Annotated in this window: 62 protein-coding genes and 1 pseudogene (2 of these 63 cut by a window edge); 35 read left to right on the top strand and 28 right to left on the bottom strand. The window is 47.1% G+C overall.

Going from position 1 to position 56,555, the window contains the following annotated elements; all coding sequences use genetic code 11:
- Positions 1–1,389: the 5' portion of an HlyD family efflux transporter periplasmic adaptor subunit gene (locus NQ489_RS08085; RefSeq protein WP_021652064.1), read on the bottom strand. Its footprint begins 54 nt before the window's first position; the window shows 1,389 of its 1,443 coding nt (coding positions 1–1,389); it begins with the start codon at positions 1,387–1,389; its stop codon lies beyond the left edge, outside the window.
- 214 nt (positions 1,390–1,603) lie between these two features.
- Here NQ489_RS08085 and lexA point away from each other — a divergent pair, with 214 nt between their 5' ends.
- Positions 1,604–2,224 carry a transcriptional repressor LexA gene (gene lexA, locus NQ489_RS08080; protein ID WP_227945614.1) on the top strand — a complete coding sequence of 207 codons (621 nt, stop codon included), beginning with the start codon at positions 1,604–1,606 and terminating at the stop codon, positions 2,222–2,224.
- Positions 2,225–2,599: 375 nt separating this feature from the next.
- On the opposite strand, the gene NQ489_RS08075 is transcribed toward lexA, so the two are convergent.
- The 12 genes from NQ489_RS08075 to NQ489_RS08020 form a co-directional block, all read right to left on the bottom strand.
- Positions 2,600–3,277, bottom strand: coding sequence for a hypothetical protein (locus NQ489_RS08075; RefSeq protein WP_044961847.1), 678 nt, complete (start codon positions 3,275–3,277; stop codon positions 2,600–2,602).
- Positions 3,278–3,435: 158 nt separating this feature from the next.
- Positions 3,436–3,825, bottom strand: a complete 390-nt coding sequence (rsfS, locus tag NQ489_RS08070; RefSeq protein ID WP_021652066.1) for a ribosome silencing factor — start codon at positions 3,823–3,825, stop codon at positions 3,436–3,438.
- 6 nt (positions 3,826–3,831) lie between these two features.
- A complete protein-coding gene (gene yqeK / locus NQ489_RS08065; RefSeq protein ID WP_015525164.1) occupies positions 3,832–4,446 on the bottom strand; it encodes a bis(5'-nucleosyl)-tetraphosphatase (symmetrical) YqeK in 615 nt (204 codons plus the stop codon).
- Positions 4,433–5,074 (bottom strand): nicotinate-nucleotide adenylyltransferase, encoded by a 642-nt coding sequence (gene nadD / locus NQ489_RS08060; protein WP_021652068.1) that lies wholly within the window; start codon positions 5,072–5,074, stop codon positions 4,433–4,435. The genes yqeK and nadD overlap by 14 nt, the downstream gene beginning before the upstream one ends.
- Before the next feature lie 16 nt (positions 5,075–5,090).
- Positions 5,091–5,381 carry a ribosome assembly RNA-binding protein YhbY gene (gene yhbY / locus NQ489_RS08055; protein ID WP_021978046.1) on the bottom strand — a complete coding sequence of 97 codons (291 nt, stop codon included), beginning with the start codon at positions 5,379–5,381 and terminating at the stop codon, positions 5,091–5,093.
- Positions 5,382–5,392: 11 nt separating this feature from the next.
- Positions 5,393–6,685 carry a GTPase ObgE gene (gene obgE, locus NQ489_RS08050; protein ID WP_021652070.1) on the bottom strand — a complete coding sequence of 431 codons (1,293 nt, stop codon included), beginning with the start codon at positions 6,683–6,685 and terminating at the stop codon, positions 5,393–5,395.
- 64 nt (positions 6,686–6,749) lie between these two features.
- Positions 6,750–7,037, bottom strand: coding sequence for a 50S ribosomal protein L27 (gene rpmA, locus NQ489_RS08045; RefSeq protein WP_015525168.1), 288 nt, complete (start codon positions 7,035–7,037; stop codon positions 6,750–6,752).
- A gap of 5 nt (positions 7,038–7,042) precedes the next feature.
- The gene (locus tag NQ489_RS08040; RefSeq protein ID WP_015525169.1) at positions 7,043–7,363 is read right to left on the bottom strand and encodes a ribosomal-processing cysteine protease Prp; all 321 of its coding nucleotides are present in this window, start codon (positions 7,361–7,363) and stop codon (positions 7,043–7,045) included.
- A gap of 12 nt (positions 7,364–7,375) precedes the next feature.
- Positions 7,376–7,681, bottom strand: coding sequence for a 50S ribosomal protein L21 (rplU, locus tag NQ489_RS08035; protein WP_015525170.1), 306 nt, complete (start codon positions 7,679–7,681; stop codon positions 7,376–7,378).
- A gap of 141 nt (positions 7,682–7,822) precedes the next feature.
- Positions 7,823–9,046, bottom strand: coding sequence for a ribonuclease E/G (locus NQ489_RS08030; RefSeq protein WP_044961818.1), 1,224 nt, complete (start codon positions 9,044–9,046; stop codon positions 7,823–7,825).
- The gene (locus tag NQ489_RS08025; RefSeq protein WP_334290829.1) at positions 9,030–9,746 is read right to left on the bottom strand and encodes a TIGR03936 family radical SAM-associated protein; all 717 of its coding nucleotides are present in this window, start codon (positions 9,744–9,746) and stop codon (positions 9,030–9,032) included. Before NQ489_RS08025 ends, NQ489_RS08030 begins: the two co-directional genes overlap by 17 nt.
- On the bottom strand, positions 9,721–11,592 hold the full coding sequence (locus tag NQ489_RS08020; RefSeq protein ID WP_044961848.1) for a TIGR03960 family B12-binding radical SAM protein: 1,872 nt from the start codon (positions 11,590–11,592) through the stop codon (positions 9,721–9,723). The genes NQ489_RS08025 and NQ489_RS08020 overlap by 26 nt, the downstream gene beginning before the upstream one ends.
- Positions 11,593–12,195: 603 nt before the next feature.
- Here NQ489_RS08020 and NQ489_RS08015 point away from each other — a divergent pair.
- Positions 12,196–13,032, top strand: coding sequence for a tyrosine-type recombinase/integrase (locus tag NQ489_RS08015; RefSeq protein WP_158526512.1), 837 nt, complete (start codon positions 12,196–12,198; stop codon positions 13,030–13,032).
- Here the strand turns inward: NQ489_RS08015 and NQ489_RS08010 are convergent.
- From NQ489_RS08010 to NQ489_RS08000, 3 genes are all read right to left on the bottom strand, one after another.
- Entirely contained in the window at positions 13,029–14,372 is a 1,344-nt protein-coding gene (locus NQ489_RS08010) for a tyrosine-type recombinase/integrase (protein ID WP_021652076.1), read from the bottom strand. The two genes, NQ489_RS08015 and NQ489_RS08010, sit on opposite strands and share 4 nt — an antisense overlap.
- 17 nt (positions 14,373–14,389) lie before the next feature.
- Positions 14,390–15,562, bottom strand: coding sequence for a site-specific integrase (locus tag NQ489_RS08005; RefSeq protein ID WP_021652077.1), 1,173 nt, complete (start codon positions 15,560–15,562; stop codon positions 14,390–14,392).
- 446 nt (positions 15,563–16,008) lie between these two features.
- On the bottom strand, positions 16,009–16,734 hold the full coding sequence (locus NQ489_RS08000; protein WP_044961821.1) for a hypothetical protein: 726 nt from the start codon (positions 16,732–16,734) through the stop codon (positions 16,009–16,011).
- A gap of 128 nt (positions 16,735–16,862) precedes the next feature.
- Between NQ489_RS08000 and NQ489_RS07995 the strand changes: the two genes are divergently transcribed.
- From NQ489_RS07995 to NQ489_RS07885, 23 genes are all read left to right on the top strand, one after another.
- A complete protein-coding gene (locus tag NQ489_RS07995) occupies positions 16,863–18,236 on the top strand; it encodes a ParB/RepB/Spo0J family partition protein (RefSeq protein ID WP_330671021.1) in 1,374 nt (457 codons plus the stop codon).
- 309 nt (positions 18,237–18,545) lie between these two features.
- Positions 18,546–18,902 (top strand): DUF7768 domain-containing protein, encoded by a 357-nt coding sequence (locus NQ489_RS07990; protein WP_003500157.1) that lies wholly within the window; start codon positions 18,546–18,548, stop codon positions 18,900–18,902.
- The gene (locus NQ489_RS07985) at positions 18,889–19,974 is read left to right on the top strand and encodes a DNA cytosine methyltransferase (RefSeq protein ID WP_227945611.1); all 1,086 of its coding nucleotides are present in this window, start codon (positions 18,889–18,891) and stop codon (positions 19,972–19,974) included. Before NQ489_RS07990 ends, NQ489_RS07985 begins: the two co-directional genes overlap by 14 nt.
- A gap of 4 nt (positions 19,975–19,978) precedes the next feature.
- Entirely contained in the window at positions 19,979–20,692 is a 714-nt protein-coding gene (locus NQ489_RS07980; protein ID WP_015555149.1) for an antirestriction protein ArdA, read from the top strand.
- 14 nt (positions 20,693–20,706) lie between these two features.
- A complete protein-coding gene (locus NQ489_RS07975) occupies positions 20,707–21,756 on the top strand; it encodes a hypothetical protein (RefSeq protein ID WP_227945610.1) in 1,050 nt (349 codons plus the stop codon).
- A 91-nt stretch (positions 21,757–21,847) separates the two neighbouring features.
- On the top strand, positions 21,848–22,318 hold the full coding sequence (locus NQ489_RS07970; RefSeq protein ID WP_227945609.1) for a PcfB family protein: 471 nt from the start codon (positions 21,848–21,850) through the stop codon (positions 22,316–22,318).
- The gene (locus NQ489_RS07965) at positions 22,315–24,138 is read left to right on the top strand and encodes a VirD4-like conjugal transfer protein, CD1115 family (RefSeq protein WP_227945608.1); all 1,824 of its coding nucleotides are present in this window, start codon (positions 22,315–22,317) and stop codon (positions 24,136–24,138) included. The genes NQ489_RS07970 and NQ489_RS07965 overlap by 4 nt, the downstream gene beginning before the upstream one ends.
- Before the next feature lie 89 nt (positions 24,139–24,227).
- The gene (locus NQ489_RS07960; protein ID WP_016306504.1) at positions 24,228–24,443 is read left to right on the top strand and encodes a Maff2 family mobile element protein; all 216 of its coding nucleotides are present in this window, start codon (positions 24,228–24,230) and stop codon (positions 24,441–24,443) included.
- 40 nt (positions 24,444–24,483) lie between these two features.
- Positions 24,484–25,350: a VirB6/TrbL-like conjugal transfer protein, CD1112 family gene (locus NQ489_RS07955; RefSeq protein WP_005927637.1), complete on the top strand. Its 867-nt coding sequence runs from the start codon at positions 24,484–24,486 to the stop codon at positions 25,348–25,350.
- A 42-nt stretch (positions 25,351–25,392) separates the two neighbouring features.
- Positions 25,393–26,034: a septation protein SpoVG family protein gene (locus tag NQ489_RS07950; RefSeq protein ID WP_227945607.1), complete on the top strand. Its 642-nt coding sequence runs from the start codon at positions 25,393–25,395 to the stop codon at positions 26,032–26,034.
- A 9-nt stretch (positions 26,035–26,043) separates the two neighbouring features.
- Positions 26,044–26,697, top strand: coding sequence for a DUF7007 domain-containing protein (locus tag NQ489_RS07945; protein ID WP_012743496.1), 654 nt, complete (start codon positions 26,044–26,046; stop codon positions 26,695–26,697).
- A 44-nt stretch (positions 26,698–26,741) separates the two neighbouring features.
- The gene (locus NQ489_RS07940; RefSeq protein WP_003500106.1) at positions 26,742–27,128 is read left to right on the top strand and encodes a PrgI family protein; all 387 of its coding nucleotides are present in this window, start codon (positions 26,742–26,744) and stop codon (positions 27,126–27,128) included.
- Complete coding sequence (locus NQ489_RS07935; RefSeq protein ID WP_370866625.1) at positions 27,046–29,475, top strand: VirB4-like conjugal transfer ATPase, CD1110 family; 2,430 nt, start codon at positions 27,046–27,048, stop codon at positions 29,473–29,475. The genes NQ489_RS07940 and NQ489_RS07935 overlap by 83 nt, the downstream gene beginning before the upstream one ends.
- A 279-nt stretch (positions 29,476–29,754) precedes the next feature.
- The gene (locus NQ489_RS07930) at positions 29,755–31,422 is read left to right on the top strand and encodes a C40 family peptidase (protein ID WP_227945606.1); all 1,668 of its coding nucleotides are present in this window, start codon (positions 29,755–29,757) and stop codon (positions 31,420–31,422) included.
- 22 nt (positions 31,423–31,444) lie between these two features.
- Complete coding sequence (locus NQ489_RS07925) at positions 31,445–31,711, top strand: DUF4315 family protein (protein ID WP_005927622.1); 267 nt, start codon at positions 31,445–31,447, stop codon at positions 31,709–31,711.
- Positions 31,698–32,345 (top strand): DUF4366 domain-containing protein, encoded by a 648-nt coding sequence (locus NQ489_RS07920; protein WP_227945605.1) that lies wholly within the window; start codon positions 31,698–31,700, stop codon positions 32,343–32,345. Before NQ489_RS07925 ends, NQ489_RS07920 begins: the two co-directional genes overlap by 14 nt.
- A 2-nt stretch (positions 32,346–32,347) precedes the next feature.
- Positions 32,348–32,539: a hypothetical protein gene (locus tag NQ489_RS07915; protein ID WP_003500082.1), complete on the top strand. Its 192-nt coding sequence runs from the start codon at positions 32,348–32,350 to the stop codon at positions 32,537–32,539.
- Positions 32,540–32,941: a cysteine-rich VLP protein gene (locus NQ489_RS07910; RefSeq protein ID WP_012741674.1), complete on the top strand. Its 402-nt coding sequence runs from the start codon at positions 32,540–32,542 to the stop codon at positions 32,939–32,941. It begins immediately after the preceding gene.
- 99 nt (positions 32,942–33,040) lie between these two features.
- On the top strand, positions 33,041–33,664 hold the full coding sequence (locus NQ489_RS07905) for a hypothetical protein (protein WP_326929027.1): 624 nt from the start codon (positions 33,041–33,043) through the stop codon (positions 33,662–33,664).
- A gap of 12 nt (positions 33,665–33,676) precedes the next feature.
- Positions 33,677–33,859 (top strand): DUF4316 domain-containing protein, encoded by a 183-nt coding sequence (locus NQ489_RS07900; RefSeq protein ID WP_003500078.1) that lies wholly within the window; start codon positions 33,677–33,679, stop codon positions 33,857–33,859.
- Positions 33,859–34,200 (top strand): plasmid mobilization protein, encoded by a 342-nt coding sequence (locus NQ489_RS07895; RefSeq protein WP_119250575.1) that lies wholly within the window; start codon positions 33,859–33,861, stop codon positions 34,198–34,200. Before NQ489_RS07900 ends, NQ489_RS07895 begins: the two co-directional genes overlap by 1 nt.
- Before the next feature lie 175 nt (positions 34,201–34,375).
- Entirely contained in the window at positions 34,376–34,666 is a 291-nt protein-coding gene (locus NQ489_RS07890) for a CD1845 family protein (RefSeq protein ID WP_154252646.1), read from the top strand.
- Between the two features lie 79 nt (positions 34,667–34,745).
- Positions 34,746–36,161 carry a relaxase/mobilization nuclease domain-containing protein gene (locus NQ489_RS07885; protein ID WP_227945603.1) on the top strand — a complete coding sequence of 472 codons (1,416 nt, stop codon included), beginning with the start codon at positions 34,746–34,748 and terminating at the stop codon, positions 36,159–36,161.
- A gap of 169 nt (positions 36,162–36,330) precedes the next feature.
- Here the strand turns inward: NQ489_RS07885 and NQ489_RS07880 are convergent, their stop codons facing one another.
- Positions 36,331–36,690 (bottom strand): helix-turn-helix transcriptional regulator, encoded by a 360-nt coding sequence (locus NQ489_RS07880; protein WP_044961419.1) that lies wholly within the window; start codon positions 36,688–36,690, stop codon positions 36,331–36,333.
- 153 nt (positions 36,691–36,843) lie between these two features.
- Here NQ489_RS07880 and NQ489_RS07875 point away from each other — a divergent pair, with 153 nt between their 5' ends.
- From NQ489_RS07875 to NQ489_RS07840, 8 genes are all read left to right on the top strand, one after another.
- The gene (locus NQ489_RS07875; RefSeq protein WP_021651272.1) at positions 36,844–37,029 is read left to right on the top strand and encodes a helix-turn-helix domain-containing protein; all 186 of its coding nucleotides are present in this window, start codon (positions 36,844–36,846) and stop codon (positions 37,027–37,029) included.
- Between the two features lie 42 nt (positions 37,030–37,071).
- Entirely contained in the window at positions 37,072–37,746 is a 675-nt protein-coding gene (locus NQ489_RS07870; RefSeq protein ID WP_021651273.1) for a response regulator transcription factor, read from the top strand.
- On the top strand, positions 37,734–38,912 hold the full coding sequence (locus NQ489_RS07865; protein ID WP_044961421.1) for a HAMP domain-containing sensor histidine kinase: 1,179 nt from the start codon (positions 37,734–37,736) through the stop codon (positions 38,910–38,912). The genes NQ489_RS07870 and NQ489_RS07865 overlap by 13 nt, the downstream gene beginning before the upstream one ends.
- Positions 38,913–38,999: 87 nt before the next feature.
- Positions 39,000–39,875 carry an ABC transporter ATP-binding protein gene (locus NQ489_RS07860; RefSeq protein WP_044961423.1) on the top strand — a complete coding sequence of 292 codons (876 nt, stop codon included), beginning with the start codon at positions 39,000–39,002 and terminating at the stop codon, positions 39,873–39,875.
- The gene (locus NQ489_RS07855) at positions 39,872–40,948 is read left to right on the top strand and encodes a hypothetical protein (RefSeq protein WP_021651276.1); all 1,077 of its coding nucleotides are present in this window, start codon (positions 39,872–39,874) and stop codon (positions 40,946–40,948) included. Before NQ489_RS07860 ends, NQ489_RS07855 begins: the two co-directional genes overlap by 4 nt.
- Before the next feature lie 458 nt (positions 40,949–41,406).
- Complete coding sequence (locus NQ489_RS07850) at positions 41,407–41,829, top strand: RNA polymerase sigma factor (protein WP_044962180.1); 423 nt, start codon at positions 41,407–41,409, stop codon at positions 41,827–41,829.
- Positions 41,830–42,337: 508 nt separating this feature from the next.
- Positions 42,338–42,541, top strand: a complete 204-nt coding sequence (locus NQ489_RS07845) for a hypothetical protein (RefSeq protein WP_227249950.1) — start codon at positions 42,338–42,340, stop codon at positions 42,539–42,541.
- A 399-nt stretch (positions 42,542–42,940) separates the two neighbouring features.
- On the top strand, positions 42,941–44,449 hold the full coding sequence (locus NQ489_RS07840) for a recombinase family protein (RefSeq protein ID WP_044962184.1): 1,509 nt from the start codon (positions 42,941–42,943) through the stop codon (positions 44,447–44,449).
- Positions 44,450–45,549: 1,100 nt separating this feature from the next.
- Here NQ489_RS07840 and NQ489_RS07835 read toward each other — a convergent pair.
- From NQ489_RS07835 to NQ489_RS07790, 10 genes and pseudogenes are all read right to left on the bottom strand, one after another.
- Complete coding sequence (locus NQ489_RS07835; RefSeq protein WP_118752692.1) at positions 45,550–46,683, bottom strand: hypothetical protein; 1,134 nt, start codon at positions 46,681–46,683, stop codon at positions 45,550–45,552.
- A gap of 153 nt (positions 46,684–46,836) precedes the next feature.
- A complete protein-coding gene (locus tag NQ489_RS07830; protein ID WP_044962186.1) occupies positions 46,837–47,058 on the bottom strand; it encodes a hypothetical protein in 222 nt (73 codons plus the stop codon).
- 232 nt (positions 47,059–47,290) lie between these two features.
- Positions 47,291–47,941, bottom strand: a pseudogene (locus NQ489_RS07825) (IS982 family transposase); the annotation flags it as partial.
- 3 nt (positions 47,942–47,944) lie between these two features.
- Positions 47,945–48,256, bottom strand: coding sequence for a carboxylesterase family protein (locus tag NQ489_RS07820; protein ID WP_021652615.1), 312 nt, complete (start codon positions 48,254–48,256; stop codon positions 47,945–47,947).
- A gap of 32 nt (positions 48,257–48,288) precedes the next feature.
- Complete coding sequence (locus NQ489_RS07815; protein ID WP_021652616.1) at positions 48,289–48,750, bottom strand: NUDIX hydrolase; 462 nt, start codon at positions 48,748–48,750, stop codon at positions 48,289–48,291.
- Positions 48,751–48,772: 22 nt separating this feature from the next.
- Entirely contained in the window at positions 48,773–49,459 is a 687-nt protein-coding gene (locus NQ489_RS07810) for a permease (protein ID WP_227945602.1), read from the bottom strand.
- Positions 49,431–49,700, bottom strand: coding sequence for a hypothetical protein (locus NQ489_RS07805; RefSeq protein ID WP_021652618.1), 270 nt, complete (start codon positions 49,698–49,700; stop codon positions 49,431–49,433). The genes NQ489_RS07810 and NQ489_RS07805 overlap by 29 nt, the downstream gene beginning before the upstream one ends.
- A gap of 39 nt (positions 49,701–49,739) precedes the next feature.
- Positions 49,740–51,188 (bottom strand): DNA/RNA helicase domain-containing protein, encoded by a 1,449-nt coding sequence (locus NQ489_RS07800; protein ID WP_015525175.1) that lies wholly within the window; start codon positions 51,186–51,188, stop codon positions 49,740–49,742.
- Positions 51,189–51,209: 21 nt separating this feature from the next.
- Entirely contained in the window at positions 51,210–51,911 is a 702-nt protein-coding gene (locus tag NQ489_RS07795) for a DNA alkylation repair protein (protein WP_021652619.1), read from the bottom strand.
- The gene (locus NQ489_RS07790) at positions 51,908–53,224 is read right to left on the bottom strand and encodes a Na+/H+ antiporter NhaC family protein (RefSeq protein ID WP_330364189.1); all 1,317 of its coding nucleotides are present in this window, start codon (positions 53,222–53,224) and stop codon (positions 51,908–51,910) included. Before NQ489_RS07790 ends, NQ489_RS07795 begins: the two co-directional genes overlap by 4 nt.
- 314 nt (positions 53,225–53,538) lie before the next feature.
- On the opposite strand from NQ489_RS07790, the gene NQ489_RS07785 reads away from it, so the two are divergent.
- Positions 53,539–55,122: a glucose-6-phosphate isomerase gene (locus NQ489_RS07785; protein ID WP_044962188.1), complete on the top strand. Its 1,584-nt coding sequence runs from the start codon at positions 53,539–53,541 to the stop codon at positions 55,120–55,122.
- An 87-nt stretch (positions 55,123–55,209) separates the two neighbouring features.
- Complete coding sequence (locus NQ489_RS07780) at positions 55,210–56,040, top strand: Cof-type HAD-IIB family hydrolase (protein WP_021652622.1); 831 nt, start codon at positions 55,210–55,212, stop codon at positions 56,038–56,040.
- A 95-nt stretch (positions 56,041–56,135) separates the two neighbouring features.
- Here the strand turns inward: NQ489_RS07780 and NQ489_RS07775 are convergent, their stop codons facing one another.
- Positions 56,136–56,555: the 3' portion of a DUF6935 domain-containing protein gene (locus NQ489_RS07775; protein ID WP_049947026.1), read on the bottom strand. 1,023 nt of this gene lie beyond the right edge of the window; 420 of the gene's 1,443 nt are visible here — the last part of the coding sequence; the start codon falls outside the window, past its right edge; the stop codon is at positions 56,136–56,138.

Below are 56,555 nucleotides of genomic sequence, written 5' to 3'. Positions count from 1 at the left end.
ATATCGGACAAGCCCATTATAGGTTTCCTTTGATACAACCGCATATTCCTCATTTTCATCCAGGATCTCGATCCGGCGGAATACCGCATATCCCTGATTGACACAGAAAACTCCCTCCAGAACTTCTGTATCTCCGATGATAAACTTCTCTCCACTATCCGGATCAACAAGAGCATCGCCTTCTTTAAATTTATTCTTGTCTACGTAATAAATATAGCTTGTTTCCTGTGTTTCTTTGTCTGTGATCTCATCACGGCCATAGATACCGGCATTGACAAAGGTTGTCGTACTGTCGCCCTTTTTATTTCTGCCGGAAAGCATAAATCCGGATTGCTGTGTTTCATCATCCGTCGTAAGATATTTGGAAGGTATTGCATAAAACTCCTTCGTTACGATAGAAGATAACGGGATCTTTAAACCTGTCACATTGTTCGTGACAAGTTCTATTTCCAGAAACCGGTCTGACGCATATCGGATCAGTCCCTTATTAAAATCAATCTTACCGTATTTAGCCCCATCGATCTCCATGATTGAAAAGTCTCCTGTCTGCGTCAGATCATCTTTCAGGAACTTGACGCGGATCGATGTACGCTCCTTCAGATTAGCAGCCTGCTTCTCACTTAAAGGAATCAAAAGACTCCAGCGTTCATCTGTAATGATCGTATAAATATCATCTCCGGCCTTTATCTGTCCATCTGTTTTCAGATCCGTTTCCTGATAGGAATTCTGATCAAAATCAGCAGCTGTGACATTATCAACGGTTTTGGTTTCGTAGCCATCTGTAGAATACAGGATGATCCCGTCTGTCTGCGCACGGCGGATATTTGGATCACTGGAAACTATAGTTGTAACTGTGGCTTCCTCTCCATCTTCAGACGTCGTGCTTGCAGAAGAAGCTCCCGAACTGTCTGAAGCATACTGAAGGATGCTTCCATTGAGCTGATATTTAAAACTATAGGCACTGTTGAATTTGCTGGGATCAAATCCTTTGGAAAAGCTTTGCATATTACTGCGTATATCCGCCAGTTCCTCTCTGCTCAGAGAGGTTACATTGTCTGCAGATCTTGAACTGTTCAGGCTGTAGACAGCACCGTTGGCATTGATCTTGGTACCTTCCCTTGCGTAATATGTAACGTAACCGCCCGCATCTGCCTGCACTACGTTCTCTGTCATGATCGCCAGCCCTGTGTATGTCTCATTCATGGATAACGGACCGGAGGGAACCTGATAAGATTCCATATGAGAAGCTGTAAGATAAAGAATCACACTAAAGATCATATAGATAAAAATTGCTCCGAACATTACAGTTCCAATGTTCAGACCAAAAATTTTACGAAGCTTTGCTAAGAATCCCGGAGTTTTTCCGGAATGTACTTTATTATCCGGCAAATGAATGCCTCCTTTACATCGTTCATCTCTTAAAGTTCGTTTTATTGTAACATTTTATTTAAATGAATACAAGCTTTAAAACGTGCGAACATACTTTCCGAATATCCGTTTGCCATTTTTTCAAAAGTATGTTATACTATTCAAAATATAATTTCGTGATGCTGTCATATTATGGTCGACAGCAGATAAAATCAACCCAGGGAGGTAAGTACACATGACATATGGCAGAATCAGTAAAAAGCAGCAGGAAATACTGGATTATATGAAAAATGAGATCCTTAACAGAGGTTTTCCGCCCTCCGTCCGTGAAATCTGTGAAGCAGTAAACCTGAAATCCACATCTTCCGTTCACTCCCATCTGGAAGCTCTGGAAAAAAACGGATATATCCGCAGAGATGCCACCAAGCCCCGTGCGATCGAGATCATTGATGGTAATTTCAATCTGGTCCGCCGCGAGGTTGTCAATGTTCCTCTTGTAGGCACTGTTGCTGCCGGACAGCCGATCCTGGCAGTGGAAAATATCGATGCTTACTTTCCGATCCCGGCTGAATATATGCCCAATGAACAAAGTTTCATGCTGACTGTCAAAGGCGACAGTATGATCAATGCAGGTATTTTTGATGGAGATCAGGTTCTTGTAAAGCAGCAGGCAACAGCAGAAAACGGCGACATGGTAGTTGCTCTGATCGATGATTCTGCAACAGTTAAGACTTTCTACAAAGAAAATGGTTATTATCGACTTCAGCCGGAGAACGACAATATGGAACCGATCATCATCACCGGTAATCTGCAGATACTCGGCAAAGTATTTGGTGTATTTCGTTTCTTTTCATAAAAATATAAACAACAGATCCCACCCAATGTAATGTGATCTAAAAAGAGAGATATCTTTAAGGTAGCTGTACAGCCCCCCAAAGATATCTCTCTTTTCTTTTTCAGCAGAAAACTTCTGCTTTTTGATTTCTTCTTATTTAGTTCACATAATATTTTTACAGTAAACCAATATAACAAATTTTACTCATTCTCTATCCTTTCGCAAACATGATTTTTCTGTTTTTCGTAAAAATCGTTATCCTCTGTTTTAAGCAATATTTGCTTGTTTCAGACGATTAGTAGTCTAAATAAAATCTGAATTTTATTTAGTTTGGAACTTGTTGTTGTTATCATAAATCGTTGAATTCCTCGATTAAAGAGGCTCATGATTTAGATTTTAATAACCCATTGCTTTAACAATATCATCGTCTTTTAGCTCAACACCGACTCTTATTTTTTCGATAAGATCCCGCTGCCAATCTTCTAGTTCGTCCACTCTCCATTCACTGATCTCTTGTGCAACGAAGCAGCGTTCCCTATCCCATATACTTTCTTGCTTATCCTTGTCTGTATATGGGATAGATCTGTAATATGTTTTCTCACTAAATTCATACTTTACATTGAAATATAGATATCGGAAATATTCTGTGTAATGTATTTCTTTTGGGATTTCTGCACCATAATATTTGCCGTTTACTTCTTTGTAATGATATAGCTTCTGTTCAGAAAGCCGTATGTCAAATAACTCTTCGATTGTTTTATCTTTGTCTTCCGGATGTTCTTTAAAGTGCTTTTCTTGCCACTCATCAAATAGATCAAAAGTATATGGTTGTTCGAATAGTCTTGATGTTTCTCTGCCACATATTTTTTCGCCAAAGAAATCTGTGCCACTTCTAAAACGTTCTATAATCCTTTTGTCCCTATTTGTTAAGGGTTTATTCTCCTGTATTTGTTGCTTGAATCTATGTGCCATAGACAGTTTAAGACTCCATTTTGTATATTCTGTATGTTCTTCTTCTGTCCATTCCGATTCAGGCTTTTTGAATTTTATGACATCCGGTTTAAAATTTTTCATAATATATCCGGCATAGTCTGCGACCGGAATTGTTTTAGGTATTTCGTTATTTATAATTATATTTCCTCCACTTGCATTAAAAAAGCGTATCACCGGTTTTGCCAGTAATACGCTTCGTTTTGTTGGTTGGTTTGCTACAGAATAATTGTTTTTACAAATTATAGAAAAATGCTAGTTACTTCTGTACAATTCTCACCAAGAAATTCTTCCGCATCAAGAATCTTGCCGTCTCTCCAGATCCTCTCAAGATCGTAGAAAAGTCTGTTTTCCTCATCAAAGATATGGATGATCATATCACCGTAATCCATGAGGACCCAGCTGGAGTTTCTGGTTCCCTCGATCTGTTTTGCTTCATATCCGGCACGGCCAAGCATTTCATCTGCATTGTCAACCATTGCCTGTACCTGATTCTGGTTGGAAGCACTTGCGATCACAAAATAATCTGCGATCACGGAAACCTCATGGATATCAATGATCTTGATATCCTTTGCTTTTTTATCATCCAGTGCCTTGCAGGCGATCCGGACCATCTCTTTTTCGATACTCATAGAATTTTAATCCTCCTGTCTGTTGGCTGCATCCTGCATTTTTCTGTCATGGAGTTCTTTATAATAAACATAAGCATCCCTGGTCGTACTGTCGATTTCCTTGGGATTTTCCTCCAGATATTCCAGTGTATCCTTTAAAATCTCATACATACACTCATCCAGATCTTCAAAAGCAATCTTTCGCACCTTCGCAAGATTCGGAGCTTTGTCACGCATTGGTTCAATATAGTCTGAAATATATACGATCTTCTCAAGAAGGCTCATTCCTGGTCTTCCTGTTGTATGATAAGTGATCGCTGTCAGGATCTCTTCGTCTTTAATATCATATTTACTGCTGGCCACATAAGCCCCCAGTTTGGCATGGAGAAGAAACGGATGATCCTTTTCAAAATCTGATACCGGAATATCATGCTGGCTGCACAGCTTCAGTTTCTTTTTATTAGGAATACACTTTGCACTGTCATGAAGAAGTCCTGCAGCCTGTGCATCCTCCAGATCATAATCATAAACCATGGCAAGCGCAGCACAAGTGTACATAACCCCCATTGTATGCTCAAATCTGGCCTCATCCAGATATTTGGAAAGTTTCTTTTTTATCTTGATAAAATCATATTTTCCCATCTGAATCATTTCCTTTATAGATATCGTTTTTCTCAATATAGGAAATCACAGGCTTGGGAACATAATAGCGGAGACTCTGCCCGCTTTCATGCCAGGAACGGAGCAGCTCACTGGAAACATCAATATTCATGGTATCCAGTCGAATAAAATTCCCGTTATACTTCTGTGACAGAAGTTGCATCTGCTGATCAAGTTCCTTCAATGGAGTATGATCTCTGGTTGCCACTACCAGTACTGCTTCCTGACAAATGCGTTCCGGTTCCATCCAGGTATCAAAATTAAAAAGCGAATCTGCACCGATGATAAAATAATACTCTGTGTCCGGATTCGCTTTATTCAGCTGTTCCAGAGTCCGGTAAGTATACGTATAGCCTTCCTCATGCATCTCGATCAGAGACAGCTCAAAGTGAGGATTATCCTCTATGGCAAGACGGACCATTTCCGCACGCTGTTCATCAGTTGCTCTGCCCTTACGGTTCCGTTTATGAGGTGGATTCCCGCAGGGCATGAACAAAACTTTATCAAGCTCAAGCTGTTCATAGGCTTTTTCTCCCAGGATCAAATGCCCCATATGAATGGGATCAAAAGTACCACCCATGATTCCTATTTTTTTTGTTGCTTTGCTCATTTATAACCTCCCGAGATTACGGAAGAATGATTTTTTTCTTGTCCTTTTTACCTTCTCTGTAGAGAACGATCTTTTTACCGATCACCTGTACTACCTGAGATCTTGTTCTCTCTGCAAGAACCTGTGCCATTTCACGTGGATCCTCCAGACAGTTCTGAAGAACGCTGATCTTGATCAGCTCTCTTGCTGCAAGAGCTTCCTCAACAGCAGCGGTATTTTCAGGAGTAAGACCACCCTTGCCAAGCTGAAGGATCGGATCCATTGTCATGGCAAGGCCTTTTAAATATGCTCTCTGCTTACTTGTCATTGTCATACCTCTTATTTATAATAATCAAAATCAAAGCCATACATACGAACCGTATCGCCTTCCTGGATACCGGCTTTTTCCAGTTCCTCCAGGATACCGCCCTCTTTCAGGAATTTCTGGAAGAAGGCAAATCCCTTCTCAGAATCCAGATTTGTATAGCCAAGCATTTTTTCAATCTTAGGACCTTCCACAAGGAATACTTCCGGATCTTCCTCGCTGCGCTCCACAGTAAACGGAAGATTTTCATTTACAAGAACATCTTCCGGGAAGAATTCCTGTTCAAACACTACCGGTTTCATCGGGCTCTTATCCAGAAGCTCTTTCACATGGAAAAGGAGTTCTCTGACACCCTGCCCGGTAACGGCTGAAATTGGATAAACCGAAATACCCTGTGGCTCAAATTCTGCTTTCAGTTGATCAATAGGGCTTTCTTCGCCATCATCAAAAATACAGTCAATCTTGTTGGCTGCGATCACCTGCGGTCTTGCTGCAATTTCCGGATTGTAGGCCTCCAGTTCTTTATTGATCTTGTGGATATCCTCCACTGGATCACGACCTTCTACGGAAGCGGCATCTACAATGTGGATGATAACTCGTGTACGCTCAATATGACGGAGGAATTCATGTCCAAGTCCCACACCTTCTGATGCACCCTCGATCAGTCCCGGAATATCAGCGATAACAAAGCCGCCGTTATCAGTATCTACAACTCCAAGATTAGGGCTCAATGTTGTAAAATGATAGTTGGCGATCTTCGGCTGTGCATTTGTCACACGGGAAAGGAAAGTAGATTTACCAACATTCGGAAATCCTACCAGACCGACATCTGCGATCACTTTAAGCTCAAGGAGAACCTCAAGTTCCTGAGCCGGCTGTCCAGGCTGGGCATATTTCGGTACCTGCATGGTAGCTGTTGCATAGTGCTGATTGCCTTTTCCACCACGACCGCCTTTTAATACGACCTGTCTGCGATTCTCACCGGACATATCCGCGATGACCTTGCCGGATTCCGCATCCATGATCACCGTACCTTCCGGAACCTTCAGGACCACATCCTTACCGTCTGCACCATGGCAGCGTTTTTTACCGCCTTCCTGGCCATCCTCAGCTTTATATTTTCTTCTGTGTCTGTAGTCTCCGAGAGTATTCTGGCCCTCGTCAATCTCAAAAATCACATCACCGCCACGGCCACCATCGCCGCCATCCGGCCCGCCATTGGGTACATACAGCTCACGTCGGAAGCTTACATGTCCGTCGCCGCCTTTACCGGAGCGGATAATGATCCTTGCTCTATCTGCAAACATATTACACCTCTATTCCAAAAAAAGGCTCCAAACCGGATCGATTTGAAGCCTTTTACCTATTTCATTACTCTGCGTCTACAGGAACGATAGAAACCTGTTTCTTATCGCGACCTTTTCTTGTGAATCTTACGACTCCGTCTGTAAGTGCAAATAAAGTATAGTCTTTACCGCAGCCTACGTTTTCACCTGGGTGAATCTTGGTTCCGCGCTGTCTGTAAAGAATGTTTCCGGCTTTTACAAACTGTCCGTCTGCTCTTTTCGCACCTAATCTCTTAGACTCGGAATCACGACCGTTCTTTGTAGAACCAACTCCCTTTTTATGTGCGAATAACTGAAGGTTCATCTTCATCATTGTTGTTACACCTCCTTGACTTTTACTGTCAAATATCGATTGTTATAACTACCAGCAATTTCCGTCAGACCGAGAAGTAAGGAATCCATAAGGAGCATCCCCCGTTCAGAAAGATCATTTCTGAAATGAATGGAAACAAATCCATCCTTTTCCTGCACATCAAATTTATCATCTGTGAATTTCTCAAGAGAATTCACCGTGGTAATGATCAGTGCAGATACCGCAGCACAGACAATATCCTGTCCGGCTTCTGCATAACCGGCATGTCCCTTCGAAATAAATTCTTCGTAAGATCCGTTTTTCTTTCTGACTTTAATTGTAATCATGATGACACCAGATTAACCGTTAATCTTTTCGATCTTAACTTTGGTGTACTGCTGTCTGTGTCCGTTTTTCTTGTGATATCCAGTTTTGCGTTTGTATTTGTAAACGATGACCTTGCGATTCTTACCGTTTTCAACTACAGAAGCGGTAACACTGGCATCTTTTACATCCTCGCCAACCTTTAATCCGTCATTGCTGACTGCGATCACGTTGTCAAATGTTACGGTTTCACCAGCTTCTACACCGAGCTTTTCAACTTTAATTACGTCACCCTCGGCAACCTTGTACTGTTTACCACCTGTTGCAATAATTGCGTACATCTGTGGCACCTCCTAATTATTTACTCGCCAAATTCGGTGGCTCCTGTTCTGAAACTGAAGCTCTTTAACCTCTTTGTGCGGCATACTCGATTATCATAACAGTGACATACTGTTATGTCAATAGTTTTTTTGATATTTTTATTATTTTTTTGTAAGCTCCCGAATGTCCTCGATCACCGGACGTCTTACTTTCTTTCTGGTCATTTCCAGGATATGCAATGGTGTGATATCAATGGCCCTGCTCTTTACCGGATCTTTTCTGAGGAGCTTCTGTAAAACATGAAAGAGTTCATCTCTGTGATCCGGATTTTCCATGTTGATAAAATCGATCAGGATAATACCTGAAAGATTACGCAGCCGTAACTGCCGGCCGATCTCCGCAGCCGCTTCCAGATTGATCTTGCGGAAGGTTTCTTCCATTTTCTTCTTTCCGATATATTTTCCACTGTTTACATCAATGGATACAAAGGCCTCCGTCTGCTGGATCACCAGAAATCCGCCGCTGTTCAGCCATACTTTTTCTTTCTGGATCGCATCCAGTGCGGTTTCCACGCGATACAGCTTATAAAGCGGAAGAAGTTTGTCCTGATAAAAACGAAGCTTTTCTTTAAGCTCCGGGCTGATCTCTTCCAGATATCCCAGGATCATTTCTCTGATTTCCGGCACATCGGTAATGATCTCATCCAGGTCACGACCATAAGCATCCCTCACAGCAGCCACATAAAATGGTTCTGTCTCCAGTACAAGACTGAAACAGGTACGGTTCCGTCCCTGAACTACGGCTTTATGGTAGCGGCCCTTCAGCCACTCCAGTTCCTTCAGGATCTCTTCTTTGGAAGCGTCTGCGGCATTGGTCCGGACAATGATACCGAATTCCTTATCCGGACGCTCTGCTTCCTCTTTCAGCCATCCGCTGAGGCGATGGCGATCTTCCAGTGCCAGCTTGGAAGACAGACCAAACTTTTTATCTCCTGTAGTGAGAACAAGATATCTTCCCGTAAAATTCAGATTGGATGTCAGTGCCGGAAGTTTTCCCTTCATGGCATCCCTGCTCACCTGTACCAGGAGCTCATCTCCAGGCCGCAATGGTCCGTTTCCTTTTCTTCCTGCGGAAAAAACAGCTCTCTGTGCCTCTGCAAGAGAATAGTAGCATCTCTTTCCAGGCTCGATCTGCACAAAAGCCGCCTGGATATTGGATGCGATATTTTCGACCTGTCCGGTGTATATATTTCCAAGAATGGATTTTTCCTGATCGGATTCCAGTCGGATCTCAACGATCCGTTCCTCCTCCGAAAGAGCCGCTACTGTACAGGGCACACCATGGATCTCCATTCTTGTTATGATCAGTTTACTCAATTTTCTCACCTAATGATTCCAGAGTCACAAAACGTGGGCTTGCATTTTCTCCTTTATCGGCATACATTTCCAGACGTTTCACTGTGAAGGCAAATTCCGGAAGTTCTTCTCCAATCCAGTGGAAAAATGTGTTTGTTACCATCTCCGGCTTCGTATAATTAGAGCTTGCAGATGCCAGCATATAAAAGAACCCATTCTCTCTTACTTCCATTTTATAGATATTCGGACGAAGATCGATCTCCTTTTCGCTGCGCTTGGTCTGCTTGGTCACTTTGATCTCCGGCTGTGCCAGAAATTCTTTCACACGGCTTTTCCAGTCAATAGAAGGCTCTTTGCCCGGACGGAACTCCACAAGATAATCTGTTGCTGCCACCAGTGCCATCGCTTTACCCGCTTTTCCATCCTCTACCTTGCGGACGCTAACGATATGCATCCCCTCTGCCATCTGTTCCTCCAGACGGGCTGCGATCTCTGCAGTAGGCATATCTTCTGCCATTTCCAGGTCAAAATAATCTCCGAGACTCTCCATCCCCACTCCAAGTGGAACCGCAAAAGACATGATCATATGCGGGCTGTATCCACCGGAAAACGCTACCGGGAGCTCTGCACGACGAAGCGCTTTCTGGAAATAACGCATGGTATCCAGATGTCCCACAAACTTCATAGGACCCTCTTTGCTGAATTTAATTCTTACCTTCAAGGCAGACACCTCCTTTAAATTTCATAGCTCCACATGCGGAACATTTCTGACGGCAGTTTTCCGTCACAACACCCTCTTTTGCACGCTGCCATTCACGCTCCAGGAATCTGCGACTGACACCGGTATCAATGAAATCCCATGGAAGGATCTCATCCAGGCTTCTTTCACGAAGTGTGTAGAATGTCATATCCACTCCGCATTCAGCCATAGCTTCCTTCCAGATATCATAATCAAAATTTTCTGTCCAGGCATCGTAAAGGGCACCTTTTTCATAAGCCTTCAGGATCACATCCGCGCATCGTCTGTCCCCGCGTGCGAGAAATCCTTCCAGAGCTGTTACATCCGGTTCATGCCAGTTATAACGGATACTTCTCTGATTCAGCTGGGCGCGGACTTCATTTTTAACCACCTTGGCTTTTTCCACAAAATCCTGCTCTGTATACATTGGTGCCCACTGAAATGGGGTAAACGGCTTCGGCACAAAGAAAGATGTGCTGACGTTGATCTGTACCTTACCTTTACGCTGTTCTTTCGGAACTACCTCATAATAGGTCTCTGCGATCTTCTGTGCCAGATGAGCAATTCCCTTCATATCGTCTTCTGTTTCTGTGGGAAGACCGAGCATAAAGTAAAGCTTCACCTGATTCCAGCCACCCTTGAATGCTTCGCCCGCACCATGGAGGATCACTTCCTCTGTCAGACCTTTGTTGATAACGTCACGAAGTCGCTGAGAACCGGCCTCCGGAGCAAAAGTCAGGCTGCTTTTCTTTACATCCTGCACTTTACTCATAACATCCAGCGCAAAAGCATCAATTCGAAGAGATGGCAAGGAAATGTTGATTGCTTTTCCGTGGAATTCCTCGATCAGGAAATTCACCAGTTCTTTCAGCTGGGAATAGTCACTGGAACTTAAAGAACTGAGGGAAATCTCCTCATGACCTGTATTTTTCAGCATAATACGCGCCGATTCTTTCAGAGTTTCCACATCACGTTCACGGGTCGGACGATAGATCATACCTGCCTGGCAGAAACGACAGCCTCGAATGCATCCTCTCTGGATTTCAAGAGTTACACGATCCTGTGTTGCCTTAATGTGAGGAACGACCGGTGCCTCCACAGCACGATATTCCTTTTCCATATCAATGATCAGCTGTTTCTGGACCTTCTCAGGAACACCATCCGCCGTCGGTGCAAAGGATGCGATCGTACCATCTTCTTTATAGGTAACTTCATAGAGAGACGGAACATAAATTCCAGGGATCTTAGCTGCTGCCAGAAGAAAATCCTTCCTGCTGCCACCAGCCTTTTTATTTGCCTTGTACGCATCAAAAAGTGCATCATAAACCGTTTCACCTTCTCCGATATAAAACATATCAAAAAAAGGTGCCAGCGGCTCCGGATTATACGCACAGGCACCGCCACCGATCACAATAGGAAAATCCTCACCACGGTCTGCACTTTTCAGCGGGATACCACTGAGATCCAGTACCTGGAGGATGTTGGTATAACACATCTCGTACCCGATCGTAATTCCAAGAAAATCAAAATCCCGGATAGGCTCCTGGGATTCCAGTGCAAACAACGGGATCTTCTCCTCCCTCATCACCTTATCCAGATCCGGCCATGGGGAAAAGAGCCGCTCACACCATACGTCCTCGCGCTGGTTGAACATGTTATAGAGGATCATCATGCCCAGGTTTGACATTCCGATCTCGTAGACATCCGGGAAGCACATTGCGAAACGGATATCTACTGCATTTTTATCTTTCATTACGGAGTTGACTTCACCGCCGATATAACGGGCAGCTTTGTCAACCTTCATTAAAATTTCATCACTAAGTGCTAATTTTCTCATTCTTTTCCTTTCAACAATTGTTACTTTCTGCCAAAACAGAGATTTTCCTGATGGTGGCATACCGTATCCTTTTTTCTGAATAAACTTGAAAAATAGTATGCATTTTCCAGGCCGTTTTGACTCAAAAAATGGCACATGGTCACTTATGTTTTTATTTTAGCATATGCCGTTAATTATCCTATTATAATACAGGTCATTTCATAAATTCAAGGGAAATCGTTTGCTTTTTCCAAAGTGCTAAAATTTGTCTTTTTTCATTTCGGAATATTCTAAGTAAAAAATTTTTTCATTTTGTCAAAAATTGATAAAAATGGAGGGATAATAGAATGCAAATCATACATATCAGTAATGTAAGAGTTAAAAGCAGAAATTAAATCCGCTTATAACTGACCAAAAAACGGCCTGTAATGGCTGATGACAGAAAAGAAAAAAGACATGAAAGAAACAACCGAAAAGAAAGAAGGCATCACTTTGGAAGATTACCTGGAATACTGGTACTACAACAATTACCTTCCCACTTCAACCAGCAGCAGTACAGATGCTTACTACCGCTAGATGATTTTTAGTGTTATTGAGCCGAATCTTCCAGCTATGGGGCTGCCCGTGGAAAAGACATATGCGATATTCCTGAATGCACTTTTGGAACGTGTGAGCATAAAAAGCGAAAATACGGCAGCTTCTTTACACCGTTTTCTCCGTATTCTCATAACAAATGGGCTTGGAAACAAAATTGGAAATCTGTGGCTTTTCCTGGATTTGAAAAATTATTCTGCAATTGAGAAAGAATTGATCCTTTATACGCCGGAACAGCTTTCCTGTTTCCTGTCAGCTGCAAAAAATGATACGGCTTCCCATTATCTTGAATTTGCCCTGGCACTTTACTGCGGACTGAAAGCCGGGGAAATCCTGAACCTTAAGTATGACAGTTTTGATCTGAGAGCAGGTACTGTTACCGTAACTGGGATGCATATCAGAAATTATAGTACCAATGAGCATTATGAATCAAAAGCAGGACAAGAAAAATACAGTAACAGAAAGCTCCGTGGTGAAAGTAACTACCGCACCCTACCTGTGCCAGATTTCCTTTTTGATGAAATTAAATGCAGAAAATCTCAGAATGAGCGCATCCATAAAAAATATCCAGGCCTGGCTGAAAAAGATGTTCTTTGTCTTGGACCATACGGAAAGACAAAGACACTTCCAGCATTAAACACCAGATTGAAAAAGATTACGCAGGCTGCAGGCCTGCCTGGTATCACAATGGGAGATCTTCGCTATATGTATCTTGCCAGTCTTATAAAAGAAGAAAAGCATATTAAAAGGATCATGGAGCTCTTTGGTTATACAAACCCCAGCCGGATGCTGACCCTGTGTCAGCAGATTGCGGAACCGCAGGGAGAACTTTCCACTATGAAATTTATATTACCAGTGATGTTTTAAATGGAATAAAAATTATTCAAAAAATATTCCCTGTAGACGGAATCTCCTGGGAGCAGGTAGACATCTGTTTCTTTCCAGCTACGGGGAACAGGTAGAAGACGGTTCGTAGAAACATATTCCCCGATTGCGTGAGAAATGTCATAAACGTCCGGCTCTTTTACAAACACGTAAACTTTCTTGGTGAAATCCGGGCTGTAATGTCCCAGACACTGAGAAATTGTTTTGATATGGACCTGATAATCAGACAGAATTGTCGCATAGGTATTACGGAATTTTCTCCATTCAAGTCTTGGAAATTCACATTGTTGCAGAATCCGATTATAAGCATCTGTATAAAATCTGCGATTATAGCAGCGTCCATCTTTCTGGCAGCAGATATATCCCAGATTCTGAAAGCCTGGATCTTCTGCTTTGCGTTTTTCATACCGCTGCCGTTCCAGCAGAATCTCGTCAAGGACAAAGTCTGCCAGTTCTACCTGCCGGTGGCTCCTCGCTGTTTTCAGCTGGATTTCCTGCGACAATGCTGGCCGCTCTATATGAGAGTTTTCCGGATACAGACTTCTTCCGAGCTGACGTGTCACGGTAAGTTTTTTATTAAGAAAATCAATATCTTCATATTTCAGTCCGATCGCCTCCGATACTCTGAGACCGGCAGTAACGGCAAGAAGCATAGGAAGATAGATCTGTGGTTCCTGTTTCCGGCAGAGATGTAAAAGATGCGCATCCTGTTCTACTGTATATACGTTTGCTTCTGTTTTCGTTTCTTTTTGAAAAAGACCGGATTTCTTTAATTCATAATTGAGACCGCTGTATATGTTTACTGGAAAATAACTCCGTTCCTGTGCATAGCGCAGAGACCCTGATATCATTCCGATGGCGGTACGCTGTACATTTCTTGAAGGAATCTTCCGTAATGCCCGGATCAGGTCTTTTCTCTGCAGACAATCAAGTTTTTGGTGTCCGATCACGGGAAGGATATGATTATTCAAGATGCTGCGATAAGAAGTATAGGTATTATAGGAAATTCGTTTTTCTCCGATCATATGATGATAAAACCAGTATTCGTAGAATTCCCTGACTGTATAAGAAAAAGGGATGAAAGTTCCCCTGGCAATGTGCATCAGTGCAAGATCCCTTTCCATACGGGCCGTCTGCTTGTCAGATGAGGTTCTCTGTACCGTCCTAACATCACCGGATTCAAAAACCAGTTGAAGACGGAAACAGTATTTTTTCCTGGATGCCAGGTAAACCACATCTCCCAGTGATCGTCCAGAAATAATATTTCCATAGAAAAAGGGTTCTTTTACGGCTGGAAACAATGGATATTTTTTCTTTTGCATAAATAGATTTCTCCTTCTCACCGCTCTGTTCCGGATTCAAAAACAGGATCCAAGGTGTTTCCGATGACTATGCCTATTTCGGGTTCCTCACATGGGAATATACTACAAAATGCCAAAGTCGTATTTAGTTTTGTATGACCGAGAATGGCAGAAATTGTCTCCAGGGAGAATCCCTGTTCCATAAGAAAACGGGCAAACATATAGCGGAGGTCACCCATACAGACTACAGGGAGGCCGGCTTCTATTGCGATCTGTTTTAAAGAAACCCCAAGTGTGTTGTCGGATTTTGTCTTTGCAGCCGGGCCAAGACAGATGCTGGATTTATATTTGGTTTCGGATGGATATTTTTCCAGGATAGAAAGGTTCTTTTTTCTGCGTATGGCAAGTTCCTGGAAAATAAAAGAAGGGATTTTTAAGGTACGGTTTTGTCTGGTTCCGGAAAGCTTTTTGAACTGATAGCCATCTTCTGTATTACGCTGTATGGTATATATACGCTGTATTTTTACTGTACATTCTTTTTTATGGAAATCTGAATATCTAAGCCCAAGAATTTCTCCTTTTTTCAAGCCACAGAAAAGTGCCAGCTGAATCTCCAGATAACTGCTGGAATGTGAAGCTACGTCCAGAAATCTGCGAAGCTGTTCGTTGGAATAAAACGTTACATTTCTCACAGGCTCCGGATAATGTCTGATCTCCTGAAAGTTAATATCCGGAATATAGGAATTATAGTAAGCGAAACGCAGAGCCATATGAAGAAGCCGGTAAGCGTAATATCCTCCATTGGTACAGACTTTTTGACAGTCTCCCAGAACTTTATTAATATAACCGGTACTGATGCAGTCAAGGAGGATATCTTTGTGAAGATGCGGCAGTATGATCAGTTCTATCACCCATCGATTACGCAACTGGGCACTGGAACTGTTAAAAATCGGTGTATAGACATCTCTGAGCCAGTAATTCAGGTATTCCGAAAAAGTAAACGGCATGTTCCGGGATTTTTTTAACCTGGATATTTGATCCTGGTAAGCATCCATGGACTGCTGGTAACTCTCTAGGGCGTCTTCCTTTGATGAAAAACCGGCACTGCTGCCATATTCAATAGTGCAGATGAGGGAATTCACAGTTTTAGTGAGATGTCTCCAGGTGCCATTTTTTTCCTGAAATACGGGAGTTCTTGTGTGTTCTTGCATTTCTTGTTTTTTCCTTTGTGTGTTATTTCCTTATCGTAAAGATATTTTACATTTTACCATAAACAGATCATGTATCTTTTGCAATCCATATCTAACTCCTCAGTAGTCATTTCTTTCGTATGATTCTGTAATACGTTGCCAGTAGTTCTACCTCGATAAGAATAGATGAATGAATATTCCGGTCAGCAAGTCCATACTATCCAACTATTAGGAAAATGATTGGCAATTATGTAGAATACAAGAAATCTCACAAATGCAAAGCCGACTTACTCCCCACAAAGCGGCTCTGGGCTTGGAATTCACTCAATTCTTATCAATTGTAAACAAGCCAAGCAAACGATATACAAACAAGTGCTTTTGTGTTAATGTTCTCTAAATACAATAAAAGAGTAGAGAACTTATTGATATGCCCCATACCCTTATTCTATTATTTTTGCGTATAATTTTTAAACAACTTTAGAAATTATCATTACATTTGAAAATTTTATTTCATATCCTGCATCAGCAATTCCCATAAGTAACGCTGCCAGAAACGCCGGCGTAAATCCTATGCTTTCAATAAAATTCTGAACATTAAAAATCCTATAGTAGGATTTCCCATTTGGGGCTGTACATATCTCAACTTCATTCAGCAATTCTATTTTTTTTATAACAATCTCAAAATAACTTTTTGATTCAAATATTGGTCTGATTTCTGATTCCAAGAAACTTTTCATTTTTGTAATATCATCCAGGCATATCAAAGAATAATGCTCCATATATTTTTTGAAAAGAAACGGCGTATCAATAACAGAAAGCATATCTTGATACATTTTTCTAAAATATTGCAAAACAAAACTTTTATTTAAATATGGTTGGTTTGTTAAAAATTGTGGGGAATGCTTTTTTTTCATATCATTATATATTTTTTCTATCGCTATGCAATGTTCTTTGAAACTTTTCTCCGCACTTATCCCCTTAGTTCTTTCTATCAGAAAGTAATTTTCATTTCCAATAAACTGAATATGATTCAGTTCATTAAATTTGTTCTTTATTTGATTATAGTTACTAACGATTTGTTCCTTTCCAAAATCATCTCTAAGGCTTATATAAAATTGCTCGATTAAATCTTGCAACGGTGTACAAAGGGAACATAATAAAAAACTTAATAATGGACTGCCAATCTTACACAAAGTACCGCCCAAACGAGACTACGGGCGGTATTTTTGTATCATGGCGGAGAAAGGAGGAACTTCCCACGGGGGCTTGACTGAAAAGTTGAGCCTCTTTTTTCATGCCAAAAAACAGGAGGTAAATGCTTATGGCAGATGATAAAACCACAAAAACGCCGGAACAGCCGGTAACGGATAGCGGGCCGGGCAAGGAAACGCCTCCCGCTCCCCCAAAAGAGCCGGAGAAGGTTTCCGTTTCTCCGGAGCCGGAAAAAAAGACGGAACCGGAGGTAAAGAACCCGCAGGTTTCCGTCTATAACTTCGCTGAAATTATGAAGGAAAAGAAGGTCGAGGAACGGGCGGCAGCTCCCAGCGGGGAAAAGCCTGCCCCGGCAAAAACGGAAAAACCGGAAAAGCAGCCGGAGGCTCCGAAGAAAGCGGAGGAAAAACCCAAAGAGCCGGAACAGCCGAAGCGCCGGGGCCGTCCCCCGAAAGCAGATAAGGACAAGGCCGCAGCCCCGAAGCCCGAAGCTCCCGCACAGAAACCGGAAAATGAGGTCAAAAAGGAACCGGAGAAAAAAACGGCGCCAACGGTACAGGCCGCTCCCGCTCCGAAGGAACCCGAAAAACCGAAGGATGCACCACACCGGGGCAAGGAACAGATCGTTTATATCAAGCTGAACGAGCTTCACGCCTTCAAGAACCATCCCTTTGAGGTTCGGGATGATGAAGAAATGCGGGCTATGGTGTCCAGCGTCAAGGACAAGGGCGTGACCCAGCCCGCTATCGTCCGTCCCCGTGAGGATGGCGGCTATGAGATCGTGTCCGGCCACCGCCGCCAGAAGGCCAGCGAGCTTGCCGGATATGCGGATATGCCCTGTATTGTTCGCAATCTGACGGACGATGAAGCCATCACGCAGATGGTCGAGGACAATCTCAACCAGCGTGAAGAAATCCTCCCCAGTGAGCGGGCCAAAGCCTTGAAAATGCAGCTTGAGGCCATCAAGCACCAGGGCTCCCGCACTTCGGGCCAGATTGACCCGAAGGACGCAGGAAAACGCTCCAACGAAATTGTAGCCGAGCGCAATAAGATGGCGGTCAAGCAGGTGCAGCGGTATATCCGGCTCAATGAGCTGGTTCCCGACCTGATGAAGCTGATGGATGAAAAAAAGCTGGGCTTTACTACGGCGGTGGAGCTTTCCTATATCGGCAAGAAGAACCAGAACTATATCGCCGTCGCCATTGACAGCCAGCAGTCCTCGCCTTCACAGGCGCAGGCAAAGCGTATGCGTGAGTTGGACGAAAAGAAGCTGCTCAACGGGGATGTGATCGACGGCATTATGATGGAGGACAAAAAGGAGGTAGACAAAGTGATTTTGACAGGTGCGGAACTGAGCAAGTATTTCGGCAAGGAAACTACGCCGAGGGAAATGAAGGACCAGATCATCAAGCTGCTGGACGACTGGAAGGGTCAGCAGAAGGAACATGAAAAGCCGGAGAAGAAAACCGAACAGGAAAAGTAAGCCCAAACTTCGGGTCAGCATGGCCCGAGGATTGCGGGGCTCTGCCCCGCGCCCCGAAGCTCTGGAGATATAAATTATTCCCCGTCGCCAGTTATTCCGTAGCATAGCCGGGAAAATCAGTCAAGGGCAGCGCCGCCGCAGGCGGTGCCAGAGGCACCCTTGACGGATTTCTCCCGGTTATGCTTTTTCTCGGTCAAGCGACGGGGATATAAATTCTCCAGAGCCGTTCCCCTTCCCGGGGGAAGGGGCGGAGGGGTTGGGCGAACTCTTGCTTTTCCCTAAACCAAAACAGAAATGGAGGCTCAACCAATGAAACGACCTTTAGCATACCTGACCGCCGCATGGAGCGGCGAGCCGGATGTTGATATGGAGCTGGCGGCCCACTACTGCCGTCTTGCTTATGAGGCGGGCTTTTCCCCAATCTGCCCGCTCTTGTATCTGCCGCTGTTTTTGAATGACAGCGTTCCCGAGGAACACAAGGCCGGGATTGATATGCGCCGGGATATGCTGCGGCGCTCCCACACCCTGATTGTCTGCGGCAGCGCTGTGGACGAGGATGTAAAAAATGATATTGCGGTTGCCGGGCGGCTGGGCATTGCGGCGACCACACTGGAAGGGGTGCTTGCCGTGAAGGGACACGGAACCCCGGGCCATGCCGGACATTAAGCTGGGAAGCCTTTTCGACGGGATTGGCGTGTTCCCTCTGGCTGCTTCCCGGTGCGGTATCCGTCCGGTATGGGCCAGTGAGATTGAAAAAGCGCCCATCTCCATAACCAAAAGGCACTTTCCCGACATGGTGCATTTGGGGGATATTACGAAGGTGGACGGCGGGAAAATCCCGCCGGTTCATGTAATTACCTTCGGTTCCCCCTGTCAGAACCTTTCTCTGATCGGCAACCGCTCCGGCCTTGCCGGGGCAAAATCAAGCCTGTTCTATCAGGCGTTTCGTATCATACAGGAAATGAGGGATGCTACTGATAACCTATATCCAGCTATCGCTGTTTGGGAAAACGTCATGGGAGCGTTTTCTACAAATGACCGGATGGACTTTAGAGCCGTCCTATCCGCCTTCTCGGACACCGAAGTTCCAATGCCTCCTTCGGGAAGATGGGGTAACGCCGGAATGGTGCGAGGGGGAACGCCTGATGTGTGCTGGCGGCTCATGGACGCCCAGTATTGGGCAGGCACCCGAAGGCTGGCACGAAGGCAGCGGATTTTCGTCGTGGCGGATTTTGGAGGCAGACGTGCCGCAGACATACTATTTAAGCCCCGTCCAATGCTCCCACTTCCTCCGCCTTGCGGAGAGGGCGGGCGGGCCGCCGCCGAAGGAGATCGAACAGCTTCTTTTGAAACAGGGCGGCAGATACCAGTCATCCACCCCTTTCAGTGCTTCCGTATGCGGGGAGCGGCAAAAAGGCAGGAAGAAACGGCCTTCCGAAACAGCTTCGGATTACCAACTGACCCTTTTCCCACTCTTTTAGCCAGTGACGTGACGCCCTTCGCCTTCTGGTATGAGGGCGACCCGGAGGGCGGCTGTATCCGTTTTCTGACGGAAACAGAAAGTGAACGGCTGATGGGGCTGCCAGAGGGCTGGACAAAGTACGGGGCGGACGGCGTGGAGATTCGGCCTCTGCAACGCTACAAGGCGCTGGGAAACGCGATTGCCCTCCCTTGTGCCGATTACATTATGGCCGGGATCTATGAGGTGCTGGCTGACCGGGCCGGAAAGGAGGAATAAGCCCATGTTTGAAGCCTATATAACCAATACAGCCCTGTACCCCTTAATGGGGATCGAGGTAGGGACAACGGTACATTTCCCCACGACGACACAGGAGTTGCAGGCCGCCCTTGCCAAAATCGGGATAGATGGGAAACGGTACAGCGAAGTGTTCTTTACCAGCTTTGACAGCGATGTGCTGGGGCTCTACGATCATCTCTACGAATGTGAGAACATCGACGAGCTGAACGAGCTGGGCCACGCTCTGCTGGAAGTACGGGATAAGGGCGGACTGGAAACCTTTGAAGCCGCTCTTGTCTTGGGAAACCACACACGGAGCGTGAAGGATTTGATAAACCTGACGCAGAACCTTGACCTTTACCGCTTTTACCCGGATATTTCTGATGATGAAGGGCTGGGCCGTCTGTACGCCGACGAGCTTGGGACCATCGACATACCGGAGCACATTCAGAACTACTTCGATTATGAAGCATACGGACGGGATGTGCGTATCAACGAGGGCGGCGTATTCGCTCCCGGTGGGTATGTGTCGGCAGTCCCGGAGGGCTTCAAGGAGTATTACCACGGGCCACAGGACATTCCGCCGGAACACCGGATATTTGCCTATCCTGAAAAGGCCGAGCCTGTCCACTCCATTCTCGCTGCACTCAAACGGTTTCAAGAAGCCCCACCCGCTCCGAAAAAGGACAAGGCGGGACCTTCCCATGAAGAACGGTAGGACTTCGGGCCAGCATGGCCCGAAGCATAAAGGAGGTGCATACCATCAACTATTACCCTATCAATGAAGGAGCCGCCCGCCGGGCAAAAGAAATGAACAGCTTTTCCGACTACAAGGAAGGGAGCGCAACGGCGGAATACCGGGCAATGGTAGACAAGGCCGCCGCCATAGCGGAACAGCAGAAATCGCGGGTGGACCCCATGTACCATGAGAAGATCGACCATCTGTTAGACACCTACGCCCGCAAGCTGGCCGAAAACATGAACCAGGGCTTTGCCATTGACGCAAGGGTTCCCTCTATGATGATCGCCGGACCTGCCAATTTCCCGGTGGGAAAGAAGGAAAAACAGAACCGGGCCCGGGACAGCAACATGGAGGAATGGCGGTATATTCAAGGGCTTCTGGATAAGATACGCAGTACCGGCATGGGCGGGATCAGCGCCGATGACCCGGCGGCCATTGAAAAGCTCCAGAAGAAGCTGGACGGGCTGGAACGCTCCCAGCTCATTATGAAGGAGGTCAACGCCTATTACCGCAAGCATGGCAAGCTGGATGGCTGTGTGCTGCTGTCTCCGGACCAGATTGAAAAGCTGAAAGCAAGCATGGCGTCAAGCTGGCGGAGCGACCCGAGGCCCTTTGAAAGCTACCAGCTTACTAACAACAATGCGGAGATCCGCCGGATAAAGGCCCGTATCGAACAGCTTTCCAAACAGGCACAGCAGGAATTTTCCGGCTGGGAGTTCGACGGGGGCCGTGTGGAAATGAACCGGGAGGACAACCGCTTGCAGGTGTTCTTTGACGGAAAGCCTGACGCGGACACCCGGGCCGAGCTGAAAAGCAACGGTTTCCGCTGGGCTCCCAGCGTGGGCGCATGGCAGAGGCAGCTCACGGACAACGCCATCCGGGCGGCTGACCGGCTGGAATGTATCAAGCCGCTGTCCGGCGAAAAGCCCTCCCAGCTTCAAAAGAAGCCCTCTATCTTGCAGACCATGCGGGAACAGGGCGAAAAAGTCCAGACGGAGCCGGAAAAGAAAGCTCCGTCCGGCAGGGATGCCGAGCGGTAAGCCTCGGGCCACATTGGCCCGAGGCTTTCTGTTCCCCGAGATTGTACGGGGGCCTCCCGGATAGCGGGAACCCCGACGGAAAGGAGGTTTTATGCAGGAAGAAGTAAACCAAAAAACGGTTGCCCTTTCGATCAGGACAACGAAGCTCACAGGAAAAGTGCTGGCTGCCGCTCTTGGCAAGGTGGTTCGGGTGCTGCAAAAGCACCACCGGAAGGCGCTGACCCCGCAGGGACGCCAGAGTGTAAAAAAGCTGATGAACCACTATGGCGGCAAAAGCACCATGCCCTATGTGGGAGCTCCAAAAGATTTTGACCGGATCGCGAAGGAGTTCCATGTGGACTACGCTTTCCATAAAGTGAGCCCCGGTCATTACCTGCTGTTTTTCAAAGCCAATCAGGCGGACGCTATCACGGCGGCCTTCCAGAAGTACAGCGCAAAGGTGCTGAACAAAGAGCAGGACAAGGCTTCCATCCTCGGCCAGCTTCGGAAATTCACGGAGCAGATCAGGACACAGGCAAAGGAAAAGCAGCGAACCAGAGAGGCGGTGAAGGACGGACGTTGAGTGACAAGATCAGAAAATATGTGCTCCCAAACCTGCCATACCTCTTTGTGTTCTGGTTCTTCTCTAAAATCGGGACGGCCTACCGGATCGCCCCCGGCACAGACTTCGGGACAAAGCTCATGGGGATGCTCGATACCTTCCCCAAAGCCTTTGAAACCTACTGGCCGGGGCTGGGCGGTATTGACCTGCTGGTGGGCCTTGCCGGTGCGGCTGGGGTGTATCTGCTGATACAGTCAAAGATCAGGCAGGCGAAAAAATTCCGGCGGGATGCGGAGTACGGCACCGCCCGCTTTGGAACAAAGGAGGATATAAAGCCGTTTGTAGACCCTAAATTTCAGAACAATGTCATTCTGACCGGGACGGAGTTCCTGACCATGAACACCCGTCCGAAAATACCCGCCAATGCCCGGAACCTAAACGCCTGTGTCATCGGCTCGTCCGGTTCGGGTAAGACAAGGTTCTGGCTGACCCCGCAGCTCCTTCAAGCTCATTCCTCGTATGTGGTGGTAGACCCGAAGGGCGGCACCCTCGATCAGTGCGGGCGGTTCCTGCAACGGGAGAAATACAGGGTGCGGGTGTTCAACAGTATCGACTTTTCAAAATCCATGCACTACAATCCGCTGGCCTATATCAAGACGGAAAGCGATGTTTTGAAATTCGTTACTGCTCTGATCGCCAACACCAAAGGCGACGGCAAGGAGGGCGACGAGTTCTGGACTAAAGCTGAAACCCTCTTGTACTGCGCCCTTGTGTCCTACATCGTCTTTGAGGGGCCGGAGGAAGAACGCAACATGAATACGCTGGTGGAAATGATAAACAGCATGGAAGTCCGGGAGGATGACGAAACCTTCAAAAATGCGGTGGACTATATGTTTGACGGGCTGGAACGCCGCAGCCCCCAGCACTTCGCCGTGAGGCAGTATAAGAAATACAAGCTCGCCAGCGGCAAGACAGCCAAAAGCATCTTGATTTCCTGCGGTGCAAGGCTGGCTCCCTTTGATATTCCCCAACTACGGAAGATCATGTCTTATGACGAGCTGGAGCTGGATAAGCTGGGGGATGAAAAATCGGCGCTGTTCTTTCTTATCAGCGACACGGATACCACCTACAACTTTTTGGTTGCCCTCGCTTTTTCGCAGATGTTCAACCTTCTGTGTGAACGGGCTGACAACACCTATGGCGGGCGTCTGCCCTATCATGTGCGGGTGCTGTGGGACGAGGCTGCCAACACCGGGCAGGTGCCGGGGCTGGAAAAGATTGTGGCCGTCATCCGCTCCCGTGAGATCAGCCTGACGCTTTTTTATCAGGCAATGAGCCAGTGCAAGGCATTGTACAAAGACCATTCCGAAACCATCATGGGCAACATGGACAGTATCGTATTCCTCGGAGGCCGGGAGGCTTCCACCCTAAAGGATATTTCGGAAAACTGGCTGGGCAAGGCCACCATCTCCATGCAGACCGAGGGCCGAAGCCGGGGACAGTCTGAAAGTTACAGCCAGAATATGCAGCGACTTGGCCGGGAGCTGATGACCACCAGCGAGATCACCACCATGCCCGGGGATAAATGTATCTTGCAGCTTAGGGGGCTCCCGCCTTTTCTATCCCCAAAGTATGACTTGAAAAAGCACCCGAATTACAAGTACACAGCCGAATTTGATAAAAAGAAAAACGCCTTCCGCTTGGAAAGCCTGTTCCGCCACCGGCCATTGAGACTAAAGCCGGAGGACGAATACACGGTGTACGAAGTGGACGGCTCCGACACGGACGAAGAAGCTGACCTGTTGAACTTCGATGATCTGGACAGCGACGAGTTTGTGTAACTTCGGGCCATGATGACCCGAAGCGCCGCCGATGTGGGCGGCTTTTTTTGTACCCAAAACCATCAAACAAACAAAATGGAGGAACGTATATGGAATTTTTCAATCAGGCAATCGACATTCTTAAAATTCTGGTCATGGCTCTTGGCGCTGGTTTGGCGGTATGGGGCGTCATCAACCTTCTGGAAGGTTACGGGTCGGATAACCCTGCGGCAAAATCACAGGGCATTAAGCAGCTCATGGCGGGCGGCGGTGTCGTTCTGATCGGCCTTCAGCTTATCCCTCTGCTGTCCGGCCTGTTCAGCTAAGTGTCACCCGTTGTCCCTTTTCCAGAAAAGGAGCTGATGTATGGACTTTATCATCGACGCAATCGTTGAATGGCTGAAAGGTCTGCTCGTCGATGGTATCATGGGAAATCTGGATGGCCTTTTCGATAACGTCAATCAGAGCGTTGGCGAGATCGCCACACAGGTAGGCACGACCCCGGCGGACTGGAACGCCGGGGTCTTTTCCATGATACGACAGATCTCCGAAACTGCCATTCTGCCAATCGCCGGGGTCATCCTCACTTTTGTTATGACCTATGAACTGATACAGATGCTCATAGAACGCAACAACCTCCATGAAGTTGACACATGGATGTTTTTTAAGTGGGTGTTCAAAACCTTTGTGGCTGTGATGATCCTGACGAATACCTTCAATATCGTGCTGGCGGTCTTTGATGTGAGCCAGCATGTGATCCAGCAGTCAGCGGGCATTATCCAGAACGGGACAGAGATCACGCCGGATGTGCTGGACAGTCTGCGGACAGAGCTTGAGGCGATGGAGTTAGGCCCTCTGTTCGGACTCTGGCTCCAGTCCTTCCTGATCCAGCTTACCATGATTGCCTTAAACATCGTGATTTTCGTCATCGTATATGGCCGTATGATTGAAATTTATTTACTCACAAGTTTAGCGCCTATCCCGTTTGCCACAGTCCCCAACAGGGAAACCGGACACATGGGGCAGAACTATTTCCGCTCCCTCTTTGCGGTGGGCTTTCAAGGTCTATTGATCTTAGTCTGTGTCGCCATCTATGCGGTGCTGATCCAGAGTATCGCCACCGACGGCGACCCCATCGGGGCGATCTGGGGCTGCGTGGGATATACGGTGCTGCTGTGTTTTACCTTATTCAAAACAGGCAGTCTTGCAAAATCCATCTTCGGCTGCCATTAAGAGACTTCGGGCCATGCTGACCCGAAGCGGAAAGGAGGCGGTATGCCTCGGCGTTACAAACAGGGTGCGGACGGACAGCCGCACCCGGCTTTCTATGGAAAGCTCCCCGAAGAATTTTCTAAAGCAGACACCATGCGCTTTATGGTGGAAACCGATCTGAAACTGTCCGGGTGCGTATCGGCGGACACGCTGGCGGCACTCCGGGCGGAAGGCTATGACTACAAGGACGGGAACCTTGTTCCCGTCGGAAAGGAGGAAACCATGCAGGAAAAGGTTGCAAACACCACCCCGGCCGCACCGTTGAAGCTGGATGTAAGCGTGCGGGTCATCGAACCTGTGAAAAACCTCATGGGCTTTGCCAGCGTGAAATTCAATGACTGCTTTGTGGTGGAAAATCTGAAAATCGTACAGGGCAGCAAGGGGCTCTTTCTTGGGATGCCCAGCCAGCCAGACGGCAAAGGCGGCTACCGGGATATGGTCTACCCTGTCACAAAGGAGTTCCGGGAACAGCTCAATACCGCTGTTCTGCAAGCCTATGAGGCAAAGCTGGAACAGATGGCGGAGCGCGGCTCTGTGGGGCGTGCGTCCATCAGCGACCAGCTCAAAGCCGGAAAAGCGGCTGCCGAACAGGCAAAGGCAGAACGGCCTCCGAAGGAAAAGCCCAGCCGCAGTGCAGAGCGTTGACCTCGGGCCATGCTGGCCCGAAGCAGAAAGGAGGCGGAAACCATGCCACGCAAACGGACGGGCTATGACGCAGCCTGCTATTACGACGGAAAACTGCTGGGCCGCTGTACCAAAGCGGACAGCGATGCCTATACCCTGTTGATGAACGCCTGCGGCGGGGACGCCGCCCGTGTCCTGCGGGAATACGCCTACTTTTCCCCGGAGCTGAAGGCCATCTTGGAAAAGGCGGCTCTCATGCAGGCGGACCGGAACCGGACGGGCGGAATGTTCCATGCGCCGAAAAGCTCCCCGTGGGGCGAGGTGCAGAGCTGTGAAGTTCTCTGTCCGGGGGTGTTTCTGGTATCTACCGCCAGCCACGGCGGAACGATGGTGGCAAACGAGGTAGCCGCCGTCCTCTCCCCAGCGGCCAAAAAATGCGGCTTCAAGGACAAGGGCTATATCTGCTATGAGGAGGACGCGCAGGAAAGCGTAGTGCTTCGGGAGCTGCTGGACAAAAAGCTGTGGAACATCCCCGACCGCATTAAGGACAAAGCGCAGTTTGAAGAAAACCTCAATCAGTCCATCCGGCAGTATAATCCCGAATACTGGCGGGCAAGGCAGAGCGGACGCAAGGCCGCCGAAGCCGCCCGCAGTACAACCCCGGCCAAAGAGGCCGCAAGATAACCTCGGGCCATACTGGCCCGAAGCAATAAAGGAGGTGTAACAAAATGGCCTATGTGCCAGTACCAAAAGACCTTTCCAAAATCAAGACAAAGCTGGCCTTCAACCTAACGAAGCGCCAGCTTGTTTGTTTTTCCAGCGCAGCGGCGGTGGGCCTCCCGGCTTACCTGTTTTCCCGTGGCAGTATCGGGAACAGTGCCGCCATGTTCCTGATGATCGGCCTCATGCTCCCGTTCTTCTTTCTGGCTATGTATGAACGAGACGGTCTACCGCTGGAAAAAGTGCTGAAAAACATCATCCGCACCCGGTTCCTCTATCCCCGTGTGCGGCCTTACAAAACCGAAAACTTCTATGCGCTGCTTAGCGCCAGAAAGGAGGCGCAGCCGATTGCGAAACAGCAGAAGGGCCGGAAAGCCCGCAGGCAGAAAGCCTGAAAAGCAGGGCCTTACCGGCCTGTTCACGAAAGGAAAGAACATTCCCACCACCGCCCAGCAGACCCTCCCTTACCGGGAAATGTACCGGGACGGGGTGTGCCGGGTAGCGGACCGCTATTACACCAAAACCATTGAATACGAGGACATCAACTACCAGCTCGCACAGTCCGAAGATCAGGCGGCCATCTTTGACGGGTGGAGCGCCTGCCTTAACTACTTTGACAGCAGCCTTCCGTTCCAGCTTTCCTTCCTCAACCACCGGAGCCGCCCGGGCAGCCGGTACAGCGTGAACATCCCCATGCAGGACGATGATTACAACAGCGTCCGGTGTGAGTATGTGGAAATGCTGGAAAACCAGATCGCCAAAAGCAACAACGGCATTGTCCGCACAAAGCTCCTGACCTTCGGCGTGAACGTGGACGACCTTCCCACCGCCAGGGCAAGGCTGGAACGTGTAGAGGCGGACATTTGCGGGAACTTCAAAAAGCTGGGCGTCAAGTGCCGCTCCCTTTCGGGGCTGGAACGGCTGGAGCTTCTTCACGGGCAGCTCCACCCCGGCAGCGGCTCCCCCTTCCGGTTTTCATGGGATATGATCCCCAAAACCGGGCTTTCCACCAAAGACTTTATCGCCCCGGACAGCTTCGACTTCCGTTTCAGCCGTCTGTTCCGGGTGGGGACGACTTGGGGCGCCGCCTCCTACTTGCAGATTTTGGCCTCGGAGCTCTCGGACAAGCTGCTGGCGGAGCTTTTGGAAATGGATGCGGAAATGACCATCACCCTCCATATCCAAACCGTCGATCAGGCCGCCGCCGTAAAATCCATCAAGGCCAAAGTCTCCGACATTGACAAGATGAAGGTGGAGGAACAAAAGAAGGCAGCCCGGTCAGGGTACGACATGGACATACTTCCGCCCGACCTCGTAACATACAGCAACGACGCAAAGACCCTTCTGGAAGATTTACAGAGCCGGAATGAAAGAATGTTCCTGCTGACCTTCCTTGTGGTAAACATGGCCCCGACCCGCCGGGAGCTGGACAATGACCTGTTCACGGTGTCCGGTATCGTCCAGAAATACAACTGCACCTTGAAGCGGCTGGACTTCCAGCAGGAGGATGGTTTTCTTTCCAGCCTTCCGCTGGGCCATAACGGCATTGAGATCAAGCGCGGCATGACGACAAGCTCCACGGCCATTTTCGTTCCCTTTATGACGCAGGAGCTCCGCATGGATGGCGAAGCCGTCTATTACGGGCTCAACGCACTTTCCCATAACGTCATCATGGCAAACCGGAAGAAGCTCAAAAATCCCAACGGCCTGTTCCTCGGCGTGCCGGGCTCCGGCAAATCCTTTGCCGCAAAGCGGGAGCTTGTGAACGTGTTCCTTGCCACCCGTGACCGGATCATTGTGGTTGATCCGATGGGCGAATATTCGCCCCTTATCAAGCGGCTGGGCGGACAGGTCATCGAGATCGCCCCGGACAGCCCCCACCACATCAACCCGATGGACATTGATTTGAGCTTCGACGAGGAAAACCCGATGGCGCTGAAAGCCGACTTTATTCTGTCGCTGATGGAGCTGATCGTTGGCGGCAAGGACGGCTTGCAGCCGGTGGAGCGTACCGTCATTGACCGCTGTGTACGCCAGATGTACCGGGAACACTTGCAGGACCCGGAAACAAGCAAAATGCCGACCCTCCAAACCCTGTATGACCTGCTCTGTTCCCAGCCGGAGGGCGAGGCGGTACGGCTGGCAACTGCCCTTGAAATCTATGTGTCGGGTTCTCTTAACGTGTTCAACCATGAAACCAATGTGGACTTGAACCGCCGTTTGGTATGCCTTGACTTAAAAAAGCTGGGGGCCGGGCTTCGGACGATTGCCATGCTCATTATGCAGGACTTGGTAAACTCGCAGGTGTCCATGAATTTCCTGCGTGGTATCGCTACATGGTGCTACTTCGACGAGTTCCATGTGCTGCTCCGCGACCGGCTGACGGCAAGCTATTGTGTGGCGATCTGGAAAATGCTGCGAAAAAAAGGGTGCGTTCCGAGTGCTTTAACGCAGAACGTAAAGGATTTTCTGGCAAGCCCGGAGATCGAGAACATCTTTGAAAACTCGGACTTCCTTGTGCTGCTCTCGCAGGCACAGGGGGACCGGCAGATTTTAGCCAAACAGCTTGGGATCAGCCCCCACCAGCTTTCCTATGTGACCCATACCAATTCCGGCGAAGGGCTGCTGTTCTTCGGGAATACCACCATCCCGTTTGTTGACCGCTTCCCGCAGAATACCGAGCTGTACGCCATTATGACCACCCGCCCGGAGGACAAAAAACAGGAAATGAACCGGGCATAACACACTTCGGGCCATGTTGGCCCGAGGTTTGGAAAGGAGGGATACGTCATCGGAAAGAAACCGGACAAACGGAATTTTCAGAGGCCGGGGCCGACGGAGGATACCGGGGGCAATCGCCCCGGACCGGCTGAACGGGAAGGACCTTCCCCCGCACCATCCCGGCGTCTGCGGTTTGAGGACGAGGATACCGGACAGGACAGCCCTTCGGGCCATGATGGCCCGAAGTCCAAAAGCGGCAAGTTTCAAGAGGACAGACGGAAAAGCCGTCCCTCTGACCGCATGAGGCAGGAAGATGAAGCGGACGGGCCGCAGGATACCGGCAAGGCACAGGAGCCGGAGGGCTCCGCCGAGAAGGCCGGGAGCAAAAAGGGCAAGTACCAGAAAGCACAGGCAAAAGCGGAACACACCGGGGAAAAGCTGGGAAAGGCCCGGGAGAAACTGGACAAGACCGAGGCAAAACGGGCAGCGAAGAAGCCGCCGGGGCTTGCGAAGAAAGCTGTCCGGGGAGCCCGCACCGAAGCATGGTTTTATCTCCACAACAAAATCCACGAAGTTGAGCATGAAAATGTGGGTGTGGAAGGAGCCCATAAGTCGGAACTTGTGGCCGAGGCCGGAGCCCGGAAACTGACCCGGTATGCCAAACGGAGATACCGGGAACACCCGGCCCGGAAGGTGGCAAAGTGGGAACGGAAGGACATAAAAGCCCGGGCCAATGTGGATTTTCAAAAGATGGCCTCCGAGCACCCGGAGCTTGCCAGCAATCCGCTTTCCCGTGTGCAGCAGAAATGGAAACTGAAACGCCGGTATTCCAAAGAAGCAAAGGCGGCTGCAAAACAGGGCGCAAAGACCGCAAAGAAAACCGCTGCCGCTTCGGGAACTGCGACCCGTCGGGCGGCGCAGTTTGTGACCCGTCATCCCGTGGCGGTGCTGGTCCTGCTCCTGCTGTTGCTGCTCTGTTTTCTTGTGTCGGCGGTAAGTTCCATCTTCCCCACGCTTGGCAGCGGCCTCGCCAATGCGTTATCCGGCACCTCCTACGCCTCGGAGGATACGGACCTGCTGGGGGTGGACGAGGACTACACAGCGCTGGAAAACGAGCTGGCGCAGACGGTAGCGAACATCGAAAGCACCCATCCCGGCTATGACGAGTACCGCTATTCCGTGGACGAGATCGGCCATAACCCCTATGAGCTGGCGTCCTATCTCTCGGCAAAGTACCATGTGTATTTCCGTGAACAGGTGCAGGACGAGCTGCGGGAAATCTTCGAGGCACAGTATGAACTGACCTTGACGGAGGAAGTCGAGATACGCTACCGCACCGAAACCAGCACCGACCCGGAGACCGGGGAAACCACCACCGAGGAAGTTCCCTATGAGTATTACATTCTCAATGTGACCCTCACAAACAAGACGCTGCCTGCCGTGATCCTGCCGAGGCTTAACGAACAGCAGCGGGAAATCTACACCGTTATGCAGCAGCTCAAAGGCAACAAACCCTATCTGTGGGAAGGGATTTACAACGGTGGCGAAGATACCGGCCCCAGCTATGAGATACCCGGCGAGGCGCTGGATGACCCGGCTTTTGCGGCGCTCATGGAAGAAGCCACAAAGTACATCGGCTGGCCCTATGTGTGGGGCGGCTCCAGCCCGTCCACCTCCTTTGACTGTTCGGGCTTTGTCTGCTGGGTGTACACGGCCAGCGGCGTCCACAACCTGCCCCGTACCACGGCGCAGGGCATTTATAACCAGTGCGCTATCATTTCCCCCTCCGAGGCAAAGCCCGGCGACATTATCTTTTTCACGGGAACCTATGACAGCCCCGGCCCTGTGTCCCATGTGGGGATTTATGTGGGCGACGGGATGATGCTTCATTGTGGTTCGCCCATCCAATACGCAAACATCAATTCAAGCTACTGGCAGACACATTTCTATGCCTTCGGGCGTTTGTGAGCCAGAGGAAAGGAGTCCTTGCATGAACAAGATCGACAAGCTCGATAAGGAACTGGAAAAAGCCCGGGAGAAGGCTGCCGAGTGGCAGGCCAAAATCCGGGAGCTGGAAAAGCAGAAACAGGAGGAAGAAAACAGCCAGATCGTGCAGGCGGTGCGCTCCCTCAAATTGACGCCCGCCCAGCTTATGGCTTTTCTGAATGACCCCAAAAACAGCCTTACCGCTTCGGGCCATACTGACCCGAAGCCGGAGGCACCCGAAAAGGAGGACACAGCCCATGAAGAAAATTAAATACCGCAGGCTGGCGGCGATGGCTGCCAGCCTTTTGTGTTGCCTGATCTTTACGGTCCCGGCCTATGCACAGAGCAGCGAGCCGCAGCCGGAGACAACGCCCGACCCGGTGGAAACCGAAGCAGAGCCGGAAACCCAGAACCCCTTTACCCCGGACGGGACGGGAACCGTGGTGGACAACGCCACCGACGAGGATGGAAAGGAGTTCTACACCATCACCACAGCAGACGAGAGCGTGTTTTATCTGGTGATCGACAAACAGAAAACCAGCGAGAACGTCTATTTCCTCAATACCGTTACCACAGACGACCTTCTGCCTCTTGCCGAACAGGGTAAGGAACCGCCCAAAGAAGTGACCCCGGAGCCAGAGCCAAAGCCCACCGAACCGGTGGAGGAAGTACCGGAACCCGAGCCGGAGAAAAAGGACAGCCCCCTTCTCTCTCTGCTCCTGATCGGTGCGGTGGTGCTGGCCGGCGGTGGGATTGGTTACTATTTCAAGATTTACAAGCCGAAGCATGAGGCCCCGGATTTGGAAGATGATTACTGCGAATATGAGGACGAGGAGCTGGAGGAGATCGCAGAGGAACCCGAGGACGAAGATACCCCGCCGTGGGAGGAAGATACGGAGGAATGAGAATGAATTTTACAAGCAGCCCTTTTGAACGAATGATGAAGGAAGTACCGCACCCCGGCTGGGACAATGACGACCCTTGTAAGGGATGCCGTTACTACAAGGAGTGCAAAGGAAAGAAAAAACAGTGCCGGAAGAAGTTCCGGGCGCTGATCGTGGAGCCCCGCCCTTCGGGCCATCGTGGCCCGAAGTCTTAAATGGACGCCCGGGAGCTGACCCGTGACGAGAAGAAGAAAATCCGTTCTCTTGTCACGGGGATGTGCGCCAACTATGACCGGGAAAGCGGCCTGTGCCTTCCTCTTGACTGTGCCTGCTATATGCTGCACAAGTGCTGGACAGGGGCGTACTGCCGTTATTTCCGTGAGGCTGTCCTACCTCTTAACCCGGAGCTTCAAGCGTCGCTGACAACGGAAGGCATCTCCCCGGAGCTGCGGGCCTGTGCGGTCTGCGGAAAGGCGTTTTTGCCCGAGGGGCGTCAAGCCTACTGCTCCGACGCCTGCAAGGCCGAAGGGAACCGCCGAAAAAGCCGGGAACGCATGAGGAAAATGCGGGAGAAAAGACCGGGCGGCTGTTACGATTTGCCGCCTCCAAAGGCTTGACATTCCGGGCTTTTTTGAGGGTGTTTCCGGGGTGGGAATATCTTATTACATTTCTCCCCGGTCTGCCCTCTTATTTCGTAACATCCAGCACTTCGGGTCATGTTGACCCGAGGCACAGAAAGGAGGGATCTCTTGGAGACAGTACAAGGATATGTGATTTTGAAAGCTGCCACCTTTGAAACCGGACACGGCTTTGCGCTGGGGCATAATCCGGGAGCGCCGAGCCCCTTTGTGACCTGGCAGTTTACCGAGGGGGAAAACGGCCATCGGGATTACTACTGGGGCCGCTATGGAACCAGTCAGGCGTGGGCGCAGCGGGACTTTGACCGCCGGGTGGACGACTATCAGCAGCTTTACCATGCGGCGGTCAAGCATACCGAGCTGGGAGCGGAGGGCGTTTACCGCTATTATTCCACCCAGCGGCCCGTGGACATAGGAACTTATCCGAAGCCGCCGGATAACCAGCCTCTTTCCATTGTCAACTACGATGATGACAGGCGGCGTCCTGTGGCAGACGGCAGGCTGATGGCATGGGGCGAACTGACCTACGCAAAGCCGCTGACCGAAAAGCAGATGGAGGATTATGAACTGAAACCAGCACCGGGCAATCCTGACCGGGTGCGCCCATCCATTACCGCCCGGCTCAAAGAAGGAACCAGAGGGCAGGCCCCCCCGAAGGAGCCCGGCCAGAAGCGGAGCCATCAAAACCATGAGGAACGATAAAGGAGGATCGCCATGCACGAAAAAGACAACTATCTGAAAACCGCCGAGCTCTCCACGGAGCAGAACTGCAACATGATCGACGGCGTACCCAACAATACGCCCATCCCACCCACGCCCCCGGAGCTGGACGCAAAACCGCTGGACAAGGTAAAGGAGCCCAAAGAGCGCCGGAAAGGCCGGGAACTGGAACGCTGATGGAGAACCGCAAGCGGAATGTCCATCTGCACGTCATGGTAACGCCGGACGAGCTGGCAGCCATCCATGAACGGATGGCTGAGGCGGGCATTTCCAACGCCGGGGCTTATGTACGGAAAATGGCTCTGAATGGGTATATCCTGCACATCGACCTTGCGCCCGTAAAAGAGCTGATCTCTCTGCAACGGCGCTGTTCTAACAATCTCAATCAGGTTGCTATACACGCACACACCTATGGCGTGTACCCGGAGGAAATCGACGGATTGAAGCGGGACTATGAAAAACTGTGGAGCGAGGTGTCAAAGGTGCTGCGGGAGCTTTCCGAGCTGGTGGCAAAGTAAGACGAGGGCGGCAGGCTTCCGTTACGGGGCTTGCCGCCCTGCTCTTTTTTTACCACTTCGGGCCAGTATGACCCGAAGGTTTGGGACAGGATTTACTAATCTTTCGCAACATTTATGTCCCCGGGCAGGCATGATAAAATAGAGGTAGGAAGGATAGATAAAGGAGGTTTTGAAGATGAAGATACTGCTGAAAATATTGGTTGCTCCCTTTGCTTTAGCGTTGTGCCTTCTGGCGGCTCTGCTGGTGTTCCTGTTTGATATTTGTGCCGTCCTGCTGACGATTGCCTCTGTGATCCTGACGGTGCTGGGTGTCGCTCTCTTTTTCACGCCGACGCCCATAGGCGGGATTGTATTTCTGTTTCTTGCCTTCCTTCTTTCGCCGTATGGACTGCAAGCGGCGGCGGGCTCCCTTCTTTGGGCGCTGGACGGAGGCAAATCCGCTCTGTACCGGTTTCTGGCAAGTTAAGCAGCCTCGGGCCATACTGGCCCGAAGTCGGGGCGGTCTGAATGGGCCGCCCCTTTCTCATGGAAAGGAGGAATGATTTTTGGCTACCACAACTTTGTTACAGCGCCATGCGGGCGAAGGCGAAACGATTGCTGAGGCTATCCGGGATTGTCTGGACTATGGCAAGGACCCGGAGAAAACAGAAAGCGGAAAGTATATCTCCGCTTATGAATGTGATCCGGCCACCGTGGCGGACGAGTTCCTTTTGGCAAAGGCCAGCTATGCCGCTATGACGGGCCGGGAACAGAAGAAAGAAAATAATGTGCTGTGCTATCAGATACGACAATCCTTCTATCCGGGCGAGATCACCCCGAAGGAGGCGAACCGTATCGGCTATGAGCTGGCTATGCGCTGGACAAAGGGGCGGCACGCTTTTATCGTTACCACGCACACCGATAAGCAGCACATCCATTGTCACATTTATTACAACTCCACCACCCTTGACTGCACCCGGAAATTCCGAAATTTTTGGGGCTCCAGCTTCGCCCTTCGGCGGCTCTCTGACAGGCTGTGCCTTGAAAACGGGCTGTCCATCGTGGAGAACCCGAAGCCCCGGAGCAAGAGCAAGTATCGGAACTATGGGGAGTGGCAGAAAGACCGGAAAGGACCGCTTTCCTATCAGGACCGACTGCGCCTTGCTATTGATACTGCGCTGGCGGAACGCCCCGCTGATCTGGACGAATTTCTCAATTTGATGAAGCAGGCCGGGTATGAGGTCAAGACGGTTCGGGGCGGCGGTATCAGCTTCCGGCTGACCGGGCAGGGACAGGAACGCTTCACCCGTCTGCGTGCCTCCACGCTGGGGGACGGCTACGACTTGCAAGATGTTCTGTCCGCCATTGAGGGCAAAGAAAAACGCCCCGGGCGCTCGGAGCGGAAAATCAGTCTGGCGGTGGATATTCAAGCAAAGCTGGCTGCCGGTAAGGGACCGGGATATGAACGCTGGGCGAAGGTATTTAACATTAAGCAGATGGCCGCCGCTCTTGCTTATATACAGGACAATGGACTGACCGATTATGAGCAGTTGGCACAGAAAGCCACCGAGGCGGCAGACCGTTTCCATGCCATTTCCGAGCAGGTCAAGCATACGGAACAGGCCATGAAAACCAATGCCGGGCTAAAGGCCGCAACGGTTCAGTATGCCAAAACCCGTCCGGTCTTTGAGCAGTATAAGGCGACGAAGTACAGCCGGAAATTCCTTGCGGAGCATGAGGCCGACCTTGAACTGTACCGGGCTGCACAAGCGGAAATGCGCTCTCTGCTGGGCGGGGCGAAGCTCCCTAAAATGGATGTGCTGAAGGAGGAAGGCCGTAAGCTCACAGCAAAGAAAAAACAGCTCTATGGAGAATACCAGAAGGCACGACGGGATATGCAGGAGATCGTCACGATCAAGGCGAACATTGACACTCTGATGGGCTATACCGAGCCAGGACGAAAGCAGGAAAAGGAGCGTTAAGGTTATGAAAATAAGGAGCAAAGCGACGCTGACACTTCGGGCCATGTTGGCCCGAAGATACGGGTTTGGGGCGAGCCCCAACAAGCCGCCTTTGTGCCACTTGTGGCCACAGAGGCATTGCTTGCCACTTAGCGGCAGCCCCTAAAATGGCGCAAAAAAACAGAGGTCCTTATTCTGGAACCTCCGTTTCTCTGGCTTTCTTAATGCCCTCGGCTGTGGCTTCTATTACGACAAGCTCTTTTTCAGTCATGGAGTTTAGAAGTACATCAATGTGTTTTCTGCAAGAGCTTGACCTTGCCCCTCCGTCCGCATGAATAAACTGGTCAACTGAAACGTCAAACATAGTAATGAGTTTAACAAAAAGGTCGAAACTGGGATACTGACCTTTGTTCTCAATATTCATAATGGTACGGGAGTCACGGTCTACTAATTCCGCAACATAGGCTTGTGTCCAGCCCTTTTCTTCTCTGGCTCGTTTGAGAGCCGCTCCGAGGCCGTGAAAGTCAAACCTTCTTTCATCTTGGTTCATTCTCATATCACCCTATATCATTCTACATTTCGGGTTGAATTATGAGAATGTAATGAGATTTTACATTAAGTAGTATTTTATTTCGCATCCGTGTAGGCTCTAACTTGTATTATTCGAGGTAGAGAACTATAATATATCCTGTGGAGGTGCGAAATGGACTATATGACATTGAAAGAGGCTGCCGAAAAGTGGGGCGTGACACCTCGTAGGGTAAATTATTATTGTGCCGGAGGGCGTATCCTCGGCGCTGTGAAAATGGCCGGTGTTTGGCTGCTCCCTAAAACTGCGGAGAAGCCTATGGATGCTTGTACAAAAGACTTTCGGAAAATAGATAAATAATTGAAAAAGGATTGCTATATTTGCTGTTAGGAGGTGAGCATAATGAATGCAAAGATACTGATTGCTGACGATGAAAGCGATATTGTTTCTATGCTCGGCAGCTTTTTTGAAAGCAAGGGCTTTCGTGTCTTGCCTGCTTCCAATGGTGCAGAAGCACTAAAGCAAGTGGAAAAACAACCGGATATTATTTTGCTTGACATCAATATGCCCGGAACGGACGGGTTAGAGGTTTGCAAGCGTATCCGCGATCACATATCCTGCCCAATCCTTTTTCTGACTGCCCGAATCGAAGATACAGATAAGGTAAACGGCTTTGCTGTTGGCGGCGACGATTACATTGTGAAGCCCTTTTCACTTATGGAACTTGAAGCGCGGGTGTGCGCTCATCTGCGCCGGGAAGCGCGACACAACTTTGAAGCGCAAGTCAAGTTTTCCGGTGATTTGACGATTGACTATTCGGAACGTTGCTTGTTCTTTGGCGATAAGCGTGTCGGTCTTGCAAAAAAGGAATTTGATATTGTGGAACTGCTTTCTCAAAATCCGGGACAGGTCTTTGATAAAGAACGGATTTATGAGCGTATTTGGGGTTATGACAGCGAGGGCGACAGCAGCGTTGTGGCAGAGCATATCCGCAGGATACGAACAAAGATTGCGGCATATACAGACCGGGTATATATTGAAACAGTTTGGGGGTGCGGATATAAATGGTTAAAATAATGCGACCCGTACAAAATTTATCTCTGCGTAAAAGTCTTGTACTCTATATTGTTCTCTTTGTTATGTTCGCTCTTGCCCTATCAATTATGACTGCTTCTGTATGTGAAACTGTCGCCGATAAAATCAATGAAAAGTACCCTAATACTGGCGAAAAATACTACTTGACGAATGAACAGGGGGAACGTTTGGGAGAAGGAACTTATATTTATAAGGAGCTGCCTGTCTTGAACGAACAAGACGAACAATTGCTTGCTATATTAGATTTGTTGCCAACCGTTACACCCCCTATTTATTCTGCATTCTGTATCATAGCGGCTGCGCTATTGTTTTACAAAAATAAACTGAAAAAACCGCTTGCTGAACTGCGGGCGGCTTCTGAAAAAATAGCGAACAATGATTTGGACTTTTCAATCGACTATGACAGCAACGATGAATTGGGGCAGCTTTGCGCGTCCTTTGAAATCATGCGGACAACCCTTGCGGATAATTTCTCTAAAATGTGGCGGCAAGTTGAAGAAAGAAAAGCACTCAACGCCGCTTTTGCTCACGATTTGCGTACCCCTCTGACGGTACTAAAAGGCTATAATGAAATGCTGCAAGCCAGCGACAATTCCCAAACGAGGGAAACCGCCGCCACAATGGGAAAGCATATTTCCCGTATGGAAAACTATGTGAGCAGTATGAGCAATCTTAGGCGTATGGAAGATACGCAGCCGGATTACAAGTTGATTGACTTGCAACCGTTGGTATCTTCTTTATATGACAGCGCAAAAATCGTTTGTACGAAAAACGGAAAAGAGTTGATTTTACAAAATGACATCCCTATTTTGCAGCTATCTCTTGACAGTGCATTTATCTCACAGGTATGCAACAACTTGATTTCTAATGCTGTGCGGTATGCCCGTACTTTGGTAACAATATCTTTCGCCTTGCATGACAACGGTTTGCTGCTTTCCGTATCGGACGATGGGAATGGTTTTGATAAAGACAGCCTACAAAAAGCCGCAAATCCGTACTTCACAGGGGAAAGCAACCATTCCGAGCATTTCGGACTTGGGTTATATATTTGTAAGCTACTTTGTGAACACCATAACGGTTATCTGAGGATTGAAAATACCGAAGTGGGAGCAAAAGTTTCCGCCTTCTTCAAAACTCCTGTCTTGTAGATAAAAAATAGATATTTACCCGCTATACTCTCCATGAAAACACATGGAGAGTATTTTATTGCTCCCTATGGAGAAAGGAGCTTTTTTATGGAATTAAAGACAGTTGGACTGACAAAAAAGTTCGGTTCCAAAATCGCCGTAGACGATTTGAATATTACTCTGGCTAATGGTGTCTACGGCTTGCTGGGCGCAAATGGCGCAGGAAAAACAACGCTAATGCGGCTGCTTTGCAATATCCAAAATCCCACTTCCGGAAAAATACTGTTGAATGGGAAAAATGCTGTTGGGCTGGGTGAACGCTATCGAAGCCTCTTGGGCTACTTGCCCCAGCACTTCGGATATTACCCGGACTTTTCAGCGTTTGACTTCCTGCTATATGTTTCTGCCCTAAAAGGCTTGGACGAGAAGGCAGCGCGGAAGAAATCAAAAGAACTGCTGGAAGCGGTAGATTTATCAAAGGAAAGTAAGCACAAAATCAAAACTTTTTCGGGAGGCATGAAACAGCGTTTAGGGATTGCACAAGCCATGCTCAATGATCCCCGCATTTTGATTTTAGACGAGCCGACGGCGGGGCTTGACCCGAAAGAGCGCGTCCGTTTCCGCAATTTGATTAGTGCCTTTTCCAAAGACCGCATTGTAATCCTGTCTACGCATATTGTTTCCGATGTGGAGTTTATCGCGGAGGAAATCATTATGATGAAGTCCGGGCAAATCATTCATTTTGGAAATCCGCAGGAGATTACTTCTGAAATCAACGGTCAAGTATGGGAATGTACGGTTCCGACTGCCTATGCGGAAAAATACGCGGCTTCCTATAATACAAGCAATCTGCGGAATACCAGCGAAAACCAGACAATCCTGCGGATTGTTGGAGATCGTCCGCCGATGGAAAATGCAGTAAGGGTACAGCCTACTTTGGAAGATTTGTACCTGTTCTATTTCAAAGGAGGCTGTGAAGAATGAAAAAACTAATTTATTTTGAACTGCGGAAGATTTTTTCCAAGCGTTTATCTATGGTTACCCTTATCGGGATACTTCTATTCTCTGCTTTGCTTTCTTTTTCCACCTATCAAAACAAATACGCTTTTGACCAGAACGCCGGTGAAGGTTCCGGCAAAGCAGCAGTAGAAATCGACAAGGAAATCGCAGCAAAGTATGAAGGAATCCTGACCGATGAAAAAGTGCGACAAATGATGTCTGATTTTGCGCCGACATCAGATTTGCATGGGTTGAATGCGGCCTATATTTACCAAAACGCCATGCAATCCGCAGCCTTTTCACGATTTTCAGATCTGAACGGAAATTGGAACGGATTGAGTGTTTCCGATGTGTTCGGTAATGAAGAAATCAAAATTGGCTATGTAGATGGTTGGCTTTCAACAAGTAAAAACATGGTGCGGGTTTTTATCGCGCTTGCTCTTGCGGTTATCATCATGCTTGCTCCGATTTTCTCCGGCGAGTATGAAGGCGTTGACAATATCATATTGACAAGCAAATACGGAAAAACCAAATGTGCTACTGCAAAGGTAGTAGCTGGCATTCTCACCGCCATTCTCACCACTGCGCTGATAGTAGCTTTTAACTTATTTCTTGCGCGTGCTTTTTACGGAACGGAAGGATTGAATTGCAGTATTCTATTTGCTCCCAGCGAATATGTTGAAGCATTTATCCCTTTTAATATCACCTGTGGGACGCTGCTCAAATATCAAATCCTGTTGGCATTTACCTGTACCATCAGCGTTACAGGAATTACATTGTTGATGTCTGCAATCAGTAAAAATCAGATTGTAGCTTTGGTTGCGGCAATGGCAATTTTTCTGTTCCCGGTTTTGCTGCCGATCCCGGAAACAAATCCATTGTTCCGATTGGTCGGGCTTCTTCCTGTCTACCATGTTCTGGCTGTTTCGCTTCTATCGGTGGAACAAATGAGCAACGGTATGCTGTATGCGATATGGGCAATCCCAACGGCATTGATCTTTTTGGGAATTGGCGCTGGTTTTTCTCGCCATATATTTGCGAAGCACCAAGTTTCATAAATATGGAATAATCTGCCGCACGACGGTAAAAGAAAAAAGCCGTCGTACAGCAGACACATTTTCACGCGCCTATGAAGCGGCGGCTTTGATTTTCAGAGCCGCCGTTTCTTTTCGTCTACTTTAAACCAACGACGACCTAACACCGTGTAAATTCACGGCGGCATATAGGAGGATTGCTGCCGTGTCTATTTTTGCCTCTTTTCATAGTACCCATGATCTACATCAATTAAAAAAAGCATAGCGCCCCCTCCGGGTTATTCCGGCTATGTATGCGAAATTTGTTGGAACCTTAACTATTATGTCATTTCATGCGTCCGTGTGGCTTCATGCCGCCCGGGCGCTTTTGCGTTCTTATGGGGCGGCTTCGGGTCATGTTGGCCCGAAGCCATTCCCCGGTGCCGCTCCCCGCCGCCTTCGTTTCGGTCACTCGTCAACCAACAACCGAAACGGAGGTCAATATGGCTATTATCAATTTGCGGGACTATTACCCATTCTATACATCGGATTGCTTCATGGAAGTATCGGAAGAAGTTGCAGAAATGTTCAAAGAGTTTGATCGTAAAGAGGCAGCCTACCGGCTGCGTACATACCGCCACAAAGCCTACTATTCCCTTGATCGGGATGACGGGCTGGAGCATGAAGCTGTCTTTGTCGTCTTATCTCCCCATGAACTGTATGAGCGGAAAGTGACCATGCAGGAGCTTCATGCGGCGATTGCCAGTCTGCCGAACAAACAGGCAAAACGGATTTACGCTCATTTCATTCTCGGCATGACCAAACAGGATATTGCCCGGGCAGAGGGCGTCCATGAAAAAGTGGTTCGTGTCGCAATCGAGCGAGGTCTGCGGCACTTAGAAAAAATTTTGAAAAATTCTTTGTAAGGCGTACCGATTTAGGCCGGAAAATGAAATGGCTTATGAGAGGCAAAACACTTCGGGTCACAATGGCCCGAGGTTCAGACAAGCCTCATGCAGATTGAAAATTGAATAAAAAGACACCCGGATACGAAGGGAAACGCGCTGTGTGACAGACCCGCCATGACCTCGGATTTCAGAGAATACAGTCTTTGTAAAACTGAGCGAGCGAACAGGTTCATGCCATAGGTGGGGCAAGGCTGGCTCCACCGGAACAGGCGCAGAACCCGGATACTTGCGTTTAGTCACAGTCCGAGCGTTGAAGCGGCCTTGCAAGCCGTGAGCCGTCGCAGGCAATGAGAACGCCTTGCCATCAGAATGGGGAGAGTTGAAATACTATGGGGCATGAAGCCTATGTCCGTCCGGTGTGTCTGAAATGAAGTGAAAACCTATGGGGGAGCCCCCGGCAATGCTGTCTGATGATAGGCCAACCGATCCGGCGTGGCTCCCCATCTTTTCAAAAAAGGAGCACTTTATGGGAAATGCGTTTGGAATGATCCCCGGCTTGGAACCGGACGAATGGAGCAATGACGCCTGCCGTGGTTATGTCATTATGGCAATGGAGGACGGCGGATTTTCAAAGAAGGATATACGGCGTGTTGTGGGGCAGCTTTATGAAGTATTCGACCTCAACAGCTTGGAGGACGCCAAAGAAAAATACCTTTCCAGTCCTTACTGACCTCGGGCCACATTGACCCGAAGTGGAGAAAGCTCAAAGGGCGGCACCTGCTGGGTGCCGTCTTTTGACATTTCCCCACGGGACAAGTGGGAAAGGCAGGCATATACACGCACTTTCGCAAAGGAGGTTTTCAATGACGCAAGCTGTCACTTATGAACGAGAAACAAAGTCTGTCGCATTTCAAGGGAAGATCATTGTGCTGGAAAGCCTCACGCCGGTACTCCCCCCGAAGGAGAAAGCACAGCGCAAAAAAGAAATTGAGCGTTGTCTTTATGAGGTGTTCCGCAAATATGGAGACAGATTTCCCTAATCATTCGCAACATTGTTGTCCGGGGCTGCTGATGGTATAATATAGTTGTAAGGTTGGTAGCTCCATTCCAACAAGGAAAGGAGCCCAATATGGAATTTATCAGAGAAGATTGTATTTACGCAAGACAGTCAGTAGACCGCAAGGACAGTATCAGCATTGAAAGTCAGATCGACTTTTGCAAGTATGAATTGAAAGGCGGGAGCTGCCGGGTATTCAAGGACAAGGGCTATTCTGGCAAGAACACGGACAGGCCGGAGTTTCAAAAGCTGCTGGGCGAGATCCGCAAGGGAAAGGTTCGGCGGGTCATCGTGTACAAGCTGGACCGTATAAGCCGCTCTATTCTGGACTTTGCAACGATGATGGAGCTGTTTCAAGAGTACGATGTGGAGTTTGTATCCTCCACGGAAAAGTTTGATACTTCGACCCCGATGGGACGGGCCATGCTGAATATCTGCATTGTATTCGCCCAGCTTGAACGTGAGACAATTCAGAAGCGTGTCACAGACGCCTACTATTCCCGGTGTCTGAAAGGCTTCCACATGAGCGGTCAGGCGCCATACGGTTATCAGTTGGAGCCTACTGTGGTAGAGGGTATCCGCACAAAGAAAATGGTTTCCGACCCCATAGCCGCCGATCATGTTCGGCTGATGTTTGAAATGTACGCTGAACCGGAAACCTCCTTCGGAGATATTACTCGATACTTCGAGGAACATGACATAAAAATTTATGGCAAATCCATGTTCCGTACATTTCTTTCCCAGCTTTTAAGAAATCCCGTTTATGCACAGGCCGACTTGGAGCTGTACGAATTTTTCAAGAGTCAGGGTGCAGCGATTGTCAATGACGCTTCTGACTTTGCCGGAACAAACGGCTGCTATCTCTATCAGGGGCGGGATGTGAAGGAGGACAAAGACAGGTGCTTAAAAGACCAGATACTTGTTATCGCTCCCCACGAAGCACTCATTTCCTCTGACACATGGCTGAAATGCCGCAAAAAACTTATGGCAAATACCACTTTCCAGCAGGGACGGAAACCGAAAAATACTTGGCTGGCCGGAAAAATCAAATGCGGGCATTGTGGGTATGCTCTGAAAGCCACCCATGTACCAAACAGCACCGGCTATTTTCGCTGTACCAAACGGACGGAAAACAAAGGCTGTCCGGGCTGCGGGAAAATCCGCAAAGAAGAATTTGAGCAATTCATTTTCTCGGCCATGCAGGAAAAGTTCAAAGATTTTCAGATACTCCACGGCAGTGAGGAAAAAGTCAATCCGAAACTGACCGCCTATCAAGTGGAACTGGCACAGGTGGAGGCAGAAATTGAAAAGCTGCTGGACACGCTGACCGGAGCCAATGCGACCTTGCTTGCCTACGCCAACAAAAAAATTGAAGAACTGGACACCCGACGCCAGACCATTTCAAAGGCAATCGCCGAATTGAGCGTTGAAACCATATCTCCCCAGCAGATAAAGAAGTTATCCTATTATCTCGACAACTGGGACAGCATAGATTTTGACGACAAAAGAAAAGCCGCCGATGGTTTGATCTCTACGATCAAGGCCACCAGCGACCGTGTTCAGATAGAGTGGAAAATCTGACATTTCCGCTCTATCGCCCCTCATTTCTATTTTATCTTGTTTGTACCCCTTGTACACCGATGTTTCCATATCTTTTGGGATAAATCCTTTAATTTTACGTGTTCCATTCCATTCAATACAATATTTTTCAAATATAATACTATACCCCATCCATTGACACAAATCATACATAAACTGGTTTGTACGGTCATCTGATTCATTATAATAATGGTACTCCATGTCATAGGAATAATGGTCACACCAAACTTGCAGATATTCTTTTGCAGATACACGTTTATCATTATACGAAACAAATTGATTCTCAGAAAACTTATCCCATTTATCAATACGCTTTTGGTTGAGATTTTTTGCAAATGCAACTTGCACTGCATGATACTCTGTCAGTTTCGCTGCTCGTAAATCTGCATATTTTACTATTCGATCCCAAATATGCGTGAATTCATGAAATAAAATAACTTTTAAATACTCCATAGGACATTTGGCCTTTAAATATTTTTCATTAATCCTTATTTCAAGTTCACTACTGAAAATTGGAGATACTGCCGCATCACATCCACGCATATTCATAAAAGTTATTTTTTTAATTTCCGGCAATTCGTAAAAGCTAATATATATCTTAAAATTTTCATATTCTTCATAGACCATCTTTCGCAATTCAGTTTCTCTCTTTTTTCGACGCTCTTTAATTTCGCCCTCTGATATCATTATAAAACTTCCTGTAATCATACTTTTTCCTGCCTTTTATTTTATTATCAAAAAATATATTTTCTTTAAGTCCTGCATCATCAACCACTAATGTTTTTATCATAGGTTACACTGTTGATTTCTAATCGTTGTACTTAATTAAGTAATTGTTATTCTTTCTTATCGTAAAAAGTTGCCAACAAACGCAAATCAAATCTGGCTGTAACTCCGGTACTATTATTAAACATATACTTTCTGCTGAAGAACTAACTATCAGATTTCCTGATAGTTACAAGGAACTCTCTTTATAATTGTTATAAAGGCTACTTGGAATAGATATCTTCTTTATTCTACTCTATAATATCATGTATTGCTTTATTCTGCGGCTTCGGTCAATACATTAGACTCATACATTTTTATACTGATCTCAAGGCATCCCGCAATAAAGTCTGTAAATTTTTGTTTGTAATGTTAAAGTTGTATTTCCATTCAACCAAAATGACCCCCTTATCTTGACATATTTTGCGTTTTTTCTCATCGAGAACTTTTCTATGCTCCAATGCTTTCTTTCCTCCAAAAAAATCTACATCCGTATAATGTTGTATTCCCTGATATTCTATTCCAACATTTAATTTGGGAATATAAATATCCAAACTTTGGGGAGAAAGCCATTCCGGTCTATATTGAAATATAGCATCTGAATAAGTTTTCTTTACTAATAAAAAAAGAGATTGTTCATGTTTCCATTTAGATATTATGATTCCATTTTCAATTAATTCTCCCTTTAAAATGCTCTTTGCTGTTTTCCAGTCATAATTCTTATCCCCTGCATTCTGTGCCTTAAGATACATAGCTTGTAAAAAAGGCATTAATGTATTTTTTAAATTCAAATACAATTCAAATTCTGATCTAAAAAAGCCCTTTTGCACTAATCCTTCTATATTCTTTCGAGTAGCATATATTATATATGGATTTGTGTCCTTTCTTGTAACATAACCCTGATAATGCATTAAACTATTAGGAACTCTCATAGTATATGCGTAAGAATCATTTCCACAGCATTCCAAATAATAGCATAAATGAACTCCCAGCAATTTATATCCACCGAAGTTCTCTCCCAATACTGCTGAATAAACTAAGTGATTCATTAATTCTATTGTTTCTTTTTTATCGCGACAAAAAATAGCCAAATGATTAATTGTATCATCATCCGGTAATAAATTTTCTATTACATAATCCTTTTTAGCTTCTTTTTTTATTAATGCTTGTATCATAAAATAATTAGGTGTATATGACTCTGGATAAATAAAAGCAACATCTGAATCATCAATATTATTAAACTGCTCTAAAAAGCTCTGTACATATTTATTAACAACATATTTATACGAATTCTCTTCTAATATTGTCTTTTTTGCATCATCCCACTCTTTCAGTGTTTGCCTCCACAAAAATTTTTCATATCCGGATTCAATAAAATCATCTTTAATTTTTTCTATTCCAACATTATATTTTGAAAAGGCTTCTTCTTTCAAAAATTCATTTAAATTCATTTTAATCTCCATTCCGCCGCCTTCGGCAGACGGCACAAATAGCAATGAAAGTGTTCCAACTCTCTACACTGAAGTAAAAACAGTAGCGTTATCATTCTTAGCTCTGTTAGGCGGAGTCTTTTTAGACTTCATTTCCGCTTTCTCATTCAGACTTCACAACTCAAGCAACTGAGGAAGAGAAAATTTATCGGTATCTCCAAGATTTACGATCTTTTTCATCAGCTCATTATATCCCAGAAGCGCATTCATTGGTGTTCGGATATCATGAACGTTTTCCATCAAATCGTGCCTTTGAGAATCTGTATAAAGCTTTCCTAATATGGAAGCCTGTTTGATAATTGCCTTTGGATTCAGAACTTCATATATATGCTTCAACAGCGTTGATCTTGACATTTGGAATTTGTATTTTATAAATAGGTAAGCCCAAAAGCAGACCTGCCCATCTTCCATATTTATTTCATTATACACAAATATCTATCTGTTTTTTACAATACAGACCAACCAGTATTTCAGATATTATAATTTAACCTATTGTGCTATTTCAAATAAAATGTTTAAAAACTTGTAAAAGCCGCAAAAAATCCCTGTTTTTTGATAAACAAATTTTTTAGAATATCAGTTCTTTGATTTTTCCAAGTTCGCAGGTTTCACCGAAAATACTGTTTAATGCAATGCAGAGGTTGTATGCTAATACTTTATTAACCAAACGGGTGCATAAGCCCTGAAAGCTTTTGGCAAGTACTCTTTCTGCATTTAACTGACCGCTTAACTGTGAAAAGACAGTTTCTACCCGTCTTCTCAATTTGAAGATCAGTTGACGCACCGATTTTGGCCAGTTTTCTTTACTGTTGGAACGCTTGAGTGCAAAAAGACAGATCGTTTGTTCCTGCATTTCCTGCATGAGTTTTTCGCCAACATATCCTTTATCTGCTAAAATTGTAATATTTGAACAATTATCCACCAGATCTCGTAATCCTTCACGGTCATCTGTGGATGCCGGCGTAATCTCAAATGCAGTAATGTAACCTTCTAACGTGACCAGGGCATGCACTTTATAGCCGAAGTAAGTTTCCTTTTTAGAAGGGCACTTTCCGTAATCAGCACCCTGGCTGCGAAATGTTTTGCAGTATCGTGCACGTCCGAATTTGCAAACTGCAAGCGGAAAACTATCAATAATGCAATAAGAACTGACCGGAACCGGAAAAACAGAGAGCATCTTTTGTCTTAATAATTCGGTTGTCTGCATCAGAGCACGCCTCATTTATATATGGATAAAACGAACTCTTTTTCCAGTGTTTCCCGTAAATATAGGAGGGAAGAAAAATCCCTCTTCTTTTTTTCCAAGGAGAAAACCGCCTCCGTGCAGGTTAAACATGACTGGAAGTTTTCCTTCATAATTTCGGGGACGGTAAATATCCATGAAATGACAGGGCTTTCCATCTCCCATATAGTCAATGTCACAAATGAGTTCCACATCTTCCGGAAACGGATATTCCGCTTCATGTTTTTTCAGAAAATTATCAAGAAGTTTTTCTTTTTTTGCGGTTTGCTGTGCAATCATTTTATTAAACATGATTTCCCCTCCAGCTATGAAACAATCTACTATTAATACAAATGAATTTTCTTCTCTACAAGTCTGTCACCTTCATACTGCAATTTTACAGAAAAAAAGCGTTTTTCTCCTGAAAGGAGCAGATCAAGAAATACCTGATCCCCCTCCCATGCCGGAAGATTCGGCACCATGGCTTTGTCAACCCAGCAAAGTTCTCCCTCATCACATTCAATCAGTTCTCCTGCATATTCATCGGCCGTGAACACACACATAAGTTCTGATTCGCATTCACTGTTTATAAATGTCACCAGGCCACGGAACTTATAGGAGGTAAGTGTCAGCCCTGTTTCCTCTTTCACCTCACGAACAAGGCATTCTTCCGGAGTTTCCTGACTTTCCACATGCCCGCCAACGCCGATCCATTTGCCCTCATTCATATCATCCTGTTTTTTTACTCTGTGAAGCATCAGGAATTTATCATCGTTTTCTATATAACATAATGTCGTTGTCGTCATTTGATCCCTTCTTTCAGTTCCATCATCCTGCCACTGCCAGTGTGATATAAACCAGGATTGAGACCACACAATACAGAGAATTTGTTGTGGATGCATAAGCACTGCTCTCTTTCTTTCTCAGAAAAGTCTGCATACTGAATGTAGCAGGCGAGGACATATATGTAATAACCGCCAGGTTCAGAAGCCTGGAACCTCCTACCAAATATTTTACTGCCATGAGAACTCCCGCAATCATCACTGCCTGCAAAAGGACTCTCAGCAATATGGTTTTGAGGCAGGGGCTGATAAGTTCCGGCGCAAGTTCCATACTGTACCCAACTACAATAAGAATAATCGGCGTAATGGCCGTTGTCAGAATATTCTCCACACTGAGATAACAATTGCCAAAAGGACTGTCCAGAAGCCGGGTGATCATTCGTGTCAGTCCCGCAATAATTCCAAGAACCGTTCCTATAAAAGCAGGGGTTCGCAATGCACTGTAAAACAGGCTTTTTGCATTGATCTTTTCCCCGTTTTCCGTCTGTCCCAGCATTCCCATATACACACTGAATCCAAAAAGAAGTCCCGCAATATCCAGCACTGCAATCTGTGAAAGATTTTCGCTGCCACAAAGACTTGTATACAACGGGTAAGCCATCATTCCACCTTCATAGATACAGACCAGAAACGGAAGATATTTCTTATATGGCTCGTCCATAAATCTTTTCATCCAGAATCCTGCCCCAAATGAAATCAAGAGCATCACAAACATGATCAGAACCAAAATTCCGATCTTTCCACTGTACTCTGCTGTTGCCAGTGCATGAAAAATTGCCCACAGGAAGCATAATATTTGTTACCAGTGTTTTCATGTTATTGACACCACTCTGATCTAAAAGTTTCCATTTTCTGCACAGGATTCCAAGAATGATCATCGCCAGTACAGGCAAAACAATCTCCAAAACTTCCATCCCTCTGTCTTCCTCTCCATTGTCTTTAATCTTTTGTTTTTATCTGTTTCTGTGCATCTGCAAAATCTCCATCATCACTTCATATACCGCCATATTCTCTCTCACCACCAGAGCCAGGCTCTCTTTCGCCTGATTCAAAAGATGAAAAAGTTTTCGTACACTGGAATATTTTTCCGCGGAGCACCTGGATCTTAAATATCCTTTTTCGTCGTAATAATACTGTTCATCCAGCAATACAACGATCTTCTCCGCATCTCTCACTGCCTGGATACCAAGCTGTCCAGAACCCTCTGGCATCCGCTGCTGATACCCCTGTCCCGCAAAATCATTCAGAAAATTTTCCACCTCGCGGTCATTATTGGCATACACCACTGCAATATGCGGATACCATCTGGGGCTTCTTTTTTCCGGCAGGTGCATCATGTTCTGGATAAAAGAGGAAAGTTCCGCATTGGTACGGATCCGGTTTGTCAGATGGAATTTCTGGATCTCCGGCAGATTTCCCAGGCTTTCCACAATGCTACGATCCATCTCTTCCGGTGAGATCACATCCTCGGAATCACTGGAAAAGATCACCGGCCTGTGCTCACTCCATGTAAGCAGAACCGATAATTTTTCCAGGGACAGAAGATGTGCTTCATCTACCAGAATGCTGCTGTAACAGCCAAGATCCGTCGTTCCGTCCAGCTGAGTATCTGCCAGAAAATCTATCCGCCGCAGACGTTCATGAAGAATCTTCCATTCTTTTCCCGCCTCTCCACAGTGAATGATACAGACTCTCTGGCGCACGGACAACTTCATCGCAATATCATAAAGCAACAATGTTTTTCCGGTTCCTGGAAGTCCGCTGAACCAGAAATATCCTCCTCTTTCTCCACGTATTCTCTTCAGAATCTGCCGTTCAATATCTCTCTGCTGGGAAGTAAGGAAATACTCTTTTTTGAGAAAACGCTCCGGTTCTGTCAGCGGAGAGATCAGATAAAGCTCTGCCTGAAACAGATCCTCGATATCTCCCTCATAGTCCGGGCTTTCTTTCCCCAATGCAATACATAGCTGTTTCCAGTCCCCCTCCACAATGTGATCATGATTGGTCAGTCTCACCAGATGATCTTCACTGCTGATATAGGTATACGACAGGATCGGTTTTCCAAAAACAGACAGATAATACCGGTTCTGGATCAGCTGTCTCCGGATAGCCTCGTCCGACACAATGCCGCTTTTCAGTTCAATATTCACGATCTGGTCATCTTTGATCTGAAGAAGATCGAACTCCTTTCCAAGCTTCGGGATCTGAAACGAATAGAAAAAGCGCAGCTTATACACTTCCTCCATATGCAGTTCCAGTTGCTTCACCAGTGCTTTCATACTTTCCAGTTCCCACTCTTTGATCCTGAGAAAAAAATCTCTGCTGGAAAGCTGGCGTTCCAGCTTCTGGACACATTCCATATTCTGATTTCTTGTAAGTGCATAGATCGATATTGCCTTCATATTTTAACCCTTACCTGCTGTTTATTTCTTTATCCGCAGTGTCCTGAGATGATCCTTCTGCTCCTGTGTGATCCGGTAGCTTTCAATGGATTTCTGGATCGTCTTGTTATGAGTCCAGATATCCATTCTCTGCTCTTCCAGGAATGGAAGGATCTTCTCATACTGTTTTGCCAGTGCTGTAGCAAAATACCAGGCTCGCATCATATTTACATAATATTCTTCCGAGCGGATTGCTGCCACTTTCGCCGGATATTCCAATTTAAATCCTTCGTCCAGATAATGGCGCATCAGCATACTGATCCCGAACCGGATGATATACGGCTTATCCGACTCCATCCAGCGATAAATCTCCCGGATAAATATATCACGGTGTTTTTTCATCATATGGAGCGCCAGCAGATCACAGGTCGCCCAGTTATCAATATACGGAAGAAAACGCTCCAGTTCTTTCAGACATTTATCATAATCTCTGATCTGCTCGATCAGCAGGCCATGGAGATTATTTTCCTCATAATACTGATGAGGAAGAACCTTCAGGAACATTTCGGATCTTTCTGTTTTTCCAAATTCTTTTGCAAATTTCCGGAGTATCGGTGTCCGGATACCGATGATCTTTTCTTTCTCCACAGTCGGAACCAGCCTTGCATGAAAATCCCGATATCCTGTATCCTGCATTTCAAACAGTCTTTTCCGGACATCCCGGATCATCTCTTCCTGATTCATTTATCATCCCCGCCTTTTATACCAAAGATCGCGATCAGAGAACTCACAAGCAGAAGCATGGGGTAAAACAGTTTCGGCATGATCTGAAAAGCAGAAAGCTCAAATCCCAGTTCCTTTGCCGCAGAAATGGCAACCAGCATCTGGGCTCCATATGGGATCACCCCCTGGAAAATACAGGAAAATGTATCCAGGATAGAAGCTGTCTTTCTGGAAGTGATCTTATATTCCAGCGCCATTTCCTTTGCAATGGGGTTGGCCATAACAATTGCCACCGTATTATTGGCTGTTGCGATATCCATAGTTCCAACCAGAAGTCCCATACCAAGAAGTCCGCCTTTTTTCCCTTTAAAAACTCTCTGTATTCCGGAAAGTAGTGCTTCAAAGCCTCCATGCTCCCGGATCAGCGCACACATGGCTGCTACAAGGATAGCCACCATACAGGTCTCGAACATTCCGGAAACACCGGATCCGATATTGGTCAGAAGCTCCACCGGTGTGATATGTCCTCCAAGAAGCATGATAAATGCGCCGGAGATAATTCCGATCAGAAGTACCACAAATACATTGATGCCGATGATCCCGCCGATCAGCACCAGAACATATGGAAAGATCTGTATAAGATGATAATCCTGTACCACTCTTCCCTGGATCTCTGTCTGAAAAGACAGGATAAGGATCAGGATCAGTGTAACAACAGCTGCCGGAAATGCGATCCAGAAATTTTCCCGGAATTTATCTTTCATCTGACAGCCCTGACCGTTGCAGGCTGCGATCGTGGTATCAGAAATAAAAGAAAGGTTGTCACCAAACATGGCTCCTCCCATCACCGATGCCACACAAAATGCCATATCAAAACCGGAAGCTTTGGAAACCGCTACCGCAATAGGGGTAAGAAGCGTGATCGTCCCAACGGAAGTTCCCATAGCCACAGATACGAAGCAGGCAACTACAAACAATACCGCAACAGAAAAACGTGCCGGTATCAGAGAAAGCATACAGTAGGCCACACTTTCTGCACTGCTGCGCCCCACAACACCCACAAAAGAGCCTGCGGTCAGAAAGATCAGAAGCATGGTGATGATATTTTTATCTCCTACTCCTTTTGCCATAAGCTCCAGCTTTCTGTCAAAGCTGATCGTTCTGTTCTGAACACATGCCACCAGGATCGCAGACAGAAAAGCCACAACGATCGGTACATTATAAAATCCCATAGGGATCTTCATCACATACTCAAACAAAATCCCCAGTCCCAGATACAGGACCAGAAAAACACCGATAGGCAGCAGTGCGATCACATTTCCTTTTTTCTTCATTTCCTCCATAAAACAATTCCCTTCATCACTTATTATTTTCCCGGCTTTTTTCTCCGGGTGATCTGTTTTCTATCATATCATATTTCCCCATTCCTGTCCTGCTGCTGACGGAAACTTCTTCATATTTCCGTCACGATCCTGTTATCTCTGATATTTTTTACCTTATTTAACAAGATTTCCACCAATTAAATCGTTCCTTCCGTTGAAATCCAGAGCTTTTTTCAGTATAATTGGCTGTAGACAATTGTGAAAAAGATATCCGAAGGATTTATGTTGATATCTCTGATCACAGTCATTAAAGGAGGAATATGATTATGGCAACATGGAAAAATCTGGACACTCTTGCTTCTTACAGCAAACTTAACAGTCTGAAAGATCACGTGAACATTGCAGAGGCAATGTCCGGCGAGCAGGGTGCAGAACGTGTAAAGAAGTACAGCGTACCGATGGCAGCAGGTTTGGCTTACAATTACGCAGCTAAGGAAGTGGACGAGACCGTTCTTGACGCACTTTCCAAACTGGCTGATGAGGCAGAACTGATCGAAAAATTCCAGGAATTATATAACGGCGCAGTGATCAACACAGGCGAGAAACGTATGGTCCTTCATCATCTTGCACGTACACAGCTTGGCGAGCCTGTTGTTGTTGACGGTGTGGACAAGCGAGAATTCTATGTAGCTCAGCAGAAGAAAGCTGCAGATTTTGCAAACAAAGTACATGCAGGCGAGATCACAAATGAAGCCGGTGAGAAATTCACTACGGTTGTACAGATCGGTATCGGCGGAAGTGACCTGGGACCGCGTGCATTATATATCGCACTTGAAAACTGGGCAAAGGCAAACAACACCTTCAAGATGGAAGCAAAATTCATCAGCAACGTTGACCCGGATGATGCAGCTGCTGTTCTTGCATCTGTAGATCTTGCTCACTCTCTTTTCATCGTTGTATCCAAATCCGGTACAACACTTGAAACTCTGACAAATGAGGCATTCGTAAAAGACGCCCTTACAAAAGCGGGCCTGAACCCGTCCAGACATATGCTTGCTGTAACCAGTGAGACCTCTCCTCTTGCAAAGAGTGATGAGTACCTTACCGCTATTTTCATGGACGACTATATCGGCGGACGTTACTCTTCCGTTTCCGGCGTAGGCGGAGCGATCCTTTCCCTTGCATTCGGACCAGAAGTATTCGCAGACATCCTTGACGGAGCTGCCGAGGAGGATAAGCTTGCAACAAATAAGAACATTCTTGAGAACCCGGATATGCTGGATGCCCTGATCGGCGTTTATGAGAGAAATGTACAGGGATATCCTTCTACTGCAGTTTTACCATACTCACAGGCATTAAGCCGCTTCCCTGCTCATCTTCAGCAGTGTGATATGGAGTCTAACGGTAAATCTGTAAACCGCTTTGGTGAGCCGGTGGATTATGTGACCGGACCGGTGATCTTTGGTGAGCCAGGAACCAACGGACAGCACTCCTTCTACCAGCTTCTGCATCAGGGAACCAATATTGTTCCGCTTCAGTTCATCGGCTTTAAGAAGAGCCAGCTTGGTGTTGATGTTGATATCGAGAACAGCACAAGCCAGCAGAAGCTCTGTGCAAACGTTGCAGCACAGATCGTTGCTTTTGCATGTGGAAAAGAAGATGAGAACCTGAACAAAAACTTCAAGGGCGGACGTCCTTCCAGTATCATTGTTGGTGAGGAACTTACACCGAAGTCTCTGGGTGCGCTTCTTGCACACTTTGAGAACAAGATCATGTTCCAGGGCTTTGTATGGAACCTGAACAGCTTTGACCAGGAGGGTGTACAGCTTGGTAAGGTTCTTGCAAAACGTGTTCTCGCTCATGATACAGACGGAGCACTGAAAGTTTACAGTGATCTTCTTGATATCTGATAAACAGATAGGTACCGTCCCGGAAAATGTTTTTTCGGGACGGTTTTTCTGTATATGTGACCTTAACCGGGAAAGGAAATCATAAATATGCAGCAGATAAAAATGATCGGTCTTGATCTGGACGGAACTCTTCTGAATACAAAAAAAGAACTCACAGAAAATACCAGGCGCGTTCTCAGGGAAGCTATTGATGCAGGTATCCTTGTTCTGATGGCTACCGGCCGGCCATATACCGGCATTCCCGCGGAACTGAGAAATTTTCCGGGAATTCACTATGCTCTCACCTCCAACGGAGCCAGAGTCCTTGATACAGACCATAATAAACTTCTTATCGAGCAGCTTCTTCCCATGGAAAGTGCAAAAAAAGCTCTCCGTATCTTTGAAAAGTATGATACTTTAAGTGAGATCTATTTTGACGGCCAGGGATATGCAGACGCTGCCAAGCTTGATAATGTAGGAAAATACCATCACGACCCTAATATGTGGAATTATGTCCGTACTACCCGTATCGCGGTTCCGGACATCCAGGATGTCATTATAAAAGAAAACAGAAGCATGGATAAAGTCCAGGCGCTTTTTGCAGACATGGAGGAACGTGCCGCCGCCTGGAAGGAATTAAGTGAACTTAAGGAGCTGGAGCTTGTAGGCTCCTTAAGCTACAATATTGAGATCAACGCCGCCGGTGTCAACAAAGGAACCGCTCTTGTTGCTCTTGGCGAAATGCTGGGAATCCCAAGGGAATCCATTATGGCATGCGGAGACGGTGACAACGATGTCCATCTTCTCCGGGAAGTCGGTTTTGGCGTAGCCATGGCCAATGCACAGCCCCAGGTAAAAGAAGCAGCCGATTATATTACTGCTTCCAATGACGAAGACGGTGTAGCACGCGCCATTGAAAAGTTTGCGCTGCACCGATGAGATATTCTATTATGTATGCCAAAAGGAACCGACAGTTTTTACGCTGTCGGTTCCTTTTTTAGAATGGGATTGAATAGCGGTACATTCACATTCGATCAATATTCATAGTTTCCTGCCGGCTGTTTGATCCTGGTAAGAAGATCATGCCAGGACTGATCCCAGATATACCATTTTCCGGTTTTGGAGTGCTTATATGTACAGATCCATCTGGAACTGTCGCTGCCTGCAAAATCAGTAAATGATCTGTAGATCGCAGGAGTGGTCTGAGTCGGTTCAAAATACGGGATATCTTCACTGATGGAATTTCCCTTACCCGGAAGTGTGTCCTGTCTTAACGTAATGGAAATCGGTTTAGACGGAGTATAATTGTTGGCCGGAGTTGCTCCGTTCAGGTAAGAATTACCAAGATATTTATATCCGTTATCCGCTTTCATACGATCCCTCAAAAAGTTTTTATAATACTGAGTCATCTCTTTATTGTTGAGATAAGAAATCATCTCCTCGCAGTCCGTCGG

This window comes from Blautia sp. KLE_1732_HM_1032 (assembly GCF_025147905.1).
Taxonomy (GTDB): Bacteria; Bacillota; Clostridia; order Lachnospirales; family Lachnospiraceae; genus Blautia_A; species Blautia_A fusiformis.
Note: the sequence above shows the minus strand (reverse complement) of the source record. Positions and strands in the feature narration are given on the sequence as shown.

Excerpts from the sequence above, each read along its gene's own strand:
- lexA (WP_227945614.1), top strand. The coding sequence starts at position 1,604 with ATGACATATGGCAGAATCAGTAAAAAGCAGCAGGAAATACTGGATTAT.
- NQ489_RS08075 (WP_044961847.1), bottom strand. The coding sequence starts at position 3,277 with ATGAAAAATTTTAAACCGGATGTCATAAAATTCAAAAAGCCTGAATCG.
- rsfS (WP_021652066.1), bottom strand. The coding sequence starts at position 3,825 with ATGAGTATCGAAAAAGAGATGGTCCGGATCGCCTGCAAGGCACTGGAT.
- yqeK (WP_015525164.1), bottom strand. The coding sequence starts at position 4,446 with ATGGGAAAATATGATTTTATCAAGATAAAAAAGAAACTTTCCAAATAT.
- nadD (WP_021652068.1), bottom strand. The coding sequence starts at position 5,074 with ATGAGCAAAGCAACAAAAAAAATAGGAATCATGGGTGGTACTTTTGAT.
- yhbY (WP_021978046.1), bottom strand. The coding sequence starts at position 5,381 with ATGACAAGTAAGCAGAGAGCATATTTAAAAGGCCTTGCCATGACAATG.
- obgE (WP_021652070.1), bottom strand. The coding sequence starts at position 6,685 with ATGTTTGCAGATAGAGCAAGGATCATTATCCGCTCCGGTAAAGGCGGC.
- rpmA (WP_015525168.1), bottom strand. The coding sequence starts at position 7,037 with ATGATGAAGATGAACCTTCAGTTATTCGCACATAAAAAGGGAGTTGGT.
- NQ489_RS08040 (WP_015525169.1), bottom strand. The coding sequence starts at position 7,363 with ATGATTACAATTAAAGTCAGAAAGAAAAACGGATCTTACGAAGAATTT.
- rplU (WP_015525170.1), bottom strand. The coding sequence starts at position 7,681 with ATGTACGCAATTATTGCAACAGGTGGTAAACAGTACAAGGTTGCCGAG.
- NQ489_RS08020 (WP_044961848.1), bottom strand. The coding sequence starts at position 11,592 with ATGAGAAAATTAGCACTTAGTGATGAAATTTTAATGAAGGTTGACAAA.
- NQ489_RS08010 (WP_021652076.1), bottom strand. The coding sequence starts at position 14,372 with ATGCAAAAGAAAAAATATCCATTGTTTCCAGCCGTAAAAGAACCCTTT.
- NQ489_RS08005 (WP_021652077.1), bottom strand. The coding sequence starts at position 15,562 with ATGCAAGAACACACAAGAACTCCCGTATTTCAGGAAAAAAATGGCACC.
- NQ489_RS07995 (WP_330671021.1), top strand. The coding sequence starts at position 16,863 with ATGGCAGATGATAAAACCACAAAAACGCCGGAACAGCCGGTAACGGAT.
- NQ489_RS07990 (WP_003500157.1), top strand. The coding sequence starts at position 18,546 with ATGAAACGACCTTTAGCATACCTGACCGCCGCATGGAGCGGCGAGCCG.
- NQ489_RS07985 (WP_227945611.1), top strand. The coding sequence starts at position 18,889 with ATGCCGGACATTAAGCTGGGAAGCCTTTTCGACGGGATTGGCGTGTTC.
- NQ489_RS07980 (WP_015555149.1), top strand. The coding sequence starts at position 19,979 with ATGTTTGAAGCCTATATAACCAATACAGCCCTGTACCCCTTAATGGGG.
- NQ489_RS07975 (WP_227945610.1), top strand. The coding sequence starts at position 20,707 with ATGGCCCGAAGCATAAAGGAGGTGCATACCATCAACTATTACCCTATC.
- NQ489_RS07970 (WP_227945609.1), top strand. The coding sequence starts at position 21,848 with ATGCAGGAAGAAGTAAACCAAAAAACGGTTGCCCTTTCGATCAGGACA.
- NQ489_RS07960 (WP_016306504.1), top strand. The coding sequence starts at position 24,228 with ATGGAATTTTTCAATCAGGCAATCGACATTCTTAAAATTCTGGTCATG.
- NQ489_RS07955 (WP_005927637.1), top strand. The coding sequence starts at position 24,484 with ATGGACTTTATCATCGACGCAATCGTTGAATGGCTGAAAGGTCTGCTC.
- NQ489_RS07950 (WP_227945607.1), top strand. The coding sequence starts at position 25,393 with ATGCCTCGGCGTTACAAACAGGGTGCGGACGGACAGCCGCACCCGGCT.
- NQ489_RS07945 (WP_012743496.1), top strand. The coding sequence starts at position 26,044 with ATGCTGGCCCGAAGCAGAAAGGAGGCGGAAACCATGCCACGCAAACGG.
- NQ489_RS07940 (WP_003500106.1), top strand. The coding sequence starts at position 26,742 with ATGGCCTATGTGCCAGTACCAAAAGACCTTTCCAAAATCAAGACAAAG.
- NQ489_RS07935 (WP_370866625.1), top strand. The coding sequence starts at position 27,046 with ATGCGCTGCTTAGCGCCAGAAAGGAGGCGCAGCCGATTGCGAAACAGC.
- NQ489_RS07930 (WP_227945606.1), top strand. The coding sequence starts at position 29,755 with ATGAGGCAGGAAGATGAAGCGGACGGGCCGCAGGATACCGGCAAGGCA.
- NQ489_RS07925 (WP_005927622.1), top strand. The coding sequence starts at position 31,445 with ATGAACAAGATCGACAAGCTCGATAAGGAACTGGAAAAAGCCCGGGAG.
- NQ489_RS07920 (WP_227945605.1), top strand. The coding sequence starts at position 31,698 with ATGAAGAAAATTAAATACCGCAGGCTGGCGGCGATGGCTGCCAGCCTT.
- NQ489_RS07915 (WP_003500082.1), top strand. The coding sequence starts at position 32,348 with ATGAATTTTACAAGCAGCCCTTTTGAACGAATGATGAAGGAAGTACCG.
- NQ489_RS07910 (WP_012741674.1), top strand. The coding sequence starts at position 32,540 with ATGGACGCCCGGGAGCTGACCCGTGACGAGAAGAAGAAAATCCGTTCT.
- NQ489_RS07905 (WP_326929027.1), top strand. The coding sequence starts at position 33,041 with ATGTTGACCCGAGGCACAGAAAGGAGGGATCTCTTGGAGACAGTACAA.
- NQ489_RS07900 (WP_003500078.1), top strand. The coding sequence starts at position 33,677 with ATGCACGAAAAAGACAACTATCTGAAAACCGCCGAGCTCTCCACGGAG.
- NQ489_RS07895 (WP_119250575.1), top strand. The coding sequence starts at position 33,859 with ATGGAGAACCGCAAGCGGAATGTCCATCTGCACGTCATGGTAACGCCG.
- NQ489_RS07890 (WP_154252646.1), top strand. The coding sequence starts at position 34,376 with ATGAAGATACTGCTGAAAATATTGGTTGCTCCCTTTGCTTTAGCGTTG.
- NQ489_RS07880 (WP_044961419.1), bottom strand. The coding sequence starts at position 36,690 with ATGAACCAAGATGAAAGAAGGTTTGACTTTCACGGCCTCGGAGCGGCT.
- NQ489_RS07875 (WP_021651272.1), top strand. The coding sequence starts at position 36,844 with ATGGACTATATGACATTGAAAGAGGCTGCCGAAAAGTGGGGCGTGACA.
- NQ489_RS07870 (WP_021651273.1), top strand. The coding sequence starts at position 37,072 with ATGAATGCAAAGATACTGATTGCTGACGATGAAAGCGATATTGTTTCT.
- NQ489_RS07865 (WP_044961421.1), top strand. The coding sequence starts at position 37,734 with ATGGTTAAAATAATGCGACCCGTACAAAATTTATCTCTGCGTAAAAGT.
- NQ489_RS07860 (WP_044961423.1), top strand. The coding sequence starts at position 39,000 with ATGGAATTAAAGACAGTTGGACTGACAAAAAAGTTCGGTTCCAAAATC.
- NQ489_RS07855 (WP_021651276.1), top strand. The coding sequence starts at position 39,872 with ATGAAAAAACTAATTTATTTTGAACTGCGGAAGATTTTTTCCAAGCGT.
- NQ489_RS07850 (WP_044962180.1), top strand. The coding sequence starts at position 41,407 with ATGGCTATTATCAATTTGCGGGACTATTACCCATTCTATACATCGGAT.
- NQ489_RS07845 (WP_227249950.1), top strand. The coding sequence starts at position 42,338 with ATGGGAAATGCGTTTGGAATGATCCCCGGCTTGGAACCGGACGAATGG.
- NQ489_RS07840 (WP_044962184.1), top strand. The coding sequence starts at position 42,941 with ATGGAATTTATCAGAGAAGATTGTATTTACGCAAGACAGTCAGTAGAC.
- NQ489_RS07835 (WP_118752692.1), bottom strand. The coding sequence starts at position 46,683 with ATGAATTTAAATGAATTTTTGAAAGAAGAAGCCTTTTCAAAATATAAT.
- NQ489_RS07820 (WP_021652615.1), bottom strand. The coding sequence starts at position 48,256 with ATGTTTAATAAAATGATTGCACAGCAAACCGCAAAAAAAGAAAAACTT.
- NQ489_RS07815 (WP_021652616.1), bottom strand. The coding sequence starts at position 48,750 with ATGACGACAACGACATTATGTTATATAGAAAACGATGATAAATTCCTG.
- NQ489_RS07810 (WP_227945602.1), bottom strand. The coding sequence starts at position 49,459 with ATGAAAAGATTTATGGACGAGCCATATAAGAAATATCTTCCGTTTCTG.
- NQ489_RS07805 (WP_021652618.1), bottom strand. The coding sequence starts at position 49,700 with ATGGAAGTTTTGGAGATTGTTTTGCCTGTACTGGCGATGATCATTCTT.
- NQ489_RS07800 (WP_015525175.1), bottom strand. The coding sequence starts at position 51,188 with ATGAAGGCAATATCGATCTATGCACTTACAAGAAATCAGAATATGGAA.
- NQ489_RS07795 (WP_021652619.1), bottom strand. The coding sequence starts at position 51,911 with ATGAATCAGGAAGAGATGATCCGGGATGTCCGGAAAAGACTGTTTGAA.
- NQ489_RS07790 (WP_330364189.1), bottom strand. The coding sequence starts at position 53,224 with ATGAAGAAAAAAGGAAATGTGATCGCACTGCTGCCTATCGGTGTTTTT.
- NQ489_RS07785 (WP_044962188.1), top strand. The coding sequence starts at position 53,539 with ATGGCAACATGGAAAAATCTGGACACTCTTGCTTCTTACAGCAAACTT.
- NQ489_RS07780 (WP_021652622.1), top strand. The coding sequence starts at position 55,210 with ATGCAGCAGATAAAAATGATCGGTCTTGATCTGGACGGAACTCTTCTG.